This window comes from Spirosoma gilvum (assembly GCF_054776815.1).
The window spans coordinates 346,027-403,697 of record NZ_BAAHBH010000008.1; the positions used below are offsets into that span (position 1 = coordinate 346,027).

Sequence of the window (57,671 nt, forward strand, 5' to 3'; positions counted from 1 at the left end):
CCGTCCGATAGTTAAATACCCCTTCCAGTCCAGTTTGGGTTTCCCGAATGGACAAATGCAAATCGAACTTAGCGGTCTGCTGTATAAATGGAATCGGAATTACCGATAACTCGGCTAAATCCCATTCGTTTGTTGTATCTTCTTGATAATCAAAAAGAACCTGTATTACTGGATTGTAAGCTGAGCTACGAGCAGGATTCAGTAACTCGACAAGCTGTTCAAAGGGCAGTGCCTGATGATCATAGGCATCTAGTGTCCACCGATGGACCTGACGTAACAGTTGGCGGAAAGATAGCGTTGGGGAGAGTTCGATGCGCAACGCCAGTGTGTTGACAAAGAAGCCGATTAGAGAGACCAGGTCCGGGTGATTTCGTCCGGCAACGGGAATGCCTATCAGGAAATCGTTTGTATGCGTCGTCTGACCGAGCCAAACAGCAAAGGCTGTCAGTAAACCAAGAAATGGAGTTGTTCCAGGTTCAAGCAAGCCGTATCGAAATGGTTGCCAATGGTCATCAGGCAAGGAAAAGCAGTAATCAGCCCCGTTAAACGACTGGATAGGTGGACGGAGATAGTCAAGGGGAAGATTCGCTAATAAACAACTATCCGCCAGGCGATTTTTCCAGTACGTAGTCGCCTGCTGCATCGTTTCAGGTGTGTATTGCTCCTGCTGCCACCGGGTATAATCGATGTATTGGACGGGTAAGGGAGGTAGTGGGGTTAGTTGCTGTCGAACGAGCGACGAGTAAAGCTGGCTTAGTTCCTGGGCCAGTACGCGTGTTGACCAGCCATCATAAATAATGTGGTGAAAACTGAGCAGGATCACCCACGAATCAGGCTCTTTTTGGGCTACGTGGATACGAAACAGAGGACCTTGCTCCAGATCGAAGGGCTCATCGGCATGCTGGTTAATCCAGTCCATAAGGCCAGAACCGTCGTTTTCTAACGCGCATTCTGTGATCGGGATGTTAACCTCCGGGGCAATTCGTTGATAAGGAATTCCGTCGCGATGGGGGAAGGTGGTCCGTAAAATCTGGTGCCGCTGACTAAGCTCCCGGATGCTCTGGATGAAAATGGATAGCTTCAGCGGGCCAGTAATTTGTAAGATAATGGGTACATTATACGTACTGCCTACTGTTTTTCGATAGAGTTGATGAATAATCCACAGGCGATTCTGTGCAGCGGATAAAGGTGCATCTATATTCTCCGCCAATTCGTTCGTTAGGGGGCTGATGACTAAACGGCTGGCTTCGCCGGCCGACTGGCACTGATCAATAAATGCACTGATCTGGCGAATTGTGGGATGCTCGAAGATATCCTTTAGACTAAGAACCTGACCCAACTGCTGATAGATTTGCCCCAGTAGTCGCATCGCTACGATTGAACTCCCGCCAAGGTCAAAAAAATTATCGTCCAGTCCACTCTGGGGATGATTCAGGCTAGCCTCCCATAGGGGTATGATCGTGGCTTCGGTTGGGGTAAGTTGCTGCTCAGGCTGGCTCTGTCGGTGGGGAAACGCGGGTGGCAGCCGACTTTTGTCTACCTTACCATTAGGTGTCAACGGCATCTCGCTCAGCACGATGATGGCCTTTGGCAGCAAATAATCAGGTAGTTTGGCTTGTAGAAACGCGCGAATATCGTTCGGCAGGCTAGCCTCTTGCGGGTTATCTACCACAACATAAGCGGCTAAGGCTTTACTCCCAGGTATGGGTTCGGTGACTACTACAAGGGCTTCCCTCACTCGGGAATACTGACAAAGTACAAACTCAATCTCACCCGGTTCGATGCGAAAGCCACGGATTTTTACCTGGTCGTCCAAGCGGCCTAAAAACTCAATATTACCATCGGGCAGATAACGCCCCTGATCGCCGGTTCGGTACAGCCGATGGGCTGATTGGCCCTCCCATTGATGAGTGATAAACCGCTCACTCGTTAATTCGGGCTGAAACAGGTACTCACGGGCCAACCCGTCGCCACCAATCAACAATTCGCCGGGAACACCTACCGGTACCAAATTCAGAAACGGATCGACCAGGTAAAGTTGGGTATTACTAATCGGTTTTCCGATGGGAACCAGACTGGTGCTCAGGGAGAAAGCGGGCACGGTAAAAAAGCTGGCAAACGTCGTGCTTTCCGTCGGGCCATATACATGAATGAGCCTGCAATGGGGTAACTGCTGAGTGGCCCGTTGAATGTGTTCAGGCGAAGCGGTTTCCCCGCCGGTTAGTAGTTGAGTCAGGGATGTTAGTTCACCAATGCCACTGTCAGTCAGTAGGTTAAACAGGGCCGTTGTCAGGAAGATAGTATTGATCCGATGGACATGAATGGTCTGTTTGATGCGATCAAGCGACGGACGACTGTCTTCCATCAAGACTAATTGTCCACCGGTTGCCAGGCTCCCCCATAGTTCCAGGGTAGAGGCATCAAAGGCTAACGGGGCCAGACCAAGCATCCGGACTTCCGGATCTAACCGCATGTAATTAGGGTGTTGAATTAATCGCACAATGCCCCGATGCGGAATGGCTACGCTTTTGGGCCGCCCACTTGACCCGGAGGTAAACAGTACATACGCTAATTGCTCGGCGCTACCCGGTACGTTCTCGTTCTGAACGCTTTCCGTTGCCCAGGGAATCGGCTGTTGATCGAGGGGAATATAGATGGAAGGTACTTCCGAAGTGGCTAATTTGGGGAGCCATTTTAGCTGTGTAAGAATAACTCGAATGTTAGTTTGAGTTTGCAGGGCCTGCAACCGATCGACTGGATAGGTTGGGTCAAGGGGGACATAAGCCCCTCCGGATTTTAGAATAGCCAGTAAGCAGATGACTGTATCGGCCGATCGCTCCAGGCAGACGCCTACTAAGGTATTAGGGACTATACCCTGTTTGTGCAGGTACCGCGCCAATTGGTTGGCACGCTGGTTCAGTTGCTCATACGTCAGCGTTACCAAGCCGCATCTCAGAGCTACCATCTGCGGATAGAGCTGAGCCTGTTGTTCAACAAGCTGATGAACCAGTTGATGGCGGGCATACGGAATCCTTGTATCATTCCATTCGAACAAGATGCGATCACGTTCCTGACTGGTAAGCAGGCTGATGGTTTTCAATGGCTGTCTGGGGTGAGACATCAGATTTTCCAGGACGATGAGCCATCGCTGAATTAACTGATTGAGCTGGTCGACTGACCATAGGCTACGGTTATACATCAGTTGGCAGCCAACTCCATCTGAAATATGGGCAATCAGCGTATTCGGATCGGCAAATTGGTCAGGTTCTTCGGGGCTTCTATGAATGACAATAGGAAAATCCTGGCTTCGTATGGTTTGCCAGACAGTATGGAGTGCAGGTTGAGTCATCAACCAATCGAAGGCATAACTATAGTGTTCGTCAATGGATACTAATTCCTGACTAACGGTCCTGACCAGCTTCTCGGCGGTTCCATCCCAATCAATAGAGATTGTCAACGGCAGACAATCGGCATATAAGTCCGCTGTTTCGGAAGCTAATTGCCGACTTGCCGGTGACCGATACATCACGCTTATCGACGCCTGATTTTCTATACGAGCTATGGTCAGTAAAAAAGCAGCCAGTAAATCATTTGTTTGCTCGGCTTCAGCGTGTATTTGTGCCCACTTATTCCAAACGGCATCGGGTATTTCCAGAGTAAGCGTATCCATCTTCCGGGTTGATGGATGGACTAAATGGATAGGCTTGTAGACCGACAATCTGGTTAAAGACAAATGACCTAGTTTCCCCTGCCAATAAAATTGGTGAGGGGCGCACTGCATGTCAAGCTGGTGGCAGGTCTGAATAAAACTGGGCTCGATTTGGGGGAGACACTTACCCACGGTTAAAACCCCCTGATTACCAAGCTCGATAAGGTCGACCAGCTCGCCCTTTAACGTCGTCAGCTTGCTCGCCTGGAGCAGTCCCTGACTGGTTGAAACCTGCAAGCCGCCAGGGTCAATCGACGTAATGGTTCCTGGCTGGTAAGGTGGGTGGTTTGCTGATACGGTCGCTTCATGGAGTTCGCCAACCAGACACCAGGCATTGCCTATTTTGACTATTAGTTGACCAAATGGATTGGGATGAAAGCCAAAATCCAGGGCACGAAATAAGCGAATCGTTTCAGCGGCCGGTTGCTGCCAATCCAGAAGTGTATTAGGGCGCTTCTTTCGACCAACGTAAGACCGTTGGGATAAATTTTGTGGTATACCCGAAGCCGGTCCCAGCCGTAGCGCACTGACCAGTTCAGAAAAAGCCGCGATCGCTGCCGAATAGCATTTGATATTAAGGCTGATCGAGGTTTCGTCTGGTTCTATTGGAAATTGACGTTGGATAAGAATCGGTCCGGTGTCTATACCACTATCAACCACGTGCCAGGTAATCCCATGCTCTGTTTGACCGTGGACCAGGGCCCAAAACGTAGCGTGTACGCCCGCATAAGCTGGTAATAAACTGTCATGGTAGTTGATGGTCTGTTGACGGGCTACGCTCAGGATGGATTCATCCAGAAGAACATCGTTCGTAATGCTAAACAGGTAATCAAATGGGATTTCCGTTAGCTTCTCGTGAAAGCGACCGTTTGCAGGAAGGCAAGTAAGACCGGTTTCCAGGCAATGATTATTAACCTCAGCGTCATCGGAGATAATTCCATGAATCGTTATGCCGTTCTGCCGGAGTACCTGCGCGCATTCAATTAATAAGGCTCCTTTGCCAATTATAAAACAGGTGTGAAGCATGTTACTACTAGCCATTGCAATTGATAACTGCAATATACATAGCGCTACATCTGTAGTATATCTATAGGTTTAATTTTAGCAAAAACATAGTTGTTCCAATATTGTCAGGTGTACTTACCTCTATCTGAAGTCTAAACTCCGTCGGCCGATGGCATTTTTCCATTAGGGTATAACACGAGCTATCGACCAGCCTATTCCACCCATCACCAAATTCAAAAGGCAATAAATTTACAGGAAGCGGTTGAGAGGCCAGATTTACGCCTAGTTTGATCGGTACGATAGTGAATTTTAAATGCTTACTTTGGCGTGATCGCAAAATTGAGCTTGTCGGATGTTTTGGGAGTGAGTGCGGTGAAGTTAATCCGGTAAATGGTATCGCCCCATTTTGTGATAATACCCTGATCTTCGGGCGCTTCCAGCTTTACCTTTTCGACCGATGGCTGCAACTGTTTTGGATTATATTTCACGACAAAATCCTGCGCTTTTCCCTGTTTAGGAGCATAGTGAATGATCAGTTCACCGGATTTTCCGGGTTCGGCCGGGTAGCAGGTCATCAGGTGCTGGGTGAGTTGTGACGCCTGCTGAAGCGAGAACTCATCGTCTACCTGAACGCTTTTACCCCGATTCAGCCGGATGTTTCGTTGCCAGCGATTGACACCCGCTTCTTTCGGATAGGCCTTCGAAATATCGACGCCAAATTGAGTCCCGGCCTTATCCGTTTTGTACGACACATTGGATGCCTTGAATGACATGCCGGGTGGCTGGTTCTGTCCGTTGATAGTAGGCAGGTTGTGGAAGTCGGAGCAGTTGTACCAGATGTCGTACCGTTTGCTGCTGAACGTTTTCGCGGTGTACGTTCCCCGGCCCACGTCGATCAGCAGCGGTTGCCCATCAAAGTAGACCACATAGTTGCCGATGTCGTTATGGTTATGGCTTTCGTCGTTATGACCACCTTTGGCGGCTACGTAAAATCCGTTGGTCGTACCGGCCTGATCGCGGGCAGCAAACACCTGCAGATCGGGTAGCCAGACATCTTTGGGAAGCGGTAACCCCTGCGCAGCTTTCTGAAACTCATCCTGCATGAACAGCGAATAGAAGTTGCGGAAGAAGTGAAACCGTCCGATGCTACCGTCTTCGGGTTGCCGATAATAGGCGCCAAAACGCATCATGTCGGGCTCGTTGATCGCTTTCCCATACCGATAAATCATGGTAGCGGCCATGCCCGGTTGGGGGTCGGCATCGGCGAAATTCAGAAAGTATTTTTCACTGATTTGGGCACGGTAGATAAATCGTCCCATATTCCGAAACTTCTCGTCGGCATACACATACTGAAAGGCATCGTTGCTGGCCGTATTCAGCATCGCAATGTTGTCGAAGAGCGAAGCGGCTGCGGCACCCCAGTAACTTGGTCCTTCATCGCAACCCCCGTCCTGCGGATACGGATTTACAAACTCATCGAGTACATGTAGTAGTTTCGCAACGGATGCCGCCCGTTTGTCATCGTCTTTTTCGAGCAATAAAACCGCGTTGAGCCAGTTGGAGCAAATCCAGGGATTCCAGTTGTTGGGCGGGCGACCGGCGGATGTTTTGGTCATCCAGCCGTGGGGTTTGCTCATCAGGGGCTGGAAAACCCGGTAATTGGTTTCGTTGTAGATACGTTTGCGGACTTGGGGTGAAACGGCATCCAGTTTATCGCCCAGGTAATAGTCGACCCAGGCCAGATAGGTAGCGGTTTCGGCGGCAAACAGATCGACAAACGGCTGCGACACATCCATAAGCCCCAGATACGCCTTCCCTTTGGGCAAATGGGCCGACGCACCCCAGAACGATTCTTCACAAATGGACCAGACGCCATCGACAATCGGGTCAAGAAACCGCCCCTTATTTTCAGCGATTTCGGCCAGGAGCAGCGTGCCCAGCACTTCCCGTTTTTTAAAGCTGATGGCTTCGTAATCGGTTCGGTTGCCCGTGCGTTCGATCAGTAGGGATTTGGTAGCGGGAATACTCGGCCACTGATAGGTCAGGTATGATTCGGCTTTTTTGACATACGCGTTCAGCATCGCCTGATCGGCTTTGGCCCAGCCTGCCCGGTCGTCCCGTTTCGGAAAGGGTGCCCACTGGGCCTGTGGAATCAGGACCTTTTTCAAATCGTCGGTGGTGTATTTGCCGCTTAACATGTTTTGGTTTTGGGCAGACACAGTACCTGCCAACATGAGGAGCAATGCGAGGAAGAGTTTCATGAGTAAAGCGAGCGGCTTTTAAAACAAAGAGTGCGTCAACAGAAAAAGACTATCATCGGGATTGTTTACCTGACTGGGTAGGGGAGGCAATTCGGTTGGTGAATAAACTGCCGATGCCACAGCCATAAGCGGCCGGAACTCTTCGGGGTGCAGCGCTTTGATTTGCTGATACGTCCAGGCTTTTTTCCCTTCGGCAAAGGGTAGCATCCACAGAAAGGCTTTTTTAATACTCTTGCCGTCGGGCGTTTCGTAACGCCATAAGTCGACTGATACCGCATCGGCTAGTTGGGCAAGGATAAAAAAGCCTTTTAGATTCATGACTGAGTAGCCCCAGGAAAGCGTACGGGCCAGTTCATGCGGTTGACTACCATCGGCTTTCAACTGGCTCTGAATCCGCTTCATCGTTTTCTGTTCGATAATCTGTTTCGCCAGATTTTTATCGTCCAGAAACAAAGCGAAGGCAATGGCCTGAACGTCGTAATAGGTGCCGTGGTTGTTATGCTCGTCTTCTTCGTCTTTGCCAATCGGGCTATGCAGCATCCAGTCTGAAAATTGCCGAAACCAGTTTTGCAAAGCGGTATGGTCGGCTGATGACCAGGCGTTTGAGCCTTTTAGCAACTGAACCGAATCGACTAGTTTGGCGAGTGCTCGGGTATCGATCAGTCCAATGCCCCGCCCGTCGGTAATGCCCGGAATCGCCTGGCCATAGTTCAGGTTCGGGTTCATCTTGGTATCGGGATTCAGAAACCAGATTCGCAGCCATTCAGCAGCCCGACCAGCATAGATTTCATTGCCGGAGAAGTAGTAGGCAGCGGCCAGTATCTCCACGTTTCGGCATAGCTCTTTCAAATATTCCGCATCCTGAATCGCGAACCGTTCAGGATTGATCTGGCCGTCTTTTCGAATATACGGCAGCCCATTGGGTTTGGTGGAATCGGGCCACCAGTAAGGCCCCACGCTCATATAGTCGTGCTTGTCGCCACTGGGGGGTGTTTTACTTTTTTCAACGACCGAATGAGCTTTCTCCGTTAGCACCTGATCGGCTAGCTTAAGGAGTTGAGTTTGTGCGGCTTTTAGTGATTGATCTCCTTTTTGAATGGCCTCTTTATTTGCCTTTAAAAGACTGGCGTTCAGAAAGGTAGTTGGTTCTGTAGTAGACTGAGCTGTGGCATGAAACCCTGTCAAAACAAAAAGAGTGCAGCCAAGAAAGAAAGAGAATCGATTCATAACGAAGGTTGTTCTGTAGAGATTTTTGTCATTCCGACGAAGGAGGAATCTTGAGGTCCACTACGATGCTTTAAGATTCCTCCTTCGTCGGAACGACAAAAACATAGGTATTTCATACGCTAAAAATCAGAACTTCCTGAAAGATTCCACTCTCAGGAAGTTGCTCGTTCTAAACCTACAATTAATTTAATTTTAAGCGTTTTATGCTGATGGTCATAGACTTAGCGCCATTGTTGACGGAGTTGACGTACACATAAGCAGTGTAGGCTCCGTCGGCGGTTTTGACAAACGCACCCTGGTCGGCGGCAAAGCCATACGCATAATCGGCCGCGTTTGGGAAAGTCGTTTGTTGTAAATCCAGATCATCAATGTACACGTCGAAGCCGGTCGTGCCCCGGAGTTGGGCATCTTTCACATCCACTCGCTTGTCAATGGCCGTACGGGGCTTGGCGAGTCCGGTTGGCAGCGTTACGTCTTTCAGGTAATCAGCATTTGAAGGCGCTACGATCGCATGACCGAAGGCATAATTGCCTGTGCCGAGTGTGGCCCGGTAGATGTACACGAAGTCGATTTTGCTGGCCAGGTTATTCTGTTCCACTTCAGCTTTGGTGTACACCGCCATGTCGGCAATGGAAACATAGGCTTTACCGCCATCGACCAGCGCTAGTGACCGTTTCATATCCATCCGGCTGATCCGATACGACGGCGACTGATAGCTGACTTCCTTACCATTCGAGGAGGTACCACTAAATCGAAACGAGACATCTTTACCTTTGGCGTCCTCACCCGGATAATAGTAATACCGAAGTGTAACGGCTTTGTTGGTAGCTACATCAATGATTTTGGCACTTGATACCGTCCCGTTCGTAACAGTATCAGTAGCCGTTTGAACGGGTTGATCGACACCCGTATTGCGGTTGGTGTACCACGAATAACCACTGAAACCCGTTCCTTTAGCGCCCGCGATGGTCGCTTCGGCCTTTACATTCTGGAGGTCGCCTTCGGTGGTGCCCAGTGCATAGGCAAATTCAATCCGATCGCCCACAACGGCAGGCCCGGTGGTTTTCTTCAGCAAATCGTTTCGGAGCGAGTCGGGGGTTACGTCTTTGGTCTGACAACCAGCCGTGAGTATCCAGAGGCCCAAAACCGATAAAACGGAATAGGTTATCTTTTTCATAGTCTGCGTAAGGGTAGGGGTTATTTCTGGACTGTAACCGTTACGGTATAGGTTTTCCGAACTTGCCGATTTCCCGACACCACCGTATATTTTTGCGGCTGGGTGTAGTCGGTCCAGATGCCCATCGTTGGTTCCACAATCGCATCGGTAACGACACTGCAATAGGGTTTTACCCGCTGTATGTTGGTGCCAAACCGGGCCACTGCCGTAACGGTCAGGGCGGTGGTGTCGATAAGGGTTTGGCCGCTAACCAATACCGTGCGGTGGTCGGAGCCGAGCAGGTCAAAAAAGGTCATAAAACACTGAGTTCGGCCTGTAACCAGCAAACCCGATTCGTCGATGGGTTCTTTGCCGCAGGAAAGCAGCCCGATCAGGGCCAGTACACCAAAGAATTTATAGAAAGCTATTGATTTCATAATGGTAAGGTTGTCGGCTTGACACGGGTTAAAGCCAGGGCTCATTCTGGACTATTTTTGAGTTGACTTCGATCTCGCCGGTTGGAATCTGGAATATGTAGTACCGCTGGTAGTTTCGGTCGGGCGAGTTCACAAACTCGTCGCGGATACGGGTACCCTGCGAGTCGTAAAGGACCTGGCCGTTCGGGGCGGGCCAGATCTCTTCGGCTTTGCGCCAGCGCCGGATGTCGAAAAAGCGGTGTCCTTCACCAACCAGTTCGATGATGCGCTCCTGTTCAATGGCTTTGAAGAAATCGTCTTTCGTGGCAAACTTAGCCTGATTCAGCGCGGGTAAGTTGCCCCGGCGACGGATGCGGTCGAGCAGGGTAAACAGTTCGGCTGTAGGGCCTCCATTGACTTCGTTAACCGCTTCGGCATACATCAGCCAAACGTCGGGCAGGCGCATCATGTAAATGTCCTGCGGGCCGTCGCTGCGTCCGATACCTCCCGTTTGCCGTACCCATTTGCGGAAAATATACCCGGCTGGAGCACCATCGTAGTTGATGTAGGTGACCCCATCACGGCTACCGAAGCGGAACGGAATGCTATCCTGCACGGTCAGTCCATCGGTTGAGAGCCGGAGCATTTTCTGTTCATCCCAGAGCATGGTGGCCCGCATGCGGTAGTCTCGCCCAACGTACGATTTTGGATTCGTGGCGCTGTTAACCTGTGTTGTATTTTTCGAAAGCACCAGCGGTGGGGCAAAATCGCCGGTGCTGATGAGTTGATAGCGGTTGGCCAGCCGGTAGGTAGGCGCTACCCAACATTGAGCATTACCGGTGTTGCGGGTGCCGAAGTCGCGCATCAGTTCTTCGCCCTGGCTCAGCAGTGGCCCGCCAAACTGCACCGAGAAGATGATTTCGGGGTCGTATTCGTTGAAATACTGAAATAGGTGCCAGTAGTTTGGGTTGTCAATCGGCCCCGGATCACCACCCCGGAAAAGCGGGATATTCTTGTCGATGATTTTCTTGAAGTCAGCGGCAGCGGCTGTGTAATGCTTTTGGGCATCGGCACCATTCCCCGCCGTTTTCATCCAGCAGGCCCAGAACAGATTGACTTTGCCGCTGAATGCCCAGGCCGCCAGTTTAGTGGCCCGGCCCAGATTGTCGCCCGTGTAGCTTTCGGGTAGTACGTTGGCGGCAAAATTCAGATCGGCCAGGACCGAATCTTTCACCACGGCACGCGGGGTTCGGGTGAGCGTATAGGCTTCGGCGTTTCCGTCCAGTTTCTTATTGAAGAACGGTACGTCGCCCCACAGATCGATGAGCCGGAAATAATTCAGCGCCCGGATAAACCGCACTTCACCGACGAGCCGGGTCATCAACGCCAGATCGGACTGCGATTTCAGATTCGCCCGTAAAGTATTGATGTTGCCCAATACGTAGTTCGCCCGGTTGATGGCCCGGTAACAGTCGCTCCACAAAAAACCGAAATTGCCGCTTGAGCCAATAGCACCGGGGCTAAACGAACCCTGGTTGTTGCTGGTGCCGCGTGTGTGGACAAACTCCCCGGCTCCATCGAAATAGTAGTCCCGGTCGAAGGTAGTCCGGTTGGCTTCGTACACGCCATTGACGGCGAAAATGGCATCGTCGGTCGTTTTCCAGAATAAATCCGACGAAAGCTGGGTGGTGGGGACCTGCTCAAGCAAGTCCTCGGTACAGGCCGTTATCAGGAAGGCAAGACCCAGCAGAATAGATAAAGAAGTCAGTCGTTTCATGCGTGAAAACTAAAAGCTGAGATTAAGGCCGAACGAATACGATTTCAGCAGTGGGAACGGGTCGTCGTTGTTGTCGGCATCGGTCACACTGGTGCTTTTCTCAGGATCGACACCCCGATACCGGGTGAAGGTGAGCAGGTTCTCAGCCGTGACGTACACACGTATCCGGCTCATACCGATGCGACTTGCGTATTTGCTGGGGACATTGTAACCCGCCTGAATATTCTTGAGCCGCAGGTAGCTGAAGTCATCCAGCCAGAACGTCGACTCCGCCTGGTTGTTACCACCTGATCCGCTGTTCAGACGAGGTAGTGAAGCACCCCGATTGTCCAGGTTCCAGGTGTTGTACCAGTGATAATCCTGAAAGGCGTTCCGGGCCGAGGGAACGTTGACCTGATTGAAGGGCTCCAGCCAGAAGTCTTTCCGGCCCGTAGCCGCCTGCCACAGAATGCTGACATCGAAGCCGCGCCAGTTGCCGAACAGGTTCAGGCCATAGGTCGATACGGGTTGGTCGCGGTTAAATTTCGGTTGCGCTTGCCGGTCTTCGTCGGTAATTTGCCCATCGCCGTTCAGGTCTTTGTAGAGAATGTCGCCGGGCGAGAAATACTGCCCCTGGTAGGGCGCATTGGCGATGTCTTCCCAACTTTGGGCAATGCCGGTCGATACGCGGCTGTAGGCGAAGTGATAGGGTAGGTTCAGGTAGGTGTAGCCCTTACTCAGAAACTCGTTCCACTCCAGCAGTCGGTTCCGGTTGTAGGCAAAGTTCAGGGTAGCACCGACGTTGGCATCCCGGATTTTGGCGCGATACGTCACGTTCAGTTCGACCCCACGGTTCTGGAGCTTGCCGATATTTACCCGTGGTGCATTATACCCCGACAGGAAGGTCGACAAGGACGAAGGCCGGATCATGCCCGTGGTCAACTTCTGGTACAGGTCGAGTTCGCTGGTTAATCGACCGCCGAAAAAGCCCAAGTCCAGACCGACGTTGGTCACGTTGGTTTCTTCCCAGGAGAAATCTTCGTTGATGATCTTCGCCGAACTGAAGCCTTTGACAATCTTGCCGTTGAAGATATAGTTAGTCAGGTTGAAAATATCCCGTTGCTCGTAACGCCCTACGCCCGAGTTATTCCCCAGCTTACCGATCGACGCCCGCAGTTTACCCGACGACACCGCCGACGAGAACCGTTTGAAGAACGACTCGTCGGAGAAACGCCAGCCTGCCGACGCCGACGGGAAAAAGCCGTACTGGAAGCCGGGCAGAAACTTACTGGACCCATCATACCGGGCGTTAACTTCGAACAGGTACTTGTCGTTGATGACGTAGTTGATCCGGCCAATACCCGACCGAAGCCCTTCGGCATCGGAATTGCCCCCCGCCGATTGAGTGGTGGTCAGAGCCGCATCGATTTCGCTCAGCAGTGGGTTAATCCTGTCCTGGCGGCTGGCCGATAAGTTTCGGTTGAACCAGTATTCTTCCGTATACGCGCCCAGAAGGCTCAGTTGATGGTTGCCAAACAGGGTTTTGTTGTAGGTAATCCGGCCCTGAAGCAGCGTTTTATAGCCCGAGTTAACAGCATTGGTAATACCGGCGCTGGCGGCTACAAGGGTTCGTGCCAACTGGCCTGTCTGGAAATTCCACTCATCGGTAGGATCGGAATAGCTTTTGGTAAACTGGTTGTAGTAGCGAAGGCCATAATCTCCCCGGATAGTTAGGCCGGAGATTGGCGTCCATTCGCCATAGAGGTTTCCGTTGAACTCCTGCCGATCACGTAAGTTGTGGTTTACTTCGAACTGGGAAAGCATGTTGCGGGCGAACGCATCTTCGCCATACGCCATAATGCCGCCGTACTGGCCAGTTGCCGAGTTGTAGGGCAGAATGCCCGCAACGGCGTAGCGAATGTCGTAACCTGCCGTGCCTGTGTAGGTAATGAACCCCTCCGAGTTGGCATATTTCTGATTCGACCACTGGCCATCGGTACGGATGCCCACCTTGACGTTATCGCGGATTTTATAGTCCAGGTTGAAGCGGGTATTGAACCGTTTGTAGTCGTGGTTGATCAGGACGCCCAGTTCGTCGTAGAGCCCGGCCGACAGGTAAAAGTTCATCTTATCGGTCCCGCCCGACGCCGATATGTTGTGCGTCTGAATCCGGCCGTGGTCGCGCAGAATCGTTTTCCACCAGTCGGTATTGGGGTATTTGATGGGGTCGACCAGCCCTTTCGAGAGCCATTCTTCGACGGTTCCGTAGCGATAGGTGGTCGAGGATGCCCCAGCTCCCGATGCCCGCAGGTGCATGGTTAGCGAGCGTGGGTAGTCGGCAAAGTAATTGTAGAAATTAGTTGGCTGAGACAGGCCGTAGGTACCTGTATAGTTGATCTGAGCTTTCTTGTTCTGCGAGCCGTTTTTGGTCGTAATCAGCACAACCCCGTTCGAGGCCCTTGATCCATAGACCGATGCTGAAGCGGCATCTTTTAGGACCGAAATGCTGGCCACGTCGTTCATGTCGATCCGGTTGATGTCCACATCGGGCATTCCATCGACCACGATCAGCGGACCGGCATTGTTCACCGTACCCAGGCCCCGAATGATCAGCGCGGCCCCACTTCGACCCGCCTGCCCGGTCGATTGCTGAACCGATAGACCAGGCACTAAACCCGAAAGCCCCGACGATACGTTGGCAACGGCCCGGCTCGAAATTTTGTCGTCGATGGTAATGGCCGCTACAGCACCCGTCAGGTTCTCTTTTTTCTGCGTACCATACCCAACGACCACCACTTCGTTCAGGGTTTTGATGTCGGGAGCCATCGTAATATCGAGCGTCGTTTGGCTGGTGACGGCGACTTCCTGCCCCAGGTAACCGATTGCCGATACCACCAGTGTTCCTCCGCCGGTGGGTAGATTGATCGTGAATTTGCCGTCGGCATCGGAGGTGGTTCCCGACTTAGCATCGCCTTTCAGCACGACGGTGGCACCGGGTAATCCGGTTCCTTTTTCATCGAGAACGCGGCCGTTGAATCGGTAGCTCTGGGTTGCCTGCCCCCAAACGTCTCCGTAAAGCAGCAGGAGCGGTAGCCACCCATACATTACCAAATGCAGAAATTTGGAAGATAAAGGTTTACGCATAGCAATAAAGGGTTCTTAAAAATTGCTTGATGGGGCAATATTAGACGGCATGTGAATAAAAAATATGGGAATAATCTAAATCGAACGGTCTGTCCACCTCTTTGAACGCTCTTTTACCCTGCCGAACGATTTGTCCTCTTTTTTGAACAGTTGGCGTAATGGGCAAACCCGTGGGTGATGCTAAACTTGCAGCAGTAAAATGATGAGCGATAAAGGCGGGTGAAAAAAGATAAGTTTACAGTAACGATAGCCGAGGCTGGGTCGCTGATGCTGCTCATCTTCCTCCTTATTTATGTGCTTTCCCTGATGCTGTAGTCGTATCTACAATCCGACTAATAGTTGGTGCGGTCAGGTTCTTCAATCCGACACCACAGAACGATCGTTTATGAAGCTATGTGTAATTTGATCCGGTTTCCTGCCTTTGTTATTTGGTCGTGCCTGCTAACGACGGTTTACGCTCAGTCATCTGAACGAGCGCTGGTACTGGCTACCCTGAAACCGGTTGTATTGGCAGAAGCTCGCTGGGCTATGCAGCAGCAACCGATCACCGTAACCGCGCAAACGTCGGCCCGAAGTGCGGGAGGGAAGCATGATTTCTTTTCCGAAGGGGACTATTGGTGGCCCGATACAGCTAATCCACAAGGCCCCTACATTCAGCGCGACGGCATGACCAACCCCGATAATTTTGTGGCCCATCGGCAGGCGATGATTCGGTTCAGCCGGATTGTTGGGGCGTTGGCATCGGCTTACGTGATTACAAAAGATGAAACCTATGTTCGGCAGGCATTCCGGCATTTGACGGCCTGGTTTGTTGATCCGGCTACGCGCATGAATCCATCCTTATTGTACGCGCAGGCGATCAAAGGACGCGCTACGGGGCGAGGGATTGGTATCATCGACACTATTCATCTGATGGAAGTGGCACAAGGTGTTCGGGCACTGGAAAAGGCCAAAAATGCGGACAAGTCAACTGTGGCAGCTATCCGACGCTGGTTTGCGGAGTACCTGACCTGGCTGACAACGCATCCGTATGGGAAAGACGAGATGAATGCCAAAAACAATCACGGCACCTGCTGGGTGATGCAGGTAGCGGCTTTCGCCCGGTTGACCCGGAATGATTCGCTGATGAACGTCTGCCGAAATCGCTACAAAACCGTATTGCTCCCCGATCAAATGGCGGCCGATGGTAGTTTTCCGCTGGAACTTCGCCGGACCAAACCGTATGGCTATTCGATTTTTAATCTGGATGCCATGGCCACTATCTGCCAGATCTTATCCATGCCATCCGACAATCTCTGGACGTACCAAACGCCCGATGGACGGAGTATTCGGAAAGGCATTGCGTACCTGCATCCGTTTGTTCAGGATAAGTCGAGCTGGCCGCTGAAGCCCGATGTGATGTACTGGAACGACTGGCCGGTAGCACAGCCGTTTCTGGTATTTGGCGCGGTTGCATTCGGTCAAAAAACCTGGCTCGATACCTGGGAAAAATTGGACCATAACCCACAGGTGGAAGAAGTGATTCGTAACCTGCCTATTCGTAATCCGATTATCTGGTTAACTGAACCCTAATGAAAACAAATAGACTATTCCTCCCTCTGCTCTTCGCCCCACTTTTGCTATTGGGCTTTGTACCCAATTCACTCATCAAATCGCTTTTTCGGGATGCCGAGCAACAAACCCGGCTGATGCTGGCGGAGGTTACCAAAACTTCTCAGGAATCAGCGGGTAAGAAACCGGCTTTAGTATCGCCCCGGACGCTGGATAAAGCCGGTGCTCTGCAACTCGTACCCGCCCGCGACTGGACCAGTGGTTTCTTTTCCGGCGAACTCTGGTATCTCTACGAATATACCGGCCAGCGCGAGTGGGCTGACCTGGCCCGGCGCTATACGGCGAATCTGGAAAGTGAAAAAATGAATGCCGGAACGCACGATATGGGCTTTAAGCTCTATTGCAGCTATGGCAACGGCTACCGCCTGACGGGCAATGCGAATGATAAAGCTGTTATCATTCAGGGGGCTCGGACGCTCATAAAACGGTTTAAGCCAACGGCCGGAATCATCCGCTCCTGGGATCATCATAAGGAAGTCTGGCAATGTCCGGTCATTATCGACAACCTAATGAATCTGGAACTGCTGTTTGCGGCTACACGCCTGACGGGCGATTCTACCTTTTACAAAATCGCCGTAATCCATGCCAAAACGACGATGAAAAACCATTACCGCCCTGATAACAGTTCGTATCATGTGGTCGATTATGATACGCTGACGGGTAAGGTGATCAAGAAAAATACGCATCAGGGCTACAGCGACGAATCGGCTTGGGCGAGAGGGCAAGCCTGGGGATTGTATGGCTACACGATGTGCTATCGCGAAACAAAAGATCCGCAATTTCTGAAACAGGCTGAAGCCATTGCCCGCTACCTGCTGAACCACCCGCATATGCCCGCCGACTTGGTACCTTATTACGACTTCGATGCGCCGGGTATTCCGTCCGAACCCCGCGATGTGTCGGCGGCTGCCATTATGGCTTCGGCCTTGTATGAACTCAGTACATATGTGCCGAAGGCTTCGTATCGCGCCAAAGCAGATCAGGTCATCACCAGTCTGGCAACGAGTTATCGATCGCCAATGGGGCAGAATCACGGTTTTTTGCTGGCGCATAGCACCGGCTCAAAAATCAGCGAAATCGATGTGCCGCTGGTGTATGCCGACTATTATTTTCTGGAAGCGTTGCTCCGCTCCCAAAAGCTGAATGCAAAGAAGCCGCTGTTTTGAACGAGTAACGCGGGTGGAAACCCGCGCTATGTAGCTAAAAAATCGCGGGTTTCCACCCGCGTTACTCGTTCAAACAATAGTTTCTTCCACTTCTTCGATGGCCTGATGGCTGTATTCGGTGGGAGTTACGCCAAACTGCGCTCGAAATGCACGACTGAAATATTTGGGGTCGCTGAAGCCAACGGCAAAGGCAATTTCGGAAACGGACGCCTTTCGCTGCTTGAGCAGTAGCTCGGCTTTTTTCAGGCGAGTGGTTCGGATCAGGTCGATAACCGAAAACCCGGTGAGCATCTTTACTTTGCGGAACAGCACCGGCCGACTCATGCCCATTTCGCTCACTAATCGGGTCACGTTAAAATCGGCATCGTTCAGGTGGCTTTCCAGCGTAGTCATCAACTGATTCAGGAATTTTTCATCGGGATGATCCAGTTCCTGAACCTGGGGTTGAAGCGTAACAAGTTGATGGTATTTGGTCCGTAACTGTTCCCGCAGCAGGAGTAAGTTGCGCACACGTGTTTGCAGCAGAATCGGGTGGAAGGGTTTGGTTACGTAATCGTCGGCTCCCGTTTGCAGACCCGTCAGTTGATTGTCGACAGCATTTTTGGCGGTTAACAAAATAACCGGAATATGGCTGGTACGTACATCGCCTTTGATGCGGTGCGTTAGCGAGAACCCATCCATGACCGGCATAGCCACATCGGCGATGATCAGGTCGGGGAGTAGTTGCGTGGCTTTGTCCCAGGCTATGGCTCCATCTTCGGCTTCCACCACCTGGCAGGTCGCTGAAAACAAATCGCGGATGTAGGCCCGAATATCTTCCTGATCGTCTACCACCAGAATCAGCGGCTGACCAGTTTCCGGTATGTCGACCGTATTCATGAGTAGGCTTGTGGATTCGGCTGGCAAGGGCGAAGCGAGTGGGGATAACGCTGACAATAGATTGATGCCTGAATCGCCCGGTGTTTGTATGACTGATTCGCGGGGTGTGAGTGGAAGGCGGATAATGAAACGGGTAAAGCCTGGTTTCCCGGATTCTGCTTCCTGACTCTCAACGGTGATCTGTCCCTTGTGTTGTTCAATGATGTGCTTGCTGAGTGCTAAGCCGAGCCCAAATCCAGAATCGCGGGTAGGGGCGTGGCCGACCTGATAAAACTGATTGAAAATATAATCCAGATTACCCGTTGGTATACCTGCACCTGTATCTTCGATGGTAATGACGGCCTGTTCGTCGGATCGTGAGATCGGGGAATCCTGGCGCAAACGAACCGACACGGTGCCGCCCGCCGGTGTGAATTTAACAGCATTGAACAGGAGATTATACACGACTTTCTCCAACTCTCCGGCATCGAACCAGGCAGGTAGGGTCGAAATTTCTGATTCGTTGGTGAGCGTAAGCTGGTGTGCACGGGCATGTTCGCGGAACGAATCGGTAATGTTACTCAGGAAAGCAACCAGGTCGGTCTGTCGCCATTGGAGTTGGATGTTGCCGGTTTCGTGCTTTCGGAAATCGAGTAACTGATTCAGTAGTCGCAGCAATCGGTCCGTACTGCCTCGCATAATGGAGAGTTGTTTTCGGATAAACGGATCGGCAGAATATCGTTCGTTCAATACCTCAATAGGGGCCATGACCAACGTCAGTGGCGTGCGGATTTCGTGCGCAATCTCGGTAAAGAAATTCAGCTTGATCTGGTGTAATTCCTGCTGCCGGGCTTTCTCCCGGTGTTCTTCTTCCAATTCATGCGCCAGTTGTAGCCGGTTCCGGTTGAACCGTGACCAAAGTTGTAACAGTCCCAGAAAGGTCAGCGCATACAGCGCATAGGCCCAGGGTGTCTTCCAAAGTGGCGGCAAAACCGTAATTTTTAGTTCCAGCGGATTGTCGTTCCAGACGTTGTCGTTGTTGGTGCCTTTGACCTGTAGCTGATACTCTCCCGCAGGCAGGTTCATGTACATAGCCCTCGGTTCACTCACGTAGTTCCATGATTTATCGAATCCAATGAGCTTGTAAGCGTATCGATTTTTAGCTGCGTTGATGTAGTTAAAGCAGGCAAAATCTACGGAAAACACATTCTGCCGATGGGTGAGGGTGATGCCTTGTTGGTAATCGATACCCGATTGGTCGGAAGAAAGACTGGTGACGGGTTCGTTGAACAGGCGCAATCCAGTAAAGGCCAGCGGGTGGACGGTGGTATTCCGGCGGATGCTATCGGGATGAAAATATACGATGCCATTATAGCCGCCAAAATACAGATGACCCGTTGCATCCTGATAGGATGAATTGGATGTAAATTCCCGGCAGACCAGCCCGTCGTGTACGTTATAAGCCGTAAACGTCGACTGCCCCTCCATCAGTTGAGCCAGCCCTTTGTCGGTGCTCACCCACAAACCGCCTTTTTGATCTTCCTGAATGCTGAAAATGGTATTACTGGGTAATCCCTGTGCCGTTGTGAAATGCTGAAACGTGGGTCTGTTGGGTAAAAGCAGGTTCAATCCGCCATCGCGGGTGCCGATCCAGAGTCGGTGTTTACGGTCTTCGAGCAGGCACATAACGTGGTTGTTACTGAGGGAACCCGCATCGGTGTCGTTATGAAAAAAACGAACCGCCGTGTTCTCTCCCGGCCGCTTTCGCAGTAGCCCTCCCGCGTTACCGAACCATAGTTGCCCCTGGCTGTCGAACAGTAAGGTTGTTACATTATTCGACATATTTGGCAGGTTATGGCCTACTCGCTCGAACGACTGCGTTTTGGGGAGAAATCGGCAAATACCGCCCAGATTGGTAACGACCCATACATTGCCCTGAGCATCGCGTTTGAGATCGTAGATCCGGTCGTTGGGTAACGAGTGAGGGTTATGCGGGTCGTGCAGGTACCGGGCAATGGTTTGCGTTCGAAAATCAAGGTAATTCAGGCCTTTAATCGTACCAATCCAAAGCCCATTCGGACCATCGGGTAGCAGGCATTTGATTTTATCGTTCGACAGAGAGTGAGAATTTCTCGCGTCGTGGGTGTAATGCCGAACGATGGTTTTGTCGGCGTTGATCAATAAAAGCCCCCGATCTTCGGTGCCGATCCAGAGCTGGTTTGGGGTATAGGCTCGCAGGATTGGCCCGGCAATTTTGAAGGGCGTCCGGCCATGCGTATCGACAGGATGATAGGAGCCAAACTGACGCGCCAAGGGGCTATACATGTCGACCCCGCCATAGTAGGTGCCAACCCAGAATGAGCCGTCGCGGTCCCGGAAGATGGAGCGGATGGAATTGTCGCCTAGTGAGTTAGGGTCTACTGGTTGATTCGTCAGCGTTTGGAAATGACTGCCATCCTGCGCAACAATGTACATTCCCGACATGGTACCAATCCAGAAATTCGCCCGGCCATCGGGCTGGATGTTTCGGATCGTCAGCGTATTGAGGTCTAATCCGGCCACTGGATTCCAGGAAACCACCCGTCCACGTTCTTTATCGAATAAGGCAATGCCGTTCCCTTCTGTGCCAATCCACAGGCGCCCGGCCCCATCTTCGGCAATGGTATTGATATTGTTGAGTGCATTCGTATACACTGAATCGGTCGGTTCCAGAAAATAATTGGTAAGCTGAAACTTCCCCGAAGCCGTTGGCCGAAGTTTCAGTAATCCACTTGTCGTTCCCACCCATAGCGTCCGTTCCGAATCTTCATACAGCGTACGAACTGACCGATTGCGCAACTTTTTGGGCTGTTGAAGGAGTTCGGCCAACGACTCAAATTGCTGTTGACGATTGAGTCGGTATAATCCGCCCTGTGTACCGATCCAGAGCGATTGCTGATGATCTTCCAGCAACCAGTTAATGGTCGAATCCGGGAGTCCGTGGTTGGCCGAGCCGCCCGTCAGCATGCGTTGAAAATCATCCTGTTCGGGTCGATAAAGCGCCAGTCCTTTCGCCGTACCAACCCATAAACGCCCTTGTTTGTCGACCAGTAGACTGTTGATGGTATTGGACGCCAGACTATTTTTGCGGGCAGCCTGATTCTGATACACCACTACATTGCGGGAGTCGTAGCGGTTCAGGCCATCGCGGGTACCAAACCACATAAAGCCCCGGTTGTCCTGCGTAATAGCGTAAACGCTGCTGTGCGACAGGCCTTCATCGACCGTAAGATGGCTAAATGTTTTCTGGGCAGATTGACAAAAGGCAGATGATGTCAGCAAAAAACAACCAATTGCGCTGAGCCAGTAAGTGAACGTGTACCTGTAAATGTATAGCATAGGACTACCAAAACACTCGTTAAAAAGACTGTCTGTGTAGTGAGGGTTAAAACACGATTAAAACGCTGGGAATTCTGTATTATACTCCAAAAAAACAGATTATGTCGGTATAGACTTTAGCAATAACCAAACAGACAGACCGCGCCGACGCTATGGCAGGAGATTCGAACTGTATATCCGGTTAAACGTCTAACGGCTCCGGCCACTCCATTCTAAGGACTTTCTAAGATTTGATTAAGACCATTTTAAGCAAGACAGGTGTTATTTGATCGAGTTCGTAACATCTTTTCTTATGGTTAACACGATAGATTGTCATCAACGATCACTTGGCCTCACCTTTACTCCAGATCATACCGCCCGGATTAGCGTATGGGCGCCTTTCGCCCAAAAAGTAGGTGTTTCCAATCAGAACAACTCCGTCGAAATTCCTTTACAGAGGGATGCTTATGGCTACTGGCAGGCCGAAACGGATCAGATCAGGCCCGGCGATTTATATACATTTATCCTCAATGATGAACAGGAGTGTGCCGATCCGGCATCGCTCATTCAACCCCAGGGATTCTTTGGCCCATCCCAGGCATTTGACACATCAGCTTTTTACTGGGAAGATGCACACTGGATAAACCCACCCATTGATGAATACATTATTTATGAACTTGATATATGCACTTTCACGCCAGAAGGTATCCTTAAAGCCCTGATCCATAAGCTGAATTACCTGAAAAAACTGGGCGTCACGGCTATTCTTCTCCGACCGGTTACCCCTTTTCTGAACACTGGCAATGCCCAGCAGGTAGCGCCTTTTTTATACGCCGTTCAGGCACCTTGTGGTGGCCCTGCCCACTTGCAACAATTGGTGAATGCCTGCCATTTTGAAGGAATTGCCGTTATTCTTGATCTGGTATATCACCGGTCGGAACAACCGACGAAGGGTTTCGAAAATTTTGGGTTACTGGCTCGTTCGCAAAACCGTGTGCAGGATACGGCTAAACCGATGTTAACCCGTGACGTTCAAGAGCGCTATCTGATCGAGAATGTACTCATGTGGTTTCGTGATTTCCATATCGATGCAGTTCAATTGACGGATAGCCAGACCCTGCCGAATGCCGACCAACTGCTCCATCAAATGCGGGACTATACAAGTACGTTGACCCGTATCACCGGACGGCAATATTACCTGCTGGCAGAACACGACCTGGCGGCACCGCTGGCTAGTCATGAGAAACAGGCTACCGATCCGTTTATGGGGCAAGTATCACCCGAAGAAGTGGCTGATACCACGAGTATAGCCATTGACCAGGCTATTCTTACCCGTCGGTGCCACACCCGACACTATCAGGAATCGTACCTATACGATTCTCATTTTTCGGATGTACTCCACGATTTGTTTGATCGGGAGGGGGCCAATGGACCTGGCGAAGCCGTACTTTCTATTTCACAGAACTGCTATAAATCCCAAAGCAACCTGATGGAGGCCTATCCCAGCCAGTCTCTCAATACAGAATTCATTAAACTCATGGCGGGCTATATTATGGTAAGCCCCTGCGTACCTACTTTATTTATGGGCGAAGAATGGGGGAGGATGAATCCGTTTCATGCGCTGGCTCATCGTGAATCGGTTCCGGCTGGTTCTGCACCTGAATCGCTGCTGGCAGACACTGGAAACTCGTCCGCTTCTGCTTTGACGCTGGATATGCTGGACGACCAGCCGAACCCAATCTTGTATCAGTATTATCAGTCGCTTACAGCGCTTCGTCGGCAACAACCGGCGCTTTATCACCTGAATCCCAAACAGACCCGGACCATTTATCAGGGCGACAGGCCAACGCTCCTTCTGCATCGGTCGTACAAAACCAATGAGGTGTTGTGCCTGATCAATTTCTCTTCCGAAAAGCAGTCTGTTACGTTACCATCTCTGGATAAAAACTGGAAAAAATTACTCGACTCATCCGATCCCGTCTGGGATGGACCGGGAGCATCGCCGGAGTCGTTAGCGAATGCAGCTACGATAACGCTACAGCCGGAATCAATCGTTGTTTACAAAGCACAATCCTGACTTCGCATTATAAATTCAACCCTTATCCGTTCACCGCTAAAGCAGTGAACGGATAATTTTTATTGGGGCGATTGAATTAGTCAAACTAAGCCGGGGGTCAGCGTACCATCACTTTTCGCTGAGCAGTTTTAGTAATACGCCGTTGGTCCAGCCGAAGCCATCCTGATTAGGGTATTCTCCTCCTTTGGCGGCTGCCGGGCTGATCACGTCGTATTTTTCGACCATCTTGCCCGAGGCTTTGTAAACCCGCAGGTTCTCAGTCACCCAGTTTATCTTGATCTTATTCGCCAGGGGTAGTTGTCCATAATTCCGCAGTCCCTGAATCGTAATCCATTGTAGAGGTGCCCAGCCGTTCGGCGCATCCCATTGCTGCCCCGTACTGGTCAGGGTGGTGGTCAATCCGCCGGGCTTCAGAAACGATTGCTCCAGTTTGCGAGCCAGCGCTACAGCCTGAGCAGAGGTAGCGATTTTTACAAACAGTGGATAAATACCGGCCAGCGAATAGATCGTTGAGGGTTTGCGGGCCACAAAGTCATAATCGAAAAAGAAGCTGCTTTTCGGATTCCAGCAGTACCGTTGTAGGGCATTGCGTCGTTGCTGAGCCAGTTGCTCGTAGATCTTCGCTTGGGTTTGGTCACCCTTTAGCCAATACCCATCGGCCAACGTCTGCTCCAGATTGACGAGCAAGGCATTTAAATCGACAGGAATGAAATCGGTGGTGTGAATCGTGCGTAGGTTCTTCCCATCCCGAAACCACCGGCTGCTGAAATCCCATCCCGACTCGGCCGCAGCCCGCAGATGCCGATAAAGAATCTGCGGATTTTTGATACGCCGGGCCAGTTGAACATCTTCCCGGTACGATTCCGGCCGTGGGGTTGTTTGATCGTCAAAGTAACGATTCAGATACACGCCTTCTGCTAGTTGCACTACCCGTCGGTAGGCTGGTTGCTGGGCCGTCAACTGATCTTTCCCATCCATCCAGAAATCATACTCCTGCTGTAGTTCCGGCAGATACGTCAACAAGACCCGACGGCCCTGAACTTCCGTGAGCAGATTGACCATAAACGAGAAAAATGGCGGCTGTGACCGACCCAGAAAATACGTTCGATTGCCATTCGGAATAAAGCCAAACGTACGGATCAGATACGCGAAGTTGTCGACCATATTCCTGATGAGGGCCGTTTTGCCCGATGCCCGCAGGCCCAGCATCGTAAAATAGCTGTCCCAGTAATAAATCTCGCCAAAGCGCCCGCCGGGTACGACGTAAGCATTCGGCAAGGGAATCAATGACCCTGACTGTTCGCCCGCTTTTGCATGGGGTATTGCCGACCGAGTCAGCACTGGCCACAAATCGGCCATATGCTGACTCGCCGACTGACCAGCAAGGCTCGTGTAGCCCGAAGCGGGTTTTGCCGGTAGCGAGAACTGCTGTAAAACGAACGCTTTCAAATTAAAGTCGCTCCGTTGACGGGCTTTCTCGTAGTTGGCCAGAATGACTTCGGGCGGGTAGTTGGGAATACAGTCGGCAAATGTTTTAGAGTCGGGAAAAACAGCTTTCAGTTGAACGGTTTCAAACAAATCTCCAAATTGTTCGTCAGGACCTGGCAGTGATTGCCGTTCGGTACTGGAAGTTTTGAGTACCTGCTGCCCAGGGCTGACGGTTACACGACTAAGAAAGCAAACAAGAAATACGATGTATTGAACACGATTGGATCGTTTCATGAAATTCCGTTTATGGATAGGGCGCTACATTAGAACGACCCTATCCCAGCAACTTTTTCCAGCAAAGGTTCTTTTTCCCGAAAGCCGGACTTTTCGATAATCGATTGAATAATCTGCAAGGGCACCCGTACCCAATCGGGACGATGACTTAGCTCGGCGTTCAAATCCGATATAGCTTTTTCGAGCAGATACGTCTCCAGCATCATTTGCAGGTCGTTGGGGTCTTCAGGAATGAACGAACTGCCCTGAACTGCTTCCAGATAAGCCTCCATAAAAAAGTTACTCATGCACCTCGCCCAGAACTCGGCATAGGGAAGCAGCGCAACTGTATCCTCGGCAGGCACCTGATTGTTCTGCAAAAAGCCTTCATAGCAAACGTAATAGAACGAGCGGATCATCGACGCTACATCGCGCAGGGGCGACCGCTTCAGCCGACGCTCGCTGTAACTCCGACCCGGATCGCTTCCAAAATCCTGAATAGCGATGTCTTTACCGGTCAGCAGAATCTTTTCCAGTTGCAGGTCGCCGTGAATTCGGATTTTTGTACTGGCCAGTTTCTTGCTGTAAATCCGTTTGAACAACGTCAGTACGTCTTCTTTGCGACCCAGTATCTGTTCGACATCCTGCCGTACCCCCTCGGGAAGGCGCTGTAGATTCCGTTTCTGCGTCTGGTAACTTTCGCGAACCAGCGATTGAAAGCCCGCAAACAGGGAGCGCTGATAGTGTAGCGAGAACTCTTCCGGGGCAAACTCGCTGAGCGTAGCATTGGAAGCCAGCGCCTTATGCATCTGACCGATTCGTTCGCCCAATAGCCGGACCTGCTGGGCAGCCCGATGCCCGACCAGTTCCTGTGTTTCGTAAGGTAATGCGGCAAACGGAACCGGCTGGCTCAACGTGCCTAAGGAAGCCTTCAACGCATCGGCCAGTTGCCACGAATCGCGGGCCTGTATCCGTTCAATGAAGTTATGGATGCGTTCCAGCACATACTGTTTTCCGTCGCCATGCCGCGCTACCATTTCCTGCATGACTGCCAGCATGATGGGTTCGCCCGACACAATCATTTCAACCTCTCCGGCATACGGAGGCACACTCGCAAAACCAGCCCGATCGGAAAGGAACCGACTGATTTCGGCGTCTGGATTTATGGCTAGATCAACCTTCCTGTACACCTTCAGCAGATAACAGTGGTCGTAGGAAATGGACGCATAATCCGGCCCGGAAGCGATCAATTTCGATTTCACAGCGTTGCGTTTCTGCACGTAATCTGTCAGGGTCGGCTTCGTCTGGAATACCAGATTGCCTTCGGTATGTCGATTCTCCTGGGCTATTTTCTGAAGCAATGCCTGCTGTACCTCAGGCAGATACAAGCCATCGCAGAGTACGCCGGACTCATGGCCCAGATGCAGATTGGCCAGCACCGCCTGCGGACAACTGTGCGTAAGGAGAGCCGCCTGCAATTCGTCGGCAAAGGCAATCGTCAACTGAAAAATTTCGGACAACCCCCGCTCGTACGACACCTCAAGCAGCAGTATATAAGCCGAGCCAACCGGCAGCATAAGCGGAGCGTGGTTCAGAATCGTAACGCCCCGCATGGTTTCGCTCTTTTCCCGGAACCAATCGGTACGAAGCAGGTAATCGGGTAACACCTTCGTTTCCAGTCGTTCGCGGGTGTTATTGCTTACAATTTGTCCCCAAAGGGCAACAGTCAGCTCCGGCAACTGAAGAGGAGTCGATACAGTCGTAGCCGTTTTTTCCAGCACAAACCACTGGTAATCGTGAGGAGCCAGCGTGAAGAAATAGGTTTCACGCTCGGAAACTGCCGGAAACGAATTGCGACTAAATAACTCGACCGGAACGTATCCGCCAAACCCATCCAGGTCGATCTCGGCAGGCTGGGCATACTTCGACAGGTTGATCACAATGAGCAGGGTCTGCTCTTCGTAGGTACGGGTAAATGCCAGGACTTTCGGATTTTCGACGTTCAGAAATGTCAGATCTCCCCGGCCAAATGCCTTGTATTTCTTCCGTAGGGTCATGATCCGTTTCATGAACCAGAACAGCGACGATGTATTCTGACGCTGGGTTTCAACATTGACGGATTCGTAATGGTACTCCGAATCGAGAATGGTTGGTAGATACAACTTATGCGGATTGGCGGCCGAAAAACCCGCGTTCCGATCCGGCGACCATTGCATGGGTGTACGCACGCCATCGCGATCGCCCAGATACACATTATCGCCCATTCCGATTTCATCACCGTAATACAGAACCGGCGTACCCGGCAGCGAAAACAGCAGCGAGTTCATCAGCTCAATTTTTTTCCGGTTATTGCTCAGGAGAGGAGCCAGACGGTGGCGGATACCCAGGTTGATACGAGCTCGGGGGTCTTTTATGTAGGTCTTGTACATATAGTCCCGCTCTTCGTCGGTGACCATTTCCAGCGTCAATTCATCGTGATTGCGGAGAAATATGGCCCACTGACAGTTTTCGGGGATGGCGGGGGTTTGATCGAAAATATCGGTGATGGGGTATCGATCTTCCATCTGCAACGACATAAACAGACGTGGCATCACCGGAAAATGATAATTCATATGACATTCGTCGCCATTACCGAAATACGACGCGGCCTCTTCGGGCCACATATTGGCTTCGGCCAGAAATACGACCTCCGGAAAATGGTCATCGACGTGCTGACGCAGTTGTTTCAGGAACGCATGCGTTTCGGGTAGGTTTTCGCCATTGGTTCCTTCCCGTTCAAAGAGATAAGGAACAGCATCGAGTCGGAACCCATCGACCCCCATCTCGCACCAGTAATCAATGATTTTGAATATCTCACTTTTTACGAGTGGGTTATCGTAGTTCAGATCAGGCTGGTGGTGAAAAAAGCGGTGCCAGTAATATTGCTGTGCATCGTGATCCCAGGTCCAGTTGGATCGTTCATAGTCCTGGAAAATAATCCGTACGTCTTTGTACTGGTTTGGGTCGTCCGTCCAGACATAGTAGTCGCGTTCGGGCGATCCTTTGGGTGCTTTTCGGGCGCGCTGAAACCAGGGGTGCTGGTCAGACGTATGGTTAATGACCAGCTCGGTAATCACTTTCAGATTTCGCTGATGCGCTTCGCTGAGCAGGGTTTTAAACTGATCGATGGTTCCGTACGACGGATTGATGGCGTAGTAATCGGCAATATCGTAGCCATCATCGCGCAGGGGCGATGGATAGAAAGGCAGTAGCCAGATAGCCGTAACGCCCAGTTCCTGAAGGTAGTCCAGCTTTTCGAGTAAGCCCTGAAAATCGCCGATACCATCGCCATTGCCATCGCAGAAGGCTTTGATATGCAGTTCATAAATGATGGCATCCTTATACCACTGCAGATTACCCTGGAGATTTATATTCGTTTCTGTTGTCATAATTGTCTATGAAGTAAATCGGTTCGGACTGTACGGCTTGACTCACATTACCTGACCCCAGTAGTACTGACTGATGCCATACAGATAAACAGGATTTCGGCAACTTCCCGATCTGAGCTAAGAATCTGCTTATAGCAGGCTTAGAAATTACTTAGAAACCCTTTTCCGGCTTTGTTGTTATCAGAAAATCAAACTTGTGATGGAAGCTTCTAAGAAGTTTCTAAGATTTACTTAAGTCGGTTCTAAGCCTGATTGTCGTCTTTTGATGAATACACTGCGCGTTCAGTAACGCAACAAGCATTGATGAATACCTCTAAATCATCGTTTAAACGCCTGATCATTGTTTCCTATCGATTACCATTTGCGTTAAAGGAAAATCAGGAAGGGTACAAACTAGTACAGAACTCAGGAGGTCTGGTATCGGCCGTTTTATCGATGGCTGGTCAAATGGGTCAGTCTGCCGATGGGACACCTAGCAAAATACACTGGGTGGGTCATGCTGATTCCGCTTTTCAGCATATCGATGCGTCGGCTTTTGAGAACGAAACGTTTGTGGCTCATCCGGTTTTCATCGACGAAGCGGTGCATACGGGCTTTTATTATGGATTTAGCAATGACCTGATCTGGCCCTTATTCCATTACTTTCCGTCGTATGCTTCCTTTCGGGAAAGTGATTTTGACCATTATAAACGGGCCAATACCTGCTTTCTGGAGGTGCTAAACACACTGATCGAACCTGGCGATTTAGTCTGGATTCATGACTTCCAATTGATGATCTTACCCGACATGGTTCGGCAATCGACACCCGATGCATCGATTGGCTATTTTTTCCACATTCCCTTTCCAACCTACGAAATCATTAAGTTGTTGCCCCGAGCCTGGCGTCAGGAGTTGCTTAGGGGTGTTCTTGGGTCGGATGTTGTTGGTTTTCATACCACCGATTATGTGCAGCATTTTATGCAAAGTGTGGCCGAAGTACTGGAGCTCCCCATCATCGGCCAGCGTATTGTGCTAGCCGATCGGTCGATCCAGGTCAAAGAATTTCCGATCAGTATCGATTTCAATAAATTCAACCAGAGCAGTCAGGAGACCGACGTTGTTGAAACACGCCGTCGGGACCAGGCGCTGCTACGCCATAATAAGCTAATTTTTTCGGTCGATCGACTCGACTATACCAAAGGCATTACCTATCGATTGCAGGGTTATGAGCGGTTTTTGGTTCAGCATCCCGAATGGCATAATCGGGTAACGTTTGTGATGACCGTGGTGCCATCACGCGACAAAATCGGGCAGTATCAGGAGTTGAAGCGTGAAATTGAAGAAACCGTTGGCCGTATCAATGGACTATTCGGGACAATTGGCTGGCGACCCATCGTGTATATGTATTCGTCGCTGACATTTACGGAACTGATGGCCCTTTACACCGCCTGCGACGTGGCTCTGATTACCCCCCTTCGCGACGGTATGAATCTGGTTTGCAAGGAGTTTGTTGCCAGTCGGCAAGATCATCGGGGGGTACTGATTCTAAGCGAACTGGCCGGGGCTGCCCAGGAGCTTCGGGAGGCAATAATCATCAATCCTACCGATACCCAGGAAGTGGCCGATGCTATTCAGCAGGGGCTTACCATGCCCGAAACCGAGCAGGAGCAGCGGTTGGCGACTATGCGTAATCACCTGCAAAACCATAATGTTTTCCGCTGGAGCCATGATTTTCTGTCGGCCTTTCAAAGCAAACAGGAGAGCGAGTCTGCGCTGGCAACCAACCTCCCCATTGCGTCATTTATTACTGCATTCGAGCAGGCTCAGCAACGGCTGCTCCTCCTGGATTTTGATGGCACCCTTGCGCCTATTGTGAATGACCCGGCTTTGGCTCGCCCTTCCGAATCATTAAAGAAAACCATTCAGCAACTGGCCGAAACCAGCGATGTCGTGGTTATTAGTGGCCGTAATCGGGCTTTTCTGGAAAAGACATTTGCGGGTATACCGGTGTATCTGGTTGCCGAACATGGTGCTTTCTTACGGAAACCGGACCGGCCCTGGGAGCAACTCGATCTATCGACCGACGATTGGGTCGATTCCGTTCGATCCATAATGTCCCCTTTTGTGGATCGGGCTCCCGGGTCATTTATTGAAGAAAAAGAGACGTCTATTGCCTGGCATTACCGGAAGGCCGAAGCTGAGGATATTGAAAATCAGGCTATTGATCTGGCCACACAGCTACGAAACACTTCTTACTCTATACCATTGACCATTATCCAGGGCAGTAAAGTGGTAGAAGCTAAAACCGCTCAGCATAGCAAAGGCACCGTAGCGAACGCCATTTACGAGCAAAAGCCGTACGATTTTATTGTGAGTATTGGCGACGACACCACCGACGAGGATATGTTCCGGCAATTACCAAACTGGGCGTACACCATTAAAGTAGGGGCCGGTCTTTCGTTTGCCCGTTATCGACTGGCGCGTCAACAGGATGTCGAAATGTTGCTGGAGCAAATGAGCCATGTGTTGGCTGAGGCTGATTAAATACTAATCGGGCATCAATTTCTGAACAGCTTTTCCAGTTCTTTTGCTTTTGAATCGGCTTTCAGTTTTTGGCGAAGATGGGCGTAATGCGGGGGAAGCTTACCGAGGTTGGAGCTTTTAAGCCCATACCAGGCACTGCTGAAATAGCTAAGGACGCCTACAGCCACTATGGCAATTGTTATGATACAAAATGTCAGCATGGGTTGGCTTATCGTTTAAACAAGATGCTCTATTGAAAACAACATTGACCATACCCTGCCAGTAAGAACGCAGGGTATGGATCAATGCTTCAGGCAAGCGCATGTTCTTCGCTTATGCAGGCAAAGTGGTATCTAGGAATAAGGAAGAGCTTAAGCAAAACTTAGAATTTGATTAGAAGTGAATAGAATTTTCTGACGGAGCAAACACCGTATTAACTAATACCTTACTTTCCGGTTTACTATCTACACAAACTATTCATGGGTAGGGTGTTTTACTATGAAACTATTAGTGGTAGAGGATGAGGCCAAAACCTTACAGGCCATTCAGCAGGGGTTGGAAGAAAGCCAGTTTGAGGTCGATATTGCCTACGACGGCTTAATTGCCAAGCGATTGGCGCTCAAGAATAACTATGCGGCCATCATAACCGATCTGATTCTGCCGGGTCTTAACGGCTACGAACTGTGCCGTCAGCTTCGGGCTGAAGGGCTCACCACACCGATTCTTATTTTAACGGCGCTGGGCGAAACGGACGATAAAGTCATGGGCTTCGATGCCGGGGCCGATCAGTATCTGACCAAACCGTTTCAGTTTGCCGAGTTACTGGCCAGGGTGCGGTCGCTGACCAAACGCGGTACACAGGTCGCCATGACCGCCCAAACGTTACGGTATGGCGGTATCGAAATGAATCTGGATGCCAAAACCGTTACCCGCGATGGTAAGCCAATCGAGCTGACTGCACGCGAATTTGCCTTGCTGGAATTTCTGATGCGTAATCAGGGGCGGGTACTCTCCAAGCCGGCCATTGCCGAACACGTCTGGGATTTAAATTTCGATACGGGAACCAACGTCGTGGAAGTGTACATCAATTACCTCCGCAAAAAAATCGATAAAGATTTTCCTGCAAAACTGATTCATACCCAGTTTGGCATGGGGTATATGTTCAAAGAAGAATGAAATAGCGGGGAGCGTGGTGCAGGGAGCATGGAGAAGCTTGGTATATAGGGCTATAACTCCACGCTCTCCGCACCATACCCCTTGCGCCACGCTCCAAGCTCCCTGCTGTATGACCATTCGCAATCGGCTAACGATACGCTTCACTGCACTGGTTTCCAGTATTTTACTGCTGGCGTTTGTGAGCATATACGCCTTTTGCTGGTATTTTATCTCGTCGGATTTTTATCGTCGACTCGACCGAAAAGCTAATACCATTGGTGACATGCTAATTCGGCACCGATTGAATGCCGACTTGATTCAGCAGTTGACCCGGATTCGGAAGGACCAGCTTCCGAACCAAAAAATCATTGCTTTCGACCAGCGGGATTCCATTATTCTATCCACCAATGAAGCGATATCCTTAAACTTTCCACAATCTGTACTGAGCGATATCCGCCAAACTCGGGAAAAAGAGTTTCAACAGGGAAATTACTACCTGGTTGGTACCCGATTCATGACGGCCTCTGGCCAGTTTGTTGTTATTGCCAGCGCCGAAAATAGGTATGGCGATGAATTTTTACGGCGGCTGCTCTGGTCACTGACGGGCCTTTTCTGCTTAATCGTAGCCATTACGGCGTTTTCGGGTTGGTTTTATGCCAATGATGCTCTGCGGCCGGTGCAAGTTATGGATCGGGCACTCAATGCTATTTTTCCGCAAAACCGCGACGAACGCTTGCCGTTGCGCCATGAAAACGACGAAATCAGTCGGCTATCGCGAACGATCAATCAACTACTCGACCGGGTGAATGAATCGTTTCGTCTGCAACGAATGTTTGTGGCCAATGTGTCGCACGAACTAAAAAATCCGCTTACCCTGATCAGCTCACAACTGGAAGTAAGCTTGCTCAATAACCGGGACCCTGAAGCCTACCGGCAAACGATTCGCTCGGTATTGCAGGACGTTACGGAACTGGCCACCCTCACTCACGAACTGCTTCAACTTTCGCAGGTTAATCAAAACGACGCCGTTAACCTGCTTACCGACCAAGTGCGAATTGACGAGATTGTCTGGGATGTTCGCGCTCAGGTGAATGCGATCAATCCTCACTATAAGGTTACGGTTCAACTGGGCACATTACCCGAAGAGCCCGATCAGCTGTCGGTTCAGGGCAACAAAACCTTACTGGAAACGGCCCTCAAAAACCTGACCGAAAATGCCTGTAAATTTTCGGATGATGGCAAAGCACAGATTGACGTAAACTTTCAGGAGACGGCTGTAGCTATTCGCATCCAGAATCAGGGGAAGCCCATTCCAACAGCCGACCTGCCCTATATTTTCGAGCCCTTTTACCGAAGCCGCCAAACGGCCGACGTGCGTGGCTACGGGGTTGGGCTATCGCTCGTTGAACGCATTATCCGGTTACACCGGGGACGGGTACAGGTAAGTTCCTCAGAAGGGCACCCCACCGTATTCAGCATTGTTTTACCCCGCTAGCAGTCGGCTTCTAAGGATATTCTAAGGAGTTTATCAGCGAATACTAATTCGTGGAAGGCAGTTTTGGTTGTTTACGAACTTACCCTTAGCCATAAACATACCCGATTCATGATAACGTCAACGCATCCCTATACCCCATTTTTTCCACCAGGACCTGCCACTCCAACCCGAAATCGCCCTCAACATAAGCCATTATACGACGATGGCGATCCACCTCCACAACCTGATTGGCTGCTCATTCTGATGTGCGGGCTGTTTCTGCTGACCATCTTTCTGGCCTGGTATGTCGATATACCTCGACTATTGCAGTAATTGGCCTGTTGAATACAGCTTATTCGATCAGTAGCTTGATCTTTTTACTCTTCGTCCGGCTCTGCAACCAGCGTTCAATACGGCGTTTCTCGGCGGCTGTATGTCTTCGGGAAAACTGAGCATAGACCAGGGTAACGGTATCGGGCCGATTGCTGGATGAGTTGATCACTAATGCCCGGGAGGCTGTGAAACTACGGACATCAGGCATTAGCGTTTTGAGTTCATTCCGCAGGTCGGCAACCGGAAAGCCTGTCGTTTGATTTAGTTTGATAGCGTGTTGTAGTGAATCGATCATCTGATCTTTACGGGCTATGGCTCCCTGACTGTATTTGATCATCTGGTCGGCCAGGGTATTTGTAATAGCAGTCATATCAACTTCGGTGTCTTTAAAGCTGCCCTGTTTCACCACCAGTTGGGCATCCTGAATGCCATAGGCTACCATTCTGTTTTTCAATTCGTTGATAGAATCTTTAGGCAGAGGTTCTCCGACAATGGTCAGTTCCAGCTTGCTTTGCCGGCGGTTGTACCGGGCTGCGTAGTTAATGACCTGACGATATTGAAAATCACATTCGTTGGATACAAATCGCTTGGCCGACTGCTCAAAAATGGTTTTCCGGACAATCTGGTAGGCCAGGTACGTACTGGGCACAATCACGATAAGAACGGCTATCCAGATGGTGTTTCGAACCCGGCGTTCCACATCCGTTGATGGGTATGCCTTCTTCGGAAAATCCAGAAAGCGGACCATCAGAAATGTAGCCAGACTGATACAGATGCAGTTGATCAAAAACAGGTAAAAGGCTCCGGCGAAGTAATAGAAATTGGCGGTAGCCAGGCCATAGCCCGCCGTACAAAGTGGCGGCATCAGGGCCGTAGCAATGGCAACGCCCGGAATTACGTTCGTCACTTTCTCGCGACGACTACCAGCAACAATTCCGGCCAGACCACCAAAAAAAGCAATAAACGCATCCCAGACGGTAGGTGATGTACGAGCCAGTAATTCCGATTGAGCGATATGCAGCGGGCTGATAAAAAAGTAAATGGTCGATGTAAGCAGACTGATAAATACGGCTATGCTAATGTTTTTGATTGCCCGCTGAATCAGCGCCAAATCGTTAATGCCGATACCCAAACCGATACCCATAATAGGCCCCATTAGTGGCGAAATAAGCATGGCCCCAATGATGACGGCCGTTGAGTTGACATTCAACCCTATCGAGGCAATAAAAATGGCAAAAATGAGTGTCCATAGGTTAATACCCCGGAATTCGATACCTCTACTAATCGATTGAATAATGGCTTCCTCGTCGGCCTTATCTTCTTCCAGGCTAAAGCGTTCGCGAAAAATCTGGCTGAACCGACTCAGCATATCAGGCCGCTTTGTTCCTGGCGTATTCTGATTTTCAGTGACCATAGTCGTATAGCGGGCTAAGGAATTATGACAAACTAACCTGGTTTTTAATCAAAAGTTAATGTAGTCTTGTGCAATTCTTCTGACATCCATGGATCTATTTACCCTGATTACCCTACTCATCGTTGCTTCGGCTTTCTTTGCTTATCTGAACACAAAGCTGTTGAAGCTCCCGGATGCTATTGGTATTATGGTGCTTTCGTTAGCCTTTTCGGCGTTGCTCATCGGCCTCAATACTATACACCCTGTCTGGTTGACGGAAGTACGACAAACGGTTGCCCAAATCGATTTTGGCCGGGTCCTGTTCGATGTCATGCTCAGCTTTCTGCTGTTTGCCGGTGCCTTTCATACCAATACCGATCAACTGAAGGAAGTCCGTGGGTCAGTCATGTTATTTGCCTTTGTCGGGGTATTGATCAGCACCGCGCTCGTCGGTACAGGGCTTTATTTTCTGGCTCACTGGCTTGGCTTTACGCTTTCGCTTCCTTTATGCTTACTGTTCGGTGCACTGATCTCGCCAACCGATCCCATTGCGGTATTAGGTATACTGGCCAAGTTTAAACTTCCGGAAAATGTTAAATATAATATCGTAGGCGAATCACTGTTCAACGACGGTGTGGGCGTTGTTGTCTTTGCGTCCATTTACCGAATTGTGGTCAATGGCACCGAAAGCATTAGTGCAGGCAATATTGCGTTGCTGTTTCTGGAAGAAGCGGGAGGAGGTGTTCTGTTTGGCCTGATTCTGGGTTATGGGCTCTTTCGGCTGTTGCGGTCCATCAATCATTATCAAACTGAGGTGTTAATCACCATTGCGGGGGTTATGGGTGGCTACCTGCTGGCCCAGAAGCTCCATATTTCCGGGCCCTTAGCTATGGTGGTAGCCGGTTTGCTGATGGGCGGCAAAGCCCGTGGTGAAGCCATGAGTGATGTCACCGAAGAATACGTCGATAAGTTCTGGGAGTTGCTGGATGCCATTCTTAATGCGCTTCTGTTCGTTTTGATTGGGGTTGAACTTCTGCTGATCGACTTCCGCATGGCTTACTGGCCCTTATGTGCAGCCGTCGTGCTGCTGGTACTGAGTGCCCGGTTCCTGTCGATCTGGTTCCCCTTCCTGCTGGCCAGGCGCTGGCTCAATTTGGACAAGCATGCCCCCATTATGCTTACCTGGGGTGGTCTGCGGGGCGGATTATCCATTGCCATGGCGCTTTCCATTCCCAACCATCTTCCGAATCAGGATTTAATCGTCACCATTACGTATGCAGTTGTTCTGTTCTCGGTCATTGGGCAGGGGTTGACGATGGAACGCCTGATCAAACGCTTGTACACCCCGCCCGCCTGACTATAAACGAGTCATTCCGTCTGGATGGTTTCGGGCGCCTGTCGCGTAGGTACGGATTCGGGTTGCGCCAGTGCTTCATACACAAATCCGGCTTTCAGGTGTTCATAGAAGGAGACTGGATCAACTAGCGACGCGGCTCCCTGCGCCATCAGGCCACCCAGCAGGAGCTGAAAAATAGCCGAGTGCCGGTCGGTCATTTCCAGTACCAGGATGGCGGCTGTAAACGGCGACCGAACAACGCCCGTCAGAAAACTGACCATGCTGACTAAAATAACCAGGTTGGTATCCGAAGGGGTTACCTGAACCAGCCGCGACAGCCCATCACCCAGAATAGCTCCTGCGCTGAGCGACGTAGCAAAGACGCCACCGGCGGCTCCACTGCAATAACTCAGGGTCATACCCGCAAATCGGACCGGAAACAGATACCAGGGCGTTAGATGATCGTTTTGAAACAATAATCGGTTGATGATGGGCTTCCCGGTACCAAAGGCATCTGTTCCGACCCAGAAAGCCAGCGCAGCCAGGAGCAACCCGGACCCCGCTACCCAACCCACCTGCGCTGGTAGCGTCGTAAACCGACGACGATAAGCATTCGCCCACAGCAGGATTTTGGCAAAAGCGGCTCCGGCCAGTCCGCAAAAGATAGCCACCAACACCACTACTCCCAAGAACCAGCCCGTTGTGGAGGTGACTTTTGGGAAACCGAGGTAGAGGTACGGCCCCAGAATGGCCTGCGCCGTCATACCGGCAATGATAACCGCCGTGAAAACGGCCGTTCGGAAACGGGTAATGTGGGTTTGTGTCAGTTCTTCGACAACGAACACAATACCACCCAGGGGTGTATTGAAGGCAGCCGCCAGCCCGGCAGCTCCTCCCGTAACTAAAGCAATTTGCCGGGACAGTTGCGGCCAACTAGCAGGTTGTAATCGGTTGATGGCCCGAAAAATAGCAGCGGAAATCTGGATGGTAGGCCCTTCGCGTCCGATCACTCCACCACCCAGCAGCAGCACTACGCTACTCAATACCTTAACAAACGCTACCCGTAGACTGAGTAAATATCCGGTGCGCCCGTGGGTCTTTGGGGTCGACAACTCAATGCCTGCCATCACCTGCGGAATACCACTTCCTCTGGAAGCTGGTGCCAGTCGGCTGGTGATCAACCAGGCCAGTACAAAGGCCACTGGAGTTACGAGAAAAACCAGGTAAGGCTGCCGACTCAGCCACGTAAAGCTCAGCCGCTCCGCCCAAAGGAATAGTTCTTCATAGCCAACAGCTACCAGCCCTACCAGCAGCGACGCCACCCAAAACGGTAAGCTCTGTAAGATAACCCGACGAACTCGTTCGGTATACAAACGCCGGATAAGATGCTGGTCGAGCCAGTCCAGCACGCGGGCATACCGAGTCAATTTAGGAAGCATGCAGTTGTCCGTTAAACAGTTTTTATTAGAAAGTAACGACGATTGGAGCGAGTTGATTTACAGCCTTTCATTATCTAAGCAAATTCTAATATCTCTTTAAGACGTCTGTAACGACTTCATCCCAGTTTTGGGCATCTATTTCATCCTTTTCTAAACGCAACTAGTTCTATGCAGGAAACCGGACGTACCGCAACCAATCTGACCTGGATATTAGCCATGCTGATTATCGTGGGTCTGGGGGGAGGATTTTATTGGCGAAATCATCGTATCTGGACGGCTCAGTATGATCAGGCTGAGTTACTGGCCGACTCCCTACTATCGGTCAAATTTCAGCTTGAAGACGATGTTCATCATCTGAAGAGCCAACTCGAAACGGCCGCTGACGACAAGGTTTATTTCGATAAACGCCTGAATCAATTCTATGTAATGCTGAATCAGCAGAATCTGAAGGCAAATAAACTTCAGCAGGCCAGGGATCGTCAGGCAAACGAAATTCGATTGCTCAACCAGCAAGGTGATTCCTTAGCAACCCTGCGTGATAGTCTGGCAAATCAACTGGATGCATCCCGCGATAAGATTAACTGGTTGACCGATGCTAATAAGCTTCTCATTGGTCAGAATCATGCCCTCGAGCAGAAACTACGTAATCTAAACACGGAGCTATCGGCCAGCGTGTCCCGCACAACTCTTACCGGAAATGCGTTTCTGGTCGAGCCGCTAAAAGCCAACAAAAAAGTAACAGCCAAAGCCCGAAAAGCGCATACGTTACTGGTGTCGTGTACGGTCCCCGCCGAACTTCAACTGGAGGGTCGTCAGGAAGTTTTTCTAAGTCTGACCGACGAGAAACAAGGCACTGTACTATCGCCTATCCGTACAACTACCGTCAATCTGCCCAATCTGAATGAAGTGATTCCGGTTCACGCTGCCCAAATGGTCTCGTTTACCAAATCTCCACAGCGCATTGTTTTTCAGCTCAACTACTCTTCTCCTTTACGGCCAGGACTGTACCGGGCATCGCTCTATACCCAGGATGTATTTCTGGGAACCGTGGAGTTCAGGCTGCGAAACAGCTTCTGGTTCTTTTAGAAGTTGTTTATTCAATCATTCAATCATTCAACTTATGGAAACGCTTAATTTCAAAACAAACCTAACCACATCGGAAGATGTAGCGGCCGTTACCCTCAATCTGAACGACATTGAACCTGTCGACGGCTGGAATGTAGATCCAGATGGCCTGTTGACCGTTCAAACGACCGATAATCGGATTGCCGAACAGGTTATTCAGGCTGTTAAGCAGGCGGGGTATCGGGCCGAAACTGTTCTGGATTAGGCTGAAAAAGTCCTTCTAAGGCAATTCTAAGCAGTCTTTAAGCCCGTTCTTAATCGCCGGTTGTAGTTTGTAGTGGTAATCCAATGAGTGTGGATTGACTTAATTCCTAAAACAACGACGATTATGAAAACGCATGTTCGAACGGCAATCGTACTCGCTATGATAACGGCGGCTCCGGCTGGTTTGGCACTGGCCCAAACAACGCCCCCTGATGCGAATACGTTGCTCAACCTGGGCCGATTCGATGAGGCCAAACAACTTTTACTGAAAAACGTCCAACAGAATCCATCAGCACAAACCTATTTCGAGACAGGCTATGGCTACCTCCGAACGGGTCAGCCCGACTCAGCCAGAATCTGGTTCGAGAAAGGCATCCCGATGGATGAGAAACGTGTGCCCTTAAATCAAATGGGATCGGCCTTAACCTACCTGGCCAAACAGGACACCGCCAATGCCAAGCCGAAAATAGACGAGGTGGTTTCCAAAAGTAAGGGTAAAAATGCGGAGATTCTGTACCGGATTGGCGAAGCCTATACGGGCTATCTAACACCGGGCAATGGCTCGATCAAACCCATTTATCCGCGCATTGTCAATACGGCCAAGGCCATCGATTTCCTCAATCGGGCCGCCGATCGTGACAAGAAAAATCCAGCCATACAACTTGCTCTCGGTGATGCTTATTATCAGAACCGGGATGCTGGTACGGCCGTATCGCGCTACGAGAGTGCTATCGAACTCGGCATGAACCCGTCCCGTGTGTATCAGCGCATAGGCGACATTTACTGGCAGGGCCGCAACCTGAATCTGGCCGTCGAGAATTACAAGAAAGCTATTGAAGCCAATCCCAATTATGCTCCAGCATATAACCAACTGGCCGAACTATACTTTCTGGTCAACCGGTATAAGGAGGCCTCCAGCTACATCGACCAGTATGTGAGTGTATCAAAAGATGCCCGGCAGGAGACGCTGCTCCGACAGGCTCAGTTTCATTTTCTGGCCAAAGACTACCAACGGGCCATCAGCCTAATCGACAGCAACCGAACGGCGCTGGGGCAAAACCCAATTGTATACCGCATCGAAGGCTGGGCATATTCATCCCTGAAACAACCTCAAAAAGCCATCGAAAACCTGAATACGTTCCTGGAAAAAGCCCCCGAAAAAGCCATGCCCGACGATTATAAATACCTCGGCCAGGCCTACATGGCTACCGAACCGACCGACGATGATTCAGTGGGTGTACTTTATCTGGAAAAAGCAGCTCCTGCCGATACCAGCGAGAATCTGTACAGCGACATTGCCCGTTACTATTACCGGGCTAAAAAACACCCCGAAGCCGTTGCTGCTCTTGATTCGGCCGCCAGGCATGGGTTTAAAGCCGATGTGCAGGATTTGTTCCGTTATGGCATGAGCAACTACACCCTGGGCTTTCAACGCGATAGTGTAGGGAAACTTGTCCGCGACACCGTTCGGTTTGCCCTGGCCGATTCTGCCCTGGCACTGGCTCAAAAAGGATCGCCCGACTATGCCCCTACGGTACTTTACCGGGCCAAAGCGAATTACTACGCCTATGCCCCCGAAGAGGCAGTACGCAACGGGAAAGCGAAGCCTTATTTTGAGCAGTTTATCACGATGGTTGCCGATAAGCCCGAGGAGCGGACTCGCTACAAGAATGATTTGTTGCTGGCTTTTAAATACCTGATTTCCTATAACGAGCTGGTCACCAAAGACGAAGCTGCCCGTAATGAGTGGCTACAAAAAGGGCTGGGCTGGTTCCCTGATAATAAAGATCTGGCCAAAATTGCCATGCCTGAAGCTGGCTCGCAATAATGGTCTTTTTCAGAAGTTGGTTCATTATGTCTTGATTATACCGCTACCGGAGCATCGATCTCTGGTAGCGGTTTTGTTTCACCGCCGGGATTCCATTTTCGAACACGATCATAGGGGCTGATGGATGACTGAACTACTTAAGACAGCACACGCAGTTGAACCTTTATACTTCTGCTACTGGGTTATCATCAGACTAAGCAGTCTGAAAGCCAGTTACATTTTGTTCAAAATGTTTAATCACAGAACGGTTTACTTTTCTCTCAGCATGCCAGAGTTCATAATTCTTTTGCAGGTTAACCCAGAACTGGGCTGTGTTCCCAAAAGCCTCCGACAACTTCACCGCTAATTCGGGACTGATACCAGCCCGCTCGTTGACAATAGCCGATAGGTTGGCGCGGGCGATGCCCAAGCCTTTAACGACTTCCGTCACGGTTAAATGCCGCTCTTTGATGTAGTCTTCCCGAAGAATCTCGCCTGGATGGACTGGGGGTAAGTTGCGTTTCATAATTAATGATAATCTACATAGTCAACAAATTCGATTGATTTTTCGCAAGTACTGAGTGGGTAATTTGGACCCATCACCCGTTTCGTAATACTGCTGAAGTCCCTTGTGTTTGAAGTTGGCAATCATAATCTGCTTTGTAGCGTGTAGTATTACACATTACAAAGCAGAAATGAAATGTTAATGCCCCTCACGGTTTAGTCGTTCTTTTTAGATTCGGTTATCGTTTGGCAATGGTCGACTGGGGCAACAGCCTCTGCAAGACCTGCTGCCCAACGTGTTCGCCCTGAACGGTGCCTTCCTCAACGCCATCGCGATAATGGATACCGCCATACACCCGACTCACCGAGGCTTCCTGATAGGCCGCTTCAATGGATGGAAACGAACGCACGCCATGACCATACGGTAATTCCGTTGAGTCGGTAAACGCAACGTTGTTCCCAATCAGATGCGCGATGACCTTGCCCGCTGCGGCCGAAATATCGCTGTGTCCACTGACGTATTCGGGAAAGGCCGGGGTTTCCAGAAAAGGGCGCCATTGCGGATCGATGGTGTTATTGATCACCGTTTCGGGCCGAATCCGAATGTGCGTGTATTTTTCATCCCAACAGGCAATGAATGCATCGAACATCGCAATGGAGGTCAGTGAGAACAATTGAGCCGCCTGGATTATCGTCAGTTTTTGCTGTCGGGCCAGGGTAGTTGCAATGGCCAGCCAATGACCGGGTGGCGACATTTTTTTACTGGCAAACATTACGTGGCCCGATATGTTCGTCACAAAGGCGTTATCGTCCCAGAAGTATGCAATGGCCTGCTCAGTCTTATCCTGACGTTTACCGATGGTGTAGACCTCCTCGGTGAGTTTCCAGAACGGGCTGTTGTGGTTCAGGTCGTATTTGGCTGGGGGAGGGCATCGAAACTGCCGGGCAGAATCTAAAGTAAACAGCCGGACGGTATTCCACTGGGGTTCGCAGGCATCGGCATAGGCTGGGGGCGTAGGTACCCAGGTACCCGGCTTATTGGTCACCGTATACCGGAAGCCGCGCGTTTCTTTGTAATGATCTTTGCTGGCATAGTCCAGTACGTGCTTAGCTACTCGTTCGCCATACTGAACCGATCGCTCATACACGGCATCGGGAATCTGGAGGGCTTCTAACCGGGGCTTAAAGGTTTTATCAAACGTATCCCACAGATCGGCCGAAAAGGTCAGCGCCCGCCCAACGGTCATAAACGCCGTCAAACTGGCAACAGGATAGCAGTAAGCCACCCCCGAGTCAGGTTGCGGAGCGGTTTTCGACCCGTTGAGTTTACCCATCATGGATGCGTATCCCGCGTAACCCGGACGTAAAGCCTCATAGGCCGCCAGGTAGGAGTATCCATAAATCCGGCTGGCAACGGGTGGCTTAAAAATATCGTGGATCATAATATCCGTCAGCGTTTTCGAACAGTCGTAGAGCAGTTGCGGGTTCGACGCCTTCGCATTATACTGGTCGGGGGTAGCGTCGGGCTGGCAGGCGAATACACCCACCAGCAAAAGAGTTATCAAGATTTGTTTCATAAAAATAGCCTGAATGGTATGGGGCTTCGTTGCGGAAGCCCAAAAGAGAATAAGAAGCTCGTAACCATGCCTTGGCGCATGGACTAGCTCCGTAATGAAATTCACTAAAAATCAGGCTATTGTTTGGGCGGGGGCGACGGCGCATCGATACCGATAGCCGTATAAGCTAGCTGTAGCGATCCATAACCGGCACTGGCTTGTACCGATTGGGTGGTAGGCGGGTTCAGGCAGTAGGGACTGGGCGGCAGATAAACGGTCAACCGTTCGCTCAGCAATTTTAATAGACGCCCCAGTGGTGTTTTGGGTAATGCCTGATCGTCGCCACCCATTTCCTGTAGCTGCTCGGCCAGATCGAAAAAACGCTCCTTCGCATTCTGGTTCGTTTTCAGTACGGTATAGAGGGTATCGTTGGCGTACCGTTGATGGACAATGTTATAAAACTCATCGCCCTCCTGAATCAGCCCTTCGTGGCCGTCAGCATTTTCCCAACCCGACGTGTAGGGGAGTGAAATGGGCAGTTTGACGACTTTCCACCGGTCGTTGGCCGAAATGGGCGCAGCCGACTCATAACCTTGCTCAAACGTAATCACAGCCAGTGGCAACCCTATCCAGTGATAGAGCAGCAACACGAAAAAACCGATGGCTGTTAATGTCTTCACACAAAAGCGTACCGAATGATAATCCTGGCCAGAATCGGCTTGGGCTCAATCTGTTTGGGTCTGATCAGCGGGCAGCTAGTCGGGCTATGGTTCATTTAGGAGGTCGAATGTAGTCTTTTCTACTCAATCCCTTTCCCAAACTGATAATTATCAGTTCTGGCCTGACTCGGCTCTAATGAAATTCTAATCTTTTTTTAATCTGCTCCTTAGTTGAGCCAGCATTCTTGCTGAAAGAATACATACAACAGGCACTAAACCAATCTTTTTTTAGTCAGGTAGACTAATTTTTTATGCATACTCGCGCTGGTTTACTCAGTTTATTTTTCAGTATTGCCTTAACGGCCTGCTCAGTAAAAAGCGAGCAGAAGTCGGAAGCAACAGCCCCCGCGCTTCCTGTCATTCAATTGACGCAGCAGGACGCTACACTCGATCATTTTTATACGAGTGATCTGGAAGCCGTTCAGAACGTGGAAGTTCGGGCTCGCGTAGCGGGTTATCTTGACAAAATCCTGATCGACGAAGGGCAACCTGTTCATAAAGGCCAGCTATTATTTCAGCTTAATCCGACTGAATACCAGGTCGAAGTCGACAGGGCGCAGGCTAGCCTGGAGAGCGCACGGGCCGATGAGCAGTCGGTTGCCGTTGAGTTCGAGCGAGTGAAGTTACTGGTTGGCAAAAACGTCATATCGCCTTCTGAGCTGAAACTGGCCAAAGCGAAGATGGAAACGGCCCGGTCGGCCATCAACGGAGCCAAAGCGGCCCTCTCAAAAGCCCAGTTTCATGTGTCGCTGACCAGCATCCGGGCTCCTTTCGACGGGGTCATTAACCGAATCCCGTTCAAACGCGGTAGCCTGATCGAAGAAGGTGCCTTACTCACCAGCATCTCCGACCTGCGGGAGATGTATGCCTATTTCCATGTTTCGGAGAAAGAGTATCTGTCGTTCATCAAAAAACGGCGCGATCCCGATAAAACGACCGTTCGTGAGGTCGATCTGCTGCTGGCCGATGATACACCCTATGCTTACAAGGGAAAAATCGAAACCACTGAAACCGAATTTGAAGGTAACTCCGGCACCATTGCGTTTCGGGCCAGTTTCCCAAATCCTAACCGACTGCTCCGTCATGGCGCTACCGGCAAAATTCGACTGGCCACCGAAGTAGATGATGCCGTTCTGGTGCCCCAGAAAGCCGTTTTTGAAGTGCAGGACAAAAACTTCGTGTACGTAGTAGACGCGAAAAATAGAGTCCATACCCGAAGTTTTATCCCCCGGAACCGGATCGATCAGATGTATATCGTCCAGACGGGCCTGAAAGCGGGCGACCGGATCGTGTATGAAGGCATCCAAAGCCTCAAAGACGGAATGACGATCAGTCCGAAAGCCTTGCCAACTAAACGCCTGCAGGCTCTTTATGCCTCGGCTCATTAATAGTCATTTGCTACGCGTCACTCAGTGGTCATTAATTGTCATTGGTTGTTTAAAACAATCCATGACCAGGAATGACGCGGAGCAAATGACTACTGAATGACCAACAGTGACCATCAATGACCCTCTAGAAGATGTTCAATATATTCATTAAACGGCCTTTATTATCGACGGTTATTTCCGTACTGCTAGTCCTGCTCGGGATTTTAGCCCTGACCGGTCTACCCGTTACGCAGTTTCCCGACATTGTTCCGCCTTCGGTAACGGTCACCACCCGCTACACCGGTGCCAGTGCCGATGTGTGTGTCAAAGCGGTAGCGACCCCGCTCGAACGGGCCATCAACGGGGTGCCGAATATGACCTATATGACGTCCATTTCGGGGAACGATGGCACCACCCTGATCACGGTTTTCTTTAAAGTCGGCACCGACCCCGATCTGGCAGCCGTAAACGTACAGAACCGGGTCACGACCGTGATCGATGAGCTACCCGAAGAGGTGATCAAAGCGGGGGTCGTGACCGAAAAAGAGGTCAACAGCATGTTGCTCTACCTCAATATCGTCAGCGAAAATCCAACCGTTGATGAAAAATTCATTTACAACTTCGCCGATATCAACGTGCTGGCCGAATTGAAACGGATCGACGGCGTAGGCTTTGCCGCTATTATGGGTAGCCGCGATTACTCGATGCGGGTGTGGCTCAAACCCGACCGGATGACGGCCTACAGTGTGTCGGCCAATGAGATTGTCGATGCCATTCGGAAACAGAACGTAGAAGCCGCCCCCGGAAAAGCCGGTGAAGCCGCCGACAAAGCCCCGCAGGTGTTGCAGTACGTGTTGCGGTATACGGGTAAGTTTTTTGAACCGCAGCAGTACGAAAATCTGGTCATTCGGACCGAGGGCGATGGCTCGCTGCTTTTTCTGAAAGACGTAGCCGATGTCGAATTTGGCTCACTGGATTACTCGGTACTATCGAAAAACGACGGTCGTCCATCGGCGTCGATTATGCTGAAACAGCGGCCAGGCTCCAACGCCAGCGATGTGATTGCGGCCGTCAAACAGCGAATGGCAGAGTTGAAAGAAACCTCATTTCCGGCGGGTATGACCTACAACTACGCCTACGATGTATCGCGGTTTCTGGATGCTTCCATTCATGAAGTGATCCGCACCCTGATGGAAGCCTTTCTGCTGGTGTTCGTGATCGTCTTTCTCTTTTTGCAGGACTGGCGTTCCACCCTGATTTGTGCCCTGGCCGTTCCGGTCGCGCTGGTGGGTACGTTTACGTTCATGAGCGCCATCGACTTTTCAATCAACCTGTTGACGCTCTTTGCCTTAGTGCTGGCCATTGGGATTGTGGTCGATAACGCCATTGTGGTGGTCGAGGCCGTCCACGCCCGCATGGAGGAAGAGCATCTGCCCCCTCGAAAGGCCACATTTGCGGCCATGCACGATATTGCCGGGGCCATTGTGGCCATTACCCTGGTGATGTCGGCGGTGTTTGTACCCGTTGCCTTCATGTCGGGGCCAGTCGGTATTTTCTATCGGCAGTTTTCCCTAACCCTCGCCATTGCTATTGTGATTTCGGGTATCAACGCCCTAACGCTCACGCCGGCCCTGTGCGCCCTGCTGCTTCGCCCGGTACATCACGAGAAAAAAGGGCTGCTGGGTCGATTCTTTGCCCGGTTCAACCGGGGGTATGAATCGCTGGCGAATGGCTATCAGCGGTTATTGCGCCGGATTATTAGTCGGAGTGTTGTCACGTGGGGATTATTGCTGGCGTTCGTGCTGGGTACCTGGGGAGTTCTTCAGTTGCTGCCGGGCGGTTTTATCCCCACCGAAGATCAGGGCATGATTTACGTCAACGTGACCACCCCGGCGGGGGCTACCGTCGACCGGACCGAGAAAGTACTGGATGCTATTCAGGAGGTGGCTCTAAAGCAGAAATCGGTCGAAAACGTATCAACGCTTGCGGGGTACAGTCTCCTGACCGATGGTGCCGGAGCCTCGTATGGCATGGCCATGATCAACCTCAAACACTGGGACAACCGGACCGTTTCGACCGATGACCTGATCAAAACCCTGGAAAAAGAAACGAAAGGGGTTACCGACGCCAGCATCCAGTTTTTCCCACCACCGACCGTACCGGGTTTTGGCAACTCCAGTGGTTTCGAACTGCGCTTGCTGGACCGTAGCCGTAGCGACGACCTGCAAAAGACGAACAAAGTGGTTCAGGGATTTATCGAAGCGCTGAAAAAACGGCCCGAAATCAACGATGCCTTTACCAGTTTCGACCCTAGCTTCCCGCAATATCTGCTCCATGTCGATCAGCAAAAAGCGTCGCAGAAAGGCGTTTCGATCGATAATGCGATGAGTACATTACAAACCCTGATGGGTAGCTACTATGCCTCCAATTTCATTCGTTTCGGGCAGATGTACAAAGTGATGGTGCAGGCGGCTCCGAATTACCGGGTCAAACCAGAGGATGTACTCAACATGCGCGTTAAAAACGACCAGGGCGAAATGGTCCCCTATGCCAACTTCGTCAGTCTCGAACGGGTGTATGGACCCGAGCAGCTCACCCGCTACAACATGTATACCTCGGCCATGATCAACGGCGATGCGGCTCTTGGCTACAGTAGTGGCGATGCCATTCGGGCGGTGGAAGAAGTAGCGGCCAAAGAGCTTCCGAAAGGCTTTGGGTTCGAATGGTCGGGTATGTCGCGGGAAGAAGTTAAGTCGGGCGATCAGGCGGTGTATATTTTCGTCATTTGTCTGGTGTTCGTTTACCTGCTGCTGGTGGCTCAGTACGAGAGTGTGCTGCTGCCCTTACCGGTTCTGCTTTCCCTGCCTACGGGTATTTTCGGCTCGTTTGCCTTTCTGCAACTGGCTGGTCTGCAAAACAACATCTATGCCCAGGTGGCGCTGGTGATGCTGATCGGACTGCTGGGTAAAAATGCCATTCTGATCGTCGAATTTGCCAATCAACGGCAACGCGAAGGAGCCTCGATTATCGATGCGGCACTGGAAGGAGCGGTTTCGCGTTTACGACCTATTCTGATGACGTCGTTTGCCTTCATCGCCGGGCTAATTCCGCTCTGTATGGCCGCAGGCGCAGGTGCTCTCGGTAACCGATCCATTGGTACCGCAGCGGCTGGTGGCATGTTCACCGGTACCCTCTTTGGTCTGATTCTGATTCCGGGTCTGTTTGTCTTCTTCGCTAAGTTGGGTAAACGATTCGGTACACAATCGGAGGATGACGAAGATAGCATGGATACAGATCCGCTGGATTTAGATTCTAAACACGTTGTCTCATCTACGCCAAAACAAGTCAATGGTCAAGTTATTCACTCTTCATAACCTACGCTGGCAAAGCGGCCCTCTGCTAATAGCCATGGGATTACTGGCCAGTTGCCAGCTCCCCAAACCCCTGCTGCGCCCAACCAAACAGTCCATCCCAGCGTCATTCGCCCGCCAAACCGATTCGACCAGTATGGCGGCCCAAAGCTGGCGCACGTTCTTTGCCGACTCCGATCTGGTCCGGCTTATAGACACGGCCCTGACCAGCAACCTGGACCTGCGCATTGCTACCCAACGCATTGAAGTAGCCAGGGCCAACTTCGAATACAGCCGGGGGTTTCTGACCCCGCAGGTCAATGCCGTAGCTTCGGCTGGCGTTGACCGATATGGTCAGTACACCATGAACGGCGTGGGTAATTACGACACCAATCTATCCGACAATATTCGGGGTAATCAGCTTACGCCAAACCCTACACCCGATTACTTCCTGGGTGCCCGCAGTTCGTGGGAAGTTGATATTTGGGGCAAGCTCCGAAATCGGAAGAAATCGGCTTACATCCGCTTGCTGGCTTCTGAAAAAGGGCGACAGGCCGTGACTACGTCGCTGGTTGCCGAAATCGCCCGGTACTATTACAACCTGCTGGCACTTGACGGCGAACTGGAAATCCTTCGTAAGAATATTGATTATCAGCAGAAAGCCGTTGATTTGGTTGCTATCCAGAAACAGGCGGGTCGAGTAACGGAACTGGCGGTTCAACAGTTTACGGCGCAACTACTCAATACGAAAAGTCGGCTGGGGCAGGTGCAACAGCAGATCATCGACAATGAAAATCAGCTAAACCGACTGCTTGGCCGCTATCCTCAAGCCGTCCGTCGGGGCAAATCCTTACAGGAACGTGAACTGCCGAATCAGGTTTTAACGGGACTTCCGACGCAGATGCTCATTCGGCGACCCGACATCCAGCAGGCGGAGCTTGAGTTGCAGGCCGCTCATGTCGATGTGGATGTCGCCCGGGCCGAATTTCTGCCGAGTTTGAACCTATCGGCGTATCTGGGGTTGAATGCGTTTCGGCCGTCTGTACTAGTCAATCCTGCCTCTATAGCTGCCGGTTTGCTGGGTGGACTTTCTGCGCCCATCCTGAACCGACGGTTTCTGAAAGCCAATTATCAGCAAACAGTTGCCCAAACCCAGGAATCGTTATACCGCTACCAGCAAATCATTCAAACGGGTTTCAGCGAAGTAATGACCAATCTGCGCGGGATCGAAAATTATCGGCAGGTAGCCCAACTCCAATCGCAGGAAGTAAACATGCTCCAGCAGGCCGTCACGACGTCGAATGATCTGTTTGTCAATGGCTATGCCTCTTATCTGGAAGTGATTACCGCACAGCGTAGCGTACTGGAAGCCGAGCTGGCCCTTATCAATACCAAACAGTCTCAATTTGTAGCCTTAACCAATCTGTACCGGGCATTGGGTGGTGGCTGGCAATGATTACCCTTACTTTCCGATACAGAAAGTAATATGTGTATTTAATGTGCTGATATTCAATATAATAAGAGATTAGTTTGTTGTGTAAGGTACAAATGGGGCGCAAAATCTGCAAAATGCCTTAAAATAGGCAAGGTTATTCCATACTTCAGGTTGTCCATTGAGCTTCTTATTCTGCTTGTAGTTTTCGTAGTCACTCGTAGTCTTTCAATACGGTGTGATTCATTTGTGGACTACCAGTCAAGGTAATACCAACTGCATACTATACACCATTCAACGTTGTATGCAGTATTCCGATCTACTAGCCGAACAGGTCATTAAACAGTTCGGCCTGAGCCGCAGCGTCAAGTATCGCTGGAAAGAGCTGGGTGTAATTCCCGACAAATACTTTAAGCCAGATTTTACTCCGCCCAAAACTCCTACTAAACAGCAAAAGTCTATTCAGGATTATGTACTGGACATAATGGAGCTGCCGATCATCAAACACAGCGCCTTCACCCACAACACGGTTAACAAAGGCAAGATTGACGAAGTGCTCACGCTACGCCGGGCACAGGACGATCCTGAGCGCACTCGGATAGCTCGGCCCAATATGCCCCTTCTTAATTTCTCACCAGATGAATTGAAAAAGCTGCACACCCAGTTGTATAACCTCTACGATGCGATCGACAAGGCATTGACGTTGGCCAGTACGCAGCCATACGAACGAAGTCAGCAGACGTTGAAAGAGCTGCTACGTACTCGACCTGAACTCACGACCCGGCAAAGTGTGGGCAGCTTGAAGTCAGCAGGCGCGACCCGGTGGCTTAACTTTATGGCGGGTGTTCGTTCTCATCTACCTGCCACCGATCAGGATGTAATCGATGCCGTGTTTTTCGAGTTAATGAACCTGATGGCTTACATTAGCTTTATACCACGAATAATCGACGAGTCAGAGTTACTCTAACCTATGCATATAAATACTACCTATCGGCCTGTCATACTAGTGTATAGGCTTTTTATCGGTCTGATGTTGGTTCTGTTCCTGGATCAATGTAAGCAGCCATCCGTACCTACTCCTGGTGATAGTACACCCACCCGCGACGACAACATGGCGCTGGGTAATCCCGATGGAGCCAAAGCCTCTGAGTCCAGTCCAAACGCTTATCTGATAACTCGGTCAACTTATTCGCTTTCTTATAACAATTCGACGGGTATAGCCAACTGGTGTAGCTGGCATCTGAGTAGCGCCTGGAAAGGATCAGCTTCACGATATACGGGTAACTTCATTCCTGACCAGAGTTTGCCGACCAGCTTCTTTCAAGCGAAACATAGCGACTACACCAATACAGGTTTCGACCGTGGGCACCTCTGCCCGTCGGATGACCGAGATAGTACAGCCGAGGAAAACAAGACTACGTTTATCCTGACCAATATTGTCCCCCAGGCTCCGCAGCTTAACCGGCAGGCATGGTTAAGGCTGGAAGATTATTGCCGGAATCTGGTGGCTCAGGGGAATGAGCTATACATCATTGCTGGAACGTATGGTAAGGGTGGCGAAGGAGATAATGGCAAGGTGAATACTATAGCCAGCGGCAAACTAGCTGTTCCTGCTGCGCTGTGGAAGGTGATTGTGGCGTTACCTGTAGGTTCGGATGATTTGGCCCGAATCAACACTCAGACGAGGGTTATTGCCGTCTGGATGGGTAACACCAATACTGTAGGCGAACAGTCCTGGGGAATTAACCGGGTAAGTGTCGATGAGGTGGAGAAGCAGACAGGGTATGATTTACTGTCGAACGTGTCGGAGAGTGTACAGAAGGCGGTTGAATCTAAGATTGATCATTCTGCCATCTGATGCCCTGGCTTTAATAAGTGATTTTTGACAGATTAAGTAATGACAAACTCGTTACTATGTAAATAACCATAAGATGTATCAGAATTGGGATGTGATAAATACGTTCAAACAGAAGTCGTTGACCACATCCCAATTCCTGAGTAATTTTAATACTAACTGAGTCTAAAAACTCATACTAGGGGCATTGCTGCGATGTCCCATCCATTGAAGAGTTATTTTACCTACAAAATACACTCCGTCGTTACTACTTCCTGATACAGTAGGAGTCAAATTTATTTGCACGGTGTTGCCTGAAATGACGCCTGTTAAACCGATATTACTCAAGTCATTCGCAACTGATATTAAAGCATAAGTAGCCTTTGCAGATGTACTAGCTGTACCCACATATATATCCCCGTCCTTACTTGATACAATTGGAAGGGTCCCTTCCCAGAACAATGTTGTTACTGCATCAGACACATAGATGTTATGGCCAGCAGACCCTTCTATATGCACTAAAATAGACATGCCAGAATTAGCCGTAATAACGGTTGGCATTGTAATAGTAGCAATCGTTTTTGTGGTAATGCCGCCAGAGCCAAACCCTTTTATCATAGTCTTAACAATATTTGTTGACTGCTGACCAGCTTGATAGATATACTCAGGCTTATTATGGCTGCGGATTCGTACATTTTGTGTCATTGGATTAAAAGCTACTTTTTCAGGTAACATTGCCTGAGCTAGCGCTCTATTGGTAGTTATCTCGGTATCACTAACATATTGTGTTATTGGATCAAGAGTATTGGTTATGGGGGCGTACCAGAACGGACGTATTGTGTCCTGAGACATATTCGCTTTAATGTCACTTTGACTTATCCGCCCCTCGTTGGCTCCTGATTCAAGCTGTACAACAGCTTTACCTGTAACATTCGTATTTCCGAATTGAAAAGATAGCTGGGACTCCTCTATCCGGCCGTATACCTGTGCCATACCAGAAAATCCTTCTATTGTACCTCGAAGTGAGGAATTAGATAAACCTCCCCGAACTCGAATCGCTTGAAAAGTAGTGGGCGTCAATCCACTGATCGATGATCCCGATATGTATAAATTATCAGCATGAATAGAATTGACATCTTGTGTCTCTATTGCCGGGAACATACTGCCTAAGGATTCAAGAAAGCATTCACCTGAAAAGGTGGTAACGCCTAGGCTGTGGTTAGTTAATAACGTCGACTTAGCATATCCATAAGTTAAAGGTGACATATTGCTAGCCGTCAAGACAACAGGACGATTTGCCCGATAGTAGATAGCATGATGCGTATTCTCTTCTGAACCAAAATTATAATAGGCAACTGTACCATTGTGTGCATTCGCTGAAGTATCATTATGCATAAATATTGCTATTCGATTAAATTGTTGATTCTGCGTTTGCTGATTCCCCCCCGAGAAGACGCCTGAATAAATACCGATCGTGGATGAACCCGTTGCCCCGTCTGCTTGCAGTGTCAGATCAGAAAGATTGAGCCATTGGCTACCCGAAACATCCATTATAGCATGGCCCGATCCGGTGCGTCCCAGAATTTTCGTTCTAGTTATTCCTTCTCCCAAAATAGTTATTCCGTCCCGACTCAATGTGCTGGTTTGACGAGTATTACTCAGATCGACAATTTGGGTAACTCGATAAGTACCAGCAGGCAATAAAACACTGCGAGTCGGTTTTTGGGTAGAGGAGCCAATCTGCGAACAAACCGCATTAATGGCCGCCTGAATGGCCCTCGTATCATCAGTAGTACTGTCGCCTTTAGCGCCAAACCATTTTACATTCAGCCCTAATCCTTCTACGACTCGTAAATAACGTCTCCCATTCGAAGGAACAAGGACTAAAGCACTATCGGCTGAGGCCGTACTACCACTCGCATAGCTAAATAAGCCTTCACGACCGGGTTCAACCAGTAGGATGTGGTCGGCCGTGGTAGTAAGACTATTTATATCACTTAACAAATAGGCCTGAATCACCTGCCCTCCTCCTGAAGCTGGCTGGCGTGCAGCGCCTGTAGCATTATCCGTATTAAAGCGGATCCATCGGCTGCCATCCCAGTAATAGTAACCTGGCAGAACATCGCCCGTTTGAGCGGTATTAAAAACGAGTAATCCTACTGCCGGTTTGATAACTGGCCCCGCCGATGAAGTAGTAGTCAGAGCCACTTTAGGGGGAAGCAGTCCACGGTATGAACTGCCATTAGGATAAGGGCCTCCACTTACGTCTAAAGCAGCCGAGCCATCGGGAGTACCCGACGGGTGCCCTACCTTCATTTGGGCCTGGGCTGTGTAAAGAATTGATACAAAAAGAACAAGGGCGACCAGTAAGGGCCGCACAACGAAAGAAACGTTGGGTTTCATGATCAGGAAGGAGTTAAACGGTGTTAGGGTTGTTTGACAAAGGGCTTACGAATCGTCTGGCCCTGCCCCGTGAGGACTTCCACCAGATAGGTACCCGAAGGCAGTATCGCTGTGTTTACCGACGGCGCAGGTTGGGCGGGACGCATAACCAAGCGCCCCTGCACATCCAGTACACTAATCTGTCGGATTGGCTCACTGCTGGATAAAGCCAGATTGAGGATGTCCTGCGTTGGATTCGGCCAAAGGGCAAGTTGGATACCCCTGCCTTCCTGGGCCTGGAAAAGCGTTCGGCTGGTTGAACCAATACCAACCGCCAGTAGCTGGGCTCGCAGCGTTCCGCTCAAGGAGTTACCCGTTGGCGCCTGACCTGCCAAACCAACCCATTGACTTCCGGTCCAGCCGACCAGCCGAAGGGTTGATGCATCCGTAGGCGCAAGACCCAGGGCAGGCAGGGTGATGGTTACTCGCGTACCGGCAGGGGCCGAAAGGGGCCAGCTACCTAGGGGTGAAACCGAGCCTATGCCCGTCTCCAGGCTACTGGTCGGGTACGGATTGAGGTGTTGATACCGGGCGGTGACGGTGCCAACCGTAGCGGAGCCAATCTTGATTGGGCAATAGTAGTCCGTTCCAGCTTCCTGATCCCCCAGGGGTAGCATAAACGCTGGCTGAACGCCCGTAACGGAAGCATACCCTTGAATGTAATTACGTTCGTCGGCTCCTGAAACGGAAGCGGAAGGGGAAAACTGGACAGTATTCTGGGCCGAATACGGGTCGAGGCTGTTGGGCGTGGTGATAATTGAGCGGCCACCGGGGCCATTGGCATTGAAGCGCAGGGAGTGCGTTATGAACATGCCTCCCTCGACGGGGAACTGGCCGGTACTGTTGAGTTGAAGATGGCCGAAGGTGGGTCGACCGGCTCCGCTACCCCCATTGGCGGCAGATGCTCCTTGAATCCCTTTGCCTAAATAAGCTGTGTTGGAGCCAATGCCTACTGGCGCATAACCAAAGTAGTCAGTACCAATTAAGGTTGGATCACTGGTTTGATTCCAGAGGCCATTGGCCGCTACGAAGAACTGCCCAACGTGTTCATAGCTACCACCGGGTGCCAGGCTAACGCCTAAACCGGGGAAGGAGTTAAGGACTTCGGTGCCGGGTTGAAAGTAAGGATCACCCGTGTTGTCCGAACTGTTGCCTAGCTGGCTAACATTGGTAAAGACGGTTTGGGCCTGGCTCGTCTGGCAAACCAGCGAACCTGCCAGCCAAAGAAGAGGAAGGGATAGTTTTTCCATAAAATGAGGTTAAAAAAGAGGGAATGAGTCATGTACGCCATGAGAATTTGTTACTAAAATAAACTTTTACTAACTAAAAATCGAATATTAATAAATTATGAATACTAGATATTTATTAAATTATAAAGTAGGATACTAATTGAGGTTTACTCATTAAAAAAGAGGGGAAAAACACCCTTTTTCTTACCGCCTTTTCCCGGTCCCTCTATACGCTATAAAACCCCTTCATTGGCTTGACGTAGTAACTCAAACTTATCCTGTACCAGCGCCTGGTTACAGGTTTCTATCTGCTGCTGCTGAATGTGTTTTCGTGAGCGTTTATCGTCAGGCGGTAGCTGGTTAAGTGCCTTCTTTAATTCGTCCTCTCTGGCCCATACCTGAGCCCGTTCTTTCTAGTTCATCGCGTACTATTTATGATTGGTTATTTGACTACTAAAATGTCCTGCCAGCGAGTCGTGTAGCAGGGTGATAAGTATTTCGGCTTCATCGGCCATTCTGGATCGCTGATTAAATAAAGGCAAAGCGGCCCTGTTAGAAGCCGCTTTGTCCTTGCTGAAAAAGTTAAATATCCATTGACTATGGCCCCTATACGGACAAGGATAGCCTTAATGAAAACCCTGCTGGGTCAAATATTGCTCATCGGCTTCACTACGAGGATGAACTCCAACAACGATGCCACCGCTTTTTAGGCCTGACTCATAGGCTTTCGCCGTTTCTTCGGGAATACCTGAGTTTACTAATGCACCAATCAAGCCTCCCGCTAAGCCACCAGCTCCAGCACCGGCTAAGCCAGCCGCTAATGGGCCAGCCACCAGTAAGCCCAGGCCAGGCAACGCCAATGTCGTGCCAATAGCAGCAATGGCTGCCGCGACGGCTCCCACTGTACCCCCAATGGCAGAGCCTTTACCAGCCCCCTCCATTGTTTTATCTGTTAGGGCGGAATCATCACTGTCAGCATGGTCAAAGTGCTGTTTGCGGGTTTCATCCGTCATGACAATGTTCACATCATCTTTCGAAAAGCCATGCGCTAATAAGGCGTCATAGGCGGTCTCAGCGGCCTGACGATCGGGAAAGATAGCCGTCATCATCATCTTTGATGCAGTTGATGAAGTGGTGTTAAAGCTGGTGTTGTCTGTTTGACTAGTCATTGCAGTATTGGTTTTGTTGTGTAAATCGACTAAGAGAACCTAGTGAGTAACTAACCTTGCCAACGCCAACATGTTTGAGAAGTATGATCGAGTGGTAAGAGGGTGGCCACTGTTGGGCGTTCATTGGTTTATTAGCGGTCCAACTCTGTTTAACCCCTTAGGAACAGAATTATGGGCATTTCTTAAAGCGACTGTTTATCCAGACACACAGCTGATTACCTGGAAGTTGTATAATAATACGCTGAAGTCGACTTGGCCGATTACCGTTACAAGCAATACTGACGCACTGGAACGGCTAAAGTACAAAGTGAATTATGCCCTAGAGCTGCTATAAAACAAGAAAGCTCGGCATTGAACCGAACTTTCTTGTTTTATAGCATTGCTTCAGCTTAGTAAGACCGAAAAGGAGTGTACCTCACTTGTGCTCTA

The 57,671-nt window shown here is 50.4% G+C and carries 36 protein-coding genes (1 of these 36 running past the window's edge); 16 read left to right on the forward strand and 20 right to left on the reverse strand.

The features are described from left to right. The 7 genes from ACYVFD_RS21950 to ACYVFD_RS21980 all read right to left on the reverse strand — a co-directional run. Positions 1-4,735 carry the 5' portion of an amino acid adenylation domain-containing protein gene (locus ACYVFD_RS21950; RefSeq protein WP_461092645.1) on the reverse strand. Its footprint begins 1,271 nt before the window's first position, so the window shows 4,735 of its 6,006 coding nt (coding positions 1-4,735); the start codon lies at positions 4,733-4,735; the stop codon falls past the left edge of the window. A gap of 296 nt (positions 4,736-5,031) precedes the next feature. Further along, positions 5,032-6,975, reverse strand: a complete 1,944-nt coding sequence (locus tag ACYVFD_RS21955) for a heparinase II/III domain-containing protein (protein ID WP_461092646.1) — start codon at positions 6,973-6,975, stop codon at positions 5,032-5,034. An 18-nt stretch (positions 6,976-6,993) separates the two neighbouring features. After that, entirely contained in the window at positions 6,994-8,202 is a 1,209-nt protein-coding gene (locus ACYVFD_RS21960) for an alginate lyase family protein (RefSeq protein ID WP_461092647.1), read from the reverse strand. Positions 8,203-8,383: 181 nt separating this feature from the next. Further along, positions 8,384-9,379: a DUF4466 family protein gene (locus ACYVFD_RS21965; RefSeq protein ID WP_461092648.1), complete on the reverse strand. Its 996-nt coding sequence runs from the start codon at positions 9,377-9,379 to the stop codon at positions 8,384-8,386. A gap of 20 nt (positions 9,380-9,399) precedes the next feature. Further along, on the reverse strand, positions 9,400-9,795 hold the full coding sequence (locus ACYVFD_RS21970; RefSeq protein WP_461092649.1) for a hypothetical protein: 396 nt from the start codon (positions 9,793-9,795) through the stop codon (positions 9,400-9,402). A 28-nt stretch (positions 9,796-9,823) separates the two neighbouring features. After that, on the reverse strand, positions 9,824-11,551 hold the full coding sequence (locus tag ACYVFD_RS21975) for a RagB/SusD family nutrient uptake outer membrane protein (protein ID WP_461092650.1): 1,728 nt from the start codon (positions 11,549-11,551) through the stop codon (positions 9,824-9,826). Positions 11,552-11,560: 9 nt separating this feature from the next. Then, entirely contained in the window at positions 11,561-14,674 is a 3,114-nt protein-coding gene (locus ACYVFD_RS21980; RefSeq protein ID WP_461092651.1) for a SusC/RagA family TonB-linked outer membrane protein, read from the reverse strand. A 393-nt stretch (positions 14,675-15,067) separates the two neighbouring features. Here ACYVFD_RS21980 and ACYVFD_RS21985 point away from each other — a divergent pair, with 393 nt between their 5' ends. Continuing rightward, positions 15,068-16,246, forward strand: a complete 1,179-nt coding sequence (locus ACYVFD_RS21985) for an alginate lyase family protein (RefSeq protein ID WP_461092652.1) — start codon at positions 15,068-15,070, stop codon at positions 16,244-16,246. Further along, a complete protein-coding gene (locus tag ACYVFD_RS21990) occupies positions 16,246-17,451 on the forward strand; it encodes a glycoside hydrolase family 88 protein (RefSeq protein ID WP_461092653.1) in 1,206 nt (401 codons plus the stop codon). The genes ACYVFD_RS21985 and ACYVFD_RS21990 overlap by 1 nt, the downstream gene beginning before the upstream one ends. A 69-nt stretch (positions 17,452-17,520) precedes the next feature. On the opposite strand, the gene ACYVFD_RS21995 is transcribed toward ACYVFD_RS21990, so the two are convergent. Then, positions 17,521-21,630: a two-component regulator propeller domain-containing protein gene (locus ACYVFD_RS21995; protein WP_461092654.1), complete on the reverse strand. Its 4,110-nt coding sequence runs from the start codon at positions 21,628-21,630 to the stop codon at positions 17,521-17,523. A gap of 349 nt (positions 21,631-21,979) precedes the next feature. Between ACYVFD_RS21995 and ACYVFD_RS22000 the strand changes: the two genes are divergently transcribed. After that, positions 21,980-23,743 (forward strand): alpha-amylase family glycosyl hydrolase, encoded by a 1,764-nt coding sequence (locus ACYVFD_RS22000; protein ID WP_461092655.1) that lies wholly within the window; start codon positions 21,980-21,982, stop codon positions 23,741-23,743. 108 nt (positions 23,744-23,851) lie between these two features. Here ACYVFD_RS22000 and treF read toward each other — a convergent pair whose 3' ends face one another. Beyond that, on the reverse strand, positions 23,852-25,465 hold the full coding sequence (gene treF, locus ACYVFD_RS22005) for an alpha,alpha-trehalase TreF (RefSeq protein WP_461092656.1): 1,614 nt from the start codon (positions 25,463-25,465) through the stop codon (positions 23,852-23,854). A 29-nt stretch (positions 25,466-25,494) separates the two neighbouring features. Next, positions 25,495-28,872: a maltose alpha-D-glucosyltransferase gene (gene treS / locus ACYVFD_RS22010; RefSeq protein WP_461092657.1), complete on the reverse strand. Its 3,378-nt coding sequence runs from the start codon at positions 28,870-28,872 to the stop codon at positions 25,495-25,497. Positions 28,873-29,175: 303 nt separating this feature from the next. On the opposite strand from treS, the gene ACYVFD_RS22015 reads away from it, so the two are divergent. Next, positions 29,176-31,395 (forward strand): bifunctional alpha,alpha-trehalose-phosphate synthase (UDP-forming)/trehalose-phosphatase, encoded by a 2,220-nt coding sequence (locus ACYVFD_RS22015; RefSeq protein ID WP_461092658.1) that lies wholly within the window; start codon positions 29,176-29,178, stop codon positions 31,393-31,395. Between the two features lie 14 nt (positions 31,396-31,409). On the opposite strand, the gene ACYVFD_RS22020 is transcribed toward ACYVFD_RS22015, so the two are convergent. Continuing rightward, positions 31,410-31,595: a hypothetical protein gene (locus ACYVFD_RS22020; RefSeq protein WP_461092659.1), complete on the reverse strand. Its 186-nt coding sequence runs from the start codon at positions 31,593-31,595 to the stop codon at positions 31,410-31,412. A gap of 277 nt (positions 31,596-31,872) precedes the next feature. On the opposite strand from ACYVFD_RS22020, the gene ACYVFD_RS22025 reads away from it, so the two are divergent. The 3 genes from ACYVFD_RS22025 (at position 31,873) to ACYVFD_RS22035 (ending at position 34,336) form a co-directional block, all read left to right on the forward strand. After that, positions 31,873-32,550: a response regulator transcription factor gene (locus tag ACYVFD_RS22025; RefSeq protein ID WP_461092660.1), complete on the forward strand. Its 678-nt coding sequence runs from the start codon at positions 31,873-31,875 to the stop codon at positions 32,548-32,550. A 109-nt stretch (positions 32,551-32,659) separates the two neighbouring features. Beyond that, positions 32,660-34,024: a HAMP domain-containing sensor histidine kinase gene (locus ACYVFD_RS22030; RefSeq protein WP_461092661.1), complete on the forward strand. Its 1,365-nt coding sequence runs from the start codon at positions 32,660-32,662 to the stop codon at positions 34,022-34,024. 108 nt (positions 34,025-34,132) lie between these two features. Then, a complete protein-coding gene (locus ACYVFD_RS22035) occupies positions 34,133-34,336 on the forward strand; it encodes a hypothetical protein (RefSeq protein ID WP_461092662.1) in 204 nt (67 codons plus the stop codon). 19 nt (positions 34,337-34,355) lie between these two features. Here the strand turns inward: ACYVFD_RS22035 and ACYVFD_RS22040 are convergent, their stop codons facing one another. Next, positions 34,356-35,750 (reverse strand): DUF389 domain-containing protein, encoded by a 1,395-nt coding sequence (locus tag ACYVFD_RS22040; protein ID WP_461092663.1) that lies wholly within the window; start codon positions 35,748-35,750, stop codon positions 34,356-34,358. Between the two features lie 88 nt (positions 35,751-35,838). Here ACYVFD_RS22040 and ACYVFD_RS22045 point away from each other — a divergent pair, with 88 nt between their 5' ends. Then, on the forward strand, positions 35,839-37,086 hold the full coding sequence (locus ACYVFD_RS22045) for a cation:proton antiporter (RefSeq protein WP_461092664.1): 1,248 nt from the start codon (positions 35,839-35,841) through the stop codon (positions 37,084-37,086). Positions 37,087-37,097: 11 nt separating this feature from the next. On the opposite strand, the gene ACYVFD_RS22050 is transcribed toward ACYVFD_RS22045, so the two are convergent. Next, a complete protein-coding gene (locus ACYVFD_RS22050) occupies positions 37,098-38,504 on the reverse strand; it encodes a chloride channel protein (RefSeq protein ID WP_461092665.1) in 1,407 nt (468 codons plus the stop codon). 168 nt (positions 38,505-38,672) lie between these two features. On the opposite strand from ACYVFD_RS22050, the gene ACYVFD_RS22055 reads away from it, so the two are divergent. The 3 genes from ACYVFD_RS22055 to ACYVFD_RS22065 all read left to right on the forward strand — a co-directional run bounded on the left by ACYVFD_RS22055 (position 38,673) and on the right by ACYVFD_RS22065 (position 41,661). Continuing rightward, the gene (locus ACYVFD_RS22055) at positions 38,673-39,590 is read left to right on the forward strand and encodes a hypothetical protein (protein ID WP_461092666.1); all 918 of its coding nucleotides are present in this window, start codon (positions 38,673-38,675) and stop codon (positions 39,588-39,590) included. 34 nt (positions 39,591-39,624) lie between these two features. After that, positions 39,625-39,834: a heavy-metal-associated domain-containing protein gene (locus tag ACYVFD_RS22060; protein WP_461092667.1), complete on the forward strand. Its 210-nt coding sequence runs from the start codon at positions 39,625-39,627 to the stop codon at positions 39,832-39,834. Positions 39,835-39,957: 123 nt separating this feature from the next. Next, positions 39,958-41,661, forward strand: a complete 1,704-nt coding sequence (locus tag ACYVFD_RS22065; RefSeq protein ID WP_461092668.1) for a tetratricopeptide repeat protein — start codon at positions 39,958-39,960, stop codon at positions 41,659-41,661. Positions 41,662-41,854: 193 nt separating this feature from the next. On the opposite strand, the gene ACYVFD_RS22070 is transcribed toward ACYVFD_RS22065, so the two are convergent. The 3 genes from ACYVFD_RS22070 to ACYVFD_RS22080 all read right to left on the reverse strand — a co-directional run bounded on the left by ACYVFD_RS22070 (position 41,855) and on the right by ACYVFD_RS22080 (position 44,380). Beyond that, on the reverse strand, positions 41,855-42,166 hold the full coding sequence (locus tag ACYVFD_RS22070; RefSeq protein WP_461092669.1) for a HigA family addiction module antitoxin: 312 nt from the start codon (positions 42,164-42,166) through the stop codon (positions 41,855-41,857). 217 nt (positions 42,167-42,383) lie between these two features. After that, positions 42,384-43,721 (reverse strand): vanadium-dependent haloperoxidase, encoded by a 1,338-nt coding sequence (locus ACYVFD_RS22075; protein WP_461092670.1) that lies wholly within the window; start codon positions 43,719-43,721, stop codon positions 42,384-42,386. A 116-nt stretch (positions 43,722-43,837) separates the two neighbouring features. Continuing rightward, complete coding sequence (locus tag ACYVFD_RS22080; protein WP_461092671.1) at positions 43,838-44,380, reverse strand: hypothetical protein; 543 nt, start codon at positions 44,378-44,380, stop codon at positions 43,838-43,840. 290 nt (positions 44,381-44,670) lie between these two features. On the opposite strand from ACYVFD_RS22080, the gene ACYVFD_RS22085 reads away from it, so the two are divergent. From ACYVFD_RS22085 to ACYVFD_RS22105, 5 genes are all read left to right on the forward strand, one after another. Continuing rightward, the gene (locus ACYVFD_RS22085) at positions 44,671-45,807 is read left to right on the forward strand and encodes an efflux RND transporter periplasmic adaptor subunit (RefSeq protein ID WP_461092672.1); all 1,137 of its coding nucleotides are present in this window, start codon (positions 44,671-44,673) and stop codon (positions 45,805-45,807) included. Positions 45,808-45,938: 131 nt separating this feature from the next. Then, positions 45,939-49,160 (forward strand): efflux RND transporter permease subunit, encoded by a 3,222-nt coding sequence (locus ACYVFD_RS22090; protein ID WP_461092673.1) that lies wholly within the window; start codon positions 45,939-45,941, stop codon positions 49,158-49,160. Next, positions 49,135-50,592 (forward strand): TolC family protein, encoded by a 1,458-nt coding sequence (locus ACYVFD_RS22095; protein ID WP_461092674.1) that lies wholly within the window; start codon positions 49,135-49,137, stop codon positions 50,590-50,592. The genes ACYVFD_RS22090 and ACYVFD_RS22095 overlap by 26 nt, the downstream gene beginning before the upstream one ends. 280 nt (positions 50,593-50,872) lie before the next feature. Beyond that, the gene (locus ACYVFD_RS22100) at positions 50,873-51,535 is read left to right on the forward strand and encodes a hypothetical protein (RefSeq protein WP_461092675.1); all 663 of its coding nucleotides are present in this window, start codon (positions 50,873-50,875) and stop codon (positions 51,533-51,535) included. A gap of 3 nt (positions 51,536-51,538) precedes the next feature. Next, on the forward strand, positions 51,539-52,426 hold the full coding sequence (locus tag ACYVFD_RS22105; protein WP_461092676.1) for a DNA/RNA non-specific endonuclease: 888 nt from the start codon (positions 51,539-51,541) through the stop codon (positions 52,424-52,426). Between the two features lie 162 nt (positions 52,427-52,588). Here ACYVFD_RS22105 and ACYVFD_RS22110 read toward each other — a convergent pair whose 3' ends face one another. From ACYVFD_RS22110 to ACYVFD_RS22125, 4 genes are all read right to left on the reverse strand, one after another. After that, on the reverse strand, positions 52,589-54,805 hold the full coding sequence (locus tag ACYVFD_RS22110) for a glycosyl hydrolase family 28-related protein (RefSeq protein ID WP_461092677.1): 2,217 nt from the start codon (positions 54,803-54,805) through the stop codon (positions 52,589-52,591). A 23-nt stretch (positions 54,806-54,828) separates the two neighbouring features. Further along, positions 54,829-56,094: a T9SS type A sorting domain-containing protein gene (locus ACYVFD_RS22115; protein ID WP_461092678.1), complete on the reverse strand. Its 1,266-nt coding sequence runs from the start codon at positions 56,092-56,094 to the stop codon at positions 54,829-54,831. 421 nt (positions 56,095-56,515) lie between these two features. Beyond that, positions 56,516-56,704 carry a DUF4113 domain-containing protein gene (locus tag ACYVFD_RS22120; RefSeq protein WP_461092721.1) on the reverse strand — a complete coding sequence of 63 codons (189 nt, stop codon included), beginning with the start codon at positions 56,702-56,704 and terminating at the stop codon, positions 56,516-56,518. Continuing rightward, the gene (locus ACYVFD_RS22125; RefSeq protein WP_461092679.1) at positions 56,700-57,242 is read right to left on the reverse strand and encodes a hypothetical protein; all 543 of its coding nucleotides are present in this window, start codon (positions 57,240-57,242) and stop codon (positions 56,700-56,702) included. Before ACYVFD_RS22125 ends, ACYVFD_RS22120 begins: the two co-directional genes overlap by 5 nt. Positions 57,243-57,671 lie beyond the last annotated feature (429 nt).

Excerpts from the sequence above, each read along its gene's own strand:
- ACYVFD_RS21955 (WP_461092646.1), bottom strand. The coding sequence starts at position 6,975 with ATGAAACTCTTCCTCGCATTGCTCCTCATGTTGGCAGGTACTGTGTCT.
- ACYVFD_RS21960 (WP_461092647.1), bottom strand. The coding sequence starts at position 8,202 with ATGAATCGATTCTCTTTCTTTCTTGGCTGCACTCTTTTTGTTTTGACA.
- ACYVFD_RS21965 (WP_461092648.1), bottom strand. The coding sequence starts at position 9,379 with ATGAAAAAGATAACCTATTCCGTTTTATCGGTTTTGGGCCTCTGGATA.
- ACYVFD_RS21970 (WP_461092649.1), bottom strand. The coding sequence starts at position 9,795 with ATGAAATCAATAGCTTTCTATAAATTCTTTGGTGTACTGGCCCTGATC.
- ACYVFD_RS21975 (WP_461092650.1), bottom strand. The coding sequence starts at position 11,551 with ATGAAACGACTGACTTCTTTATCTATTCTGCTGGGTCTTGCCTTCCTG.
- ACYVFD_RS21980 (WP_461092651.1), bottom strand. The coding sequence starts at position 14,674 with ATGCGTAAACCTTTATCTTCCAAATTTCTGCATTTGGTAATGTATGGG.
- ACYVFD_RS21985 (WP_461092652.1), top strand. The coding sequence starts at position 15,068 with ATGTGTAATTTGATCCGGTTTCCTGCCTTTGTTATTTGGTCGTGCCTG.
- ACYVFD_RS21990 (WP_461092653.1), top strand. The coding sequence starts at position 16,246 with ATGAAAACAAATAGACTATTCCTCCCTCTGCTCTTCGCCCCACTTTTG.
- ACYVFD_RS22000 (WP_461092655.1), top strand. The coding sequence starts at position 21,980 with ATGGTTAACACGATAGATTGTCATCAACGATCACTTGGCCTCACCTTT.
- treF (WP_461092656.1), bottom strand. The coding sequence starts at position 25,465 with ATGAAACGATCCAATCGTGTTCAATACATCGTATTTCTTGTTTGCTTT.
- treS (WP_461092657.1), bottom strand. The coding sequence starts at position 28,872 with ATGACAACAGAAACGAATATAAATCTCCAGGGTAATCTGCAGTGGTAT.
- ACYVFD_RS22015 (WP_461092658.1), top strand. The coding sequence starts at position 29,176 with ATGAATACCTCTAAATCATCGTTTAAACGCCTGATCATTGTTTCCTAT.
- ACYVFD_RS22020 (WP_461092659.1), bottom strand. The coding sequence starts at position 31,595 with ATGCTGACATTTTGTATCATAACAATTGCCATAGTGGCTGTAGGCGTC.
- ACYVFD_RS22025 (WP_461092660.1), top strand. The coding sequence starts at position 31,873 with ATGAAACTATTAGTGGTAGAGGATGAGGCCAAAACCTTACAGGCCATT.
- ACYVFD_RS22030 (WP_461092661.1), top strand. The coding sequence starts at position 32,660 with ATGACCATTCGCAATCGGCTAACGATACGCTTCACTGCACTGGTTTCC.
- ACYVFD_RS22035 (WP_461092662.1), top strand. The coding sequence starts at position 34,133 with ATGATAACGTCAACGCATCCCTATACCCCATTTTTTCCACCAGGACCT.
- ACYVFD_RS22040 (WP_461092663.1), bottom strand. The coding sequence starts at position 35,750 with ATGGTCACTGAAAATCAGAATACGCCAGGAACAAAGCGGCCTGATATG.
- ACYVFD_RS22045 (WP_461092664.1), top strand. The coding sequence starts at position 35,839 with ATGGATCTATTTACCCTGATTACCCTACTCATCGTTGCTTCGGCTTTC.
- ACYVFD_RS22050 (WP_461092665.1), bottom strand. The coding sequence starts at position 38,504 with ATGCTTCCTAAATTGACTCGGTATGCCCGCGTGCTGGACTGGCTCGAC.
- ACYVFD_RS22055 (WP_461092666.1), top strand. The coding sequence starts at position 38,673 with ATGCAGGAAACCGGACGTACCGCAACCAATCTGACCTGGATATTAGCC.
- ACYVFD_RS22060 (WP_461092667.1), top strand. The coding sequence starts at position 39,625 with ATGGAAACGCTTAATTTCAAAACAAACCTAACCACATCGGAAGATGTA.
- ACYVFD_RS22065 (WP_461092668.1), top strand. The coding sequence starts at position 39,958 with ATGAAAACGCATGTTCGAACGGCAATCGTACTCGCTATGATAACGGCG.
- ACYVFD_RS22070 (WP_461092669.1), bottom strand. The coding sequence starts at position 42,166 with ATGAAACGCAACTTACCCCCAGTCCATCCAGGCGAGATTCTTCGGGAA.
- ACYVFD_RS22075 (WP_461092670.1), bottom strand. The coding sequence starts at position 43,721 with ATGAAACAAATCTTGATAACTCTTTTGCTGGTGGGTGTATTCGCCTGC.
- ACYVFD_RS22085 (WP_461092672.1), top strand. The coding sequence starts at position 44,671 with ATGCATACTCGCGCTGGTTTACTCAGTTTATTTTTCAGTATTGCCTTA.
- ACYVFD_RS22090 (WP_461092673.1), top strand. The coding sequence starts at position 45,939 with ATGTTCAATATATTCATTAAACGGCCTTTATTATCGACGGTTATTTCC.
- ACYVFD_RS22095 (WP_461092674.1), top strand. The coding sequence starts at position 49,135 with ATGGTCAAGTTATTCACTCTTCATAACCTACGCTGGCAAAGCGGCCCT.
- ACYVFD_RS22100 (WP_461092675.1), top strand. The coding sequence starts at position 50,873 with ATGCAGTATTCCGATCTACTAGCCGAACAGGTCATTAAACAGTTCGGC.
- ACYVFD_RS22105 (WP_461092676.1), top strand. The coding sequence starts at position 51,539 with ATGCATATAAATACTACCTATCGGCCTGTCATACTAGTGTATAGGCTT.
- ACYVFD_RS22110 (WP_461092677.1), bottom strand. The coding sequence starts at position 54,805 with ATGAAACCCAACGTTTCTTTCGTTGTGCGGCCCTTACTGGTCGCCCTT.
- ACYVFD_RS22115 (WP_461092678.1), bottom strand. The coding sequence starts at position 56,094 with ATGGAAAAACTATCCCTTCCTCTTCTTTGGCTGGCAGGTTCGCTGGTT.
- ACYVFD_RS22125 (WP_461092679.1), bottom strand. The coding sequence starts at position 57,242 with ATGACTAGTCAAACAGACAACACCAGCTTTAACACCACTTCATCAACT.